At 73.8% G+C, this 55,807-nt stretch carries 49 protein-coding genes and 1 other RNA gene (2 of these 50 cut by a window edge); 22 read left to right on the top strand and 28 right to left on the bottom strand.

Annotated elements, in window-relative coordinates; all coding sequences use genetic code 11:
- Positions 1-804, top strand: partial view of a bifunctional RNase H/acid phosphatase gene (locus ACZ6KO_RS10420; protein WP_469302659.1) — the 3' portion only. It extends 612 nt beyond the left edge of the window; 804 of the gene's 1,416 nt are visible here — the last part of the coding sequence; the start codon falls outside the window, past its left edge; the stop codon is at positions 802-804.
- A gap of 75 nt (positions 805-879) precedes the next feature.
- Here the strand turns inward: ACZ6KO_RS10420 and rnpB are convergent.
- Positions 880-1,280: RNase P RNA component class A (gene rnpB, locus ACZ6KO_RS10415), an RNA gene on the bottom strand.
- 77 nt (positions 1,281-1,357) lie between these two features.
- Here rnpB and ACZ6KO_RS10410 point away from each other — a divergent pair.
- Positions 1,358-2,116: a MerR family transcriptional regulator gene (locus ACZ6KO_RS10410; protein ID WP_469302657.1), complete on the top strand. Its 759-nt coding sequence runs from the start codon at positions 1,358-1,360 to the stop codon at positions 2,114-2,116.
- Complete coding sequence (locus ACZ6KO_RS10405; RefSeq protein ID WP_469302655.1) at positions 2,113-2,955, top strand: hypothetical protein; 843 nt, start codon at positions 2,113-2,115, stop codon at positions 2,953-2,955. Before ACZ6KO_RS10410 ends, ACZ6KO_RS10405 begins: the two co-directional genes overlap by 4 nt.
- Here the strand turns inward: ACZ6KO_RS10405 and ACZ6KO_RS10400 are convergent.
- Positions 2,937-4,319: a hypothetical protein gene (locus ACZ6KO_RS10400; protein ID WP_469302653.1), complete on the bottom strand. Its 1,383-nt coding sequence runs from the start codon at positions 4,317-4,319 to the stop codon at positions 2,937-2,939. The two genes, ACZ6KO_RS10405 and ACZ6KO_RS10400, sit on opposite strands and share 19 nt — an antisense overlap.
- 152 nt (positions 4,320-4,471) lie before the next feature.
- Between ACZ6KO_RS10400 and ACZ6KO_RS10395 the strand changes: the two genes are divergently transcribed.
- Complete coding sequence (locus ACZ6KO_RS10395) at positions 4,472-5,443, top strand: EamA family transporter (protein WP_469302651.1); 972 nt, start codon at positions 4,472-4,474, stop codon at positions 5,441-5,443.
- Positions 5,444-5,487: 44 nt separating this feature from the next.
- Here the strand turns inward: ACZ6KO_RS10395 and ACZ6KO_RS10390 are convergent, their stop codons facing one another.
- On the bottom strand, positions 5,488-6,933 hold the full coding sequence (locus ACZ6KO_RS10390; protein ID WP_469302649.1) for an RNB domain-containing ribonuclease: 1,446 nt from the start codon (positions 6,931-6,933) through the stop codon (positions 5,488-5,490).
- 125 nt (positions 6,934-7,058) lie between these two features.
- Between ACZ6KO_RS10390 and yaaA the strand changes: the two genes are divergently transcribed.
- On the top strand, positions 7,059-7,859 hold the full coding sequence (gene yaaA, locus ACZ6KO_RS10385; protein ID WP_469302646.1) for a peroxide stress protein YaaA: 801 nt from the start codon (positions 7,059-7,061) through the stop codon (positions 7,857-7,859).
- A gap of 85 nt (positions 7,860-7,944) precedes the next feature.
- On the opposite strand, the gene ACZ6KO_RS10380 is transcribed toward yaaA, so the two are convergent.
- Together ACZ6KO_RS10380 and ACZ6KO_RS10375 are read right to left on the bottom strand one after the other, a co-directional pair.
- A complete protein-coding gene (locus ACZ6KO_RS10380; protein WP_469302644.1) occupies positions 7,945-8,694 on the bottom strand; it encodes a bifunctional DNA primase/polymerase in 750 nt (249 codons plus the stop codon).
- A gap of 153 nt (positions 8,695-8,847) precedes the next feature.
- Entirely contained in the window at positions 8,848-9,453 is a 606-nt protein-coding gene (locus ACZ6KO_RS10375) for a TetR/AcrR family transcriptional regulator (protein WP_469302642.1), read from the bottom strand.
- A 127-nt stretch (positions 9,454-9,580) separates the two neighbouring features.
- Here ACZ6KO_RS10375 and ddaH point away from each other — a divergent pair, with 127 nt between their 5' ends.
- Positions 9,581-10,393, top strand: coding sequence for a dimethylargininase (gene ddaH / locus ACZ6KO_RS10370; protein ID WP_469302640.1), 813 nt, complete (start codon positions 9,581-9,583; stop codon positions 10,391-10,393).
- Positions 10,394-10,647: 254 nt separating this feature from the next.
- Here the strand turns inward: ddaH and ACZ6KO_RS10365 are convergent, their stop codons facing one another.
- Positions 10,648-11,640, bottom strand: a complete 993-nt coding sequence (locus ACZ6KO_RS10365; RefSeq protein ID WP_469302638.1) for a small ribosomal subunit Rsm22 family protein — start codon at positions 11,638-11,640, stop codon at positions 10,648-10,650.
- Between the two features lie 9 nt (positions 11,641-11,649).
- Positions 11,650-12,981 carry a Bcr/CflA family multidrug efflux MFS transporter gene (locus ACZ6KO_RS10360; protein WP_469302635.1) on the bottom strand — a complete coding sequence of 444 codons (1,332 nt, stop codon included), beginning with the start codon at positions 12,979-12,981 and terminating at the stop codon, positions 11,650-11,652.
- Positions 12,982-13,088: 107 nt separating this feature from the next.
- Here ACZ6KO_RS10360 and ACZ6KO_RS10355 point away from each other — a divergent pair, with 107 nt between their 5' ends.
- The 3 genes from ACZ6KO_RS10355 (at position 13,089) to ACZ6KO_RS10345 (ending at position 15,417) form a co-directional block, all read left to right on the top strand.
- Positions 13,089-13,862 (top strand): SDR family oxidoreductase, encoded by a 774-nt coding sequence (locus tag ACZ6KO_RS10355; RefSeq protein ID WP_469302633.1) that lies wholly within the window; start codon positions 13,089-13,091, stop codon positions 13,860-13,862.
- A gap of 78 nt (positions 13,863-13,940) precedes the next feature.
- Complete coding sequence (locus ACZ6KO_RS10350) at positions 13,941-14,831, top strand: PhzF family phenazine biosynthesis protein (protein WP_469302631.1); 891 nt, start codon at positions 13,941-13,943, stop codon at positions 14,829-14,831.
- A gap of 28 nt (positions 14,832-14,859) precedes the next feature.
- Positions 14,860-15,417 carry a GNAT family N-acetyltransferase gene (locus tag ACZ6KO_RS10345; protein WP_469302629.1) on the top strand — a complete coding sequence of 186 codons (558 nt, stop codon included), beginning with the start codon at positions 14,860-14,862 and terminating at the stop codon, positions 15,415-15,417.
- A 60-nt stretch (positions 15,418-15,477) separates the two neighbouring features.
- Here the strand turns inward: ACZ6KO_RS10345 and ACZ6KO_RS10340 are convergent, their stop codons facing one another.
- From ACZ6KO_RS10340 to ACZ6KO_RS10330, 3 genes are read right to left on the bottom strand one after another with little or no spacing between them, the layout of a single operon-like run.
- Complete coding sequence (locus tag ACZ6KO_RS10340) at positions 15,478-16,365, bottom strand: heme ABC transporter ATP-binding protein (RefSeq protein ID WP_469302627.1); 888 nt, start codon at positions 16,363-16,365, stop codon at positions 15,478-15,480.
- Positions 16,362-17,516 (bottom strand): FecCD family ABC transporter permease, encoded by a 1,155-nt coding sequence (locus tag ACZ6KO_RS10335; protein WP_469302625.1) that lies wholly within the window; start codon positions 17,514-17,516, stop codon positions 16,362-16,364. Before ACZ6KO_RS10335 ends, ACZ6KO_RS10340 begins: the two co-directional genes overlap by 4 nt.
- Before the next feature lie 3 nt (positions 17,517-17,519).
- The gene (locus ACZ6KO_RS10330; RefSeq protein WP_469302623.1) at positions 17,520-18,539 is read right to left on the bottom strand and encodes a heme/hemin ABC transporter substrate-binding protein; all 1,020 of its coding nucleotides are present in this window, start codon (positions 18,537-18,539) and stop codon (positions 17,520-17,522) included.
- A gap of 116 nt (positions 18,540-18,655) precedes the next feature.
- On the opposite strand from ACZ6KO_RS10330, the gene ACZ6KO_RS10325 reads away from it, so the two are divergent.
- Genes ACZ6KO_RS10325 through ACZ6KO_RS10315 form a run of 3 tightly spaced genes read left to right on the top strand, consistent with a single transcriptional unit; the run spans position 18,656 to position 22,413 of the window.
- Complete coding sequence (locus ACZ6KO_RS10325; RefSeq protein WP_469302621.1) at positions 18,656-20,146, top strand: HtaA domain-containing protein; 1,491 nt, start codon at positions 18,656-18,658, stop codon at positions 20,144-20,146.
- Between the two features lie 34 nt (positions 20,147-20,180).
- Positions 20,181-21,683 (top strand): HtaA domain-containing protein, encoded by a 1,503-nt coding sequence (locus tag ACZ6KO_RS10320; RefSeq protein ID WP_469302619.1) that lies wholly within the window; start codon positions 20,181-20,183, stop codon positions 21,681-21,683.
- 49 nt (positions 21,684-21,732) lie between these two features.
- On the top strand, positions 21,733-22,413 hold the full coding sequence (locus tag ACZ6KO_RS10315) for a PhzF family phenazine biosynthesis protein (protein WP_469302616.1): 681 nt from the start codon (positions 21,733-21,735) through the stop codon (positions 22,411-22,413).
- Positions 22,414-22,503: 90 nt separating this feature from the next.
- Here ACZ6KO_RS10315 and ACZ6KO_RS10310 read toward each other — a convergent pair whose 3' ends face one another.
- Entirely contained in the window at positions 22,504-23,151 is a 648-nt protein-coding gene (locus ACZ6KO_RS10310) for a biliverdin-producing heme oxygenase (protein WP_469302614.1), read from the bottom strand.
- Between the two features lie 116 nt (positions 23,152-23,267).
- On the bottom strand, positions 23,268-24,125 hold the full coding sequence (gene map, locus ACZ6KO_RS10305) for a type I methionyl aminopeptidase (protein ID WP_469302612.1): 858 nt from the start codon (positions 24,123-24,125) through the stop codon (positions 23,268-23,270).
- 58 nt (positions 24,126-24,183) lie between these two features.
- Between map and ACZ6KO_RS10300 the strand changes: the two genes are divergently transcribed.
- On the top strand, positions 24,184-24,444 hold the full coding sequence (locus ACZ6KO_RS10300) for a hypothetical protein (RefSeq protein ID WP_469302610.1): 261 nt from the start codon (positions 24,184-24,186) through the stop codon (positions 24,442-24,444).
- A gap of 20 nt (positions 24,445-24,464) precedes the next feature.
- Here ACZ6KO_RS10300 and ACZ6KO_RS10295 read toward each other — a convergent pair whose 3' ends face one another.
- Positions 24,465-25,082, bottom strand: a complete 618-nt coding sequence (locus tag ACZ6KO_RS10295; protein WP_469302607.1) for a hypothetical protein — start codon at positions 25,080-25,082, stop codon at positions 24,465-24,467.
- Between the two features lie 93 nt (positions 25,083-25,175).
- Here ACZ6KO_RS10295 and npdG point away from each other — a divergent pair, with 93 nt between their 5' ends.
- Positions 25,176-25,877 (top strand): NADPH-dependent F420 reductase, encoded by a 702-nt coding sequence (gene npdG, locus ACZ6KO_RS10290; RefSeq protein WP_469302605.1) that lies wholly within the window; start codon positions 25,176-25,178, stop codon positions 25,875-25,877.
- Between the two features lie 119 nt (positions 25,878-25,996).
- Positions 25,997-26,182 carry a hypothetical protein gene (locus ACZ6KO_RS10285; protein WP_469302603.1) on the top strand — a complete coding sequence of 62 codons (186 nt, stop codon included), beginning with the start codon at positions 25,997-25,999 and terminating at the stop codon, positions 26,180-26,182.
- Here the strand turns inward: ACZ6KO_RS10285 and ACZ6KO_RS10280 are convergent.
- On the bottom strand, positions 26,172-26,969 hold the full coding sequence (locus ACZ6KO_RS10280; RefSeq protein WP_469302601.1) for a site-2 protease family protein: 798 nt from the start codon (positions 26,967-26,969) through the stop codon (positions 26,172-26,174). The two genes, ACZ6KO_RS10285 and ACZ6KO_RS10280, sit on opposite strands and share 11 nt — an antisense overlap.
- Positions 26,970-27,060: 91 nt before the next feature.
- Between ACZ6KO_RS10280 and ACZ6KO_RS10275 the strand changes: the two genes are divergently transcribed.
- On the top strand, positions 27,061-30,969 hold the full coding sequence (locus ACZ6KO_RS10275) for an AfsR/SARP family transcriptional regulator (protein WP_469302599.1): 3,909 nt from the start codon (positions 27,061-27,063) through the stop codon (positions 30,967-30,969).
- A gap of 60 nt (positions 30,970-31,029) precedes the next feature.
- Here the strand turns inward: ACZ6KO_RS10275 and ACZ6KO_RS10270 are convergent, their stop codons facing one another.
- The 3 genes from ACZ6KO_RS10270 to panB all read right to left on the bottom strand — a co-directional run bounded on the left by ACZ6KO_RS10270 (position 31,030) and on the right by panB (position 33,927).
- Entirely contained in the window at positions 31,030-31,881 is an 852-nt protein-coding gene (locus ACZ6KO_RS10270; protein ID WP_469302597.1) for an ABC transporter permease, read from the bottom strand.
- Positions 31,878-32,912: an ATP-binding cassette domain-containing protein gene (locus ACZ6KO_RS10265; protein ID WP_469302595.1), complete on the bottom strand. Its 1,035-nt coding sequence runs from the start codon at positions 32,910-32,912 to the stop codon at positions 31,878-31,880. The genes ACZ6KO_RS10270 and ACZ6KO_RS10265 overlap by 4 nt, the downstream gene beginning before the upstream one ends.
- A 145-nt stretch (positions 32,913-33,057) precedes the next feature.
- Positions 33,058-33,927 (bottom strand): 3-methyl-2-oxobutanoate hydroxymethyltransferase, encoded by an 870-nt coding sequence (gene panB / locus ACZ6KO_RS10260; RefSeq protein WP_469302593.1) that lies wholly within the window; start codon positions 33,925-33,927, stop codon positions 33,058-33,060.
- Positions 33,928-34,249: 322 nt separating this feature from the next.
- Here panB and ACZ6KO_RS10255 point away from each other — a divergent pair, with 322 nt between their 5' ends.
- Positions 34,250-35,278, top strand: coding sequence for an endonuclease/exonuclease/phosphatase family protein (locus ACZ6KO_RS10255; protein ID WP_469302590.1), 1,029 nt, complete (start codon positions 34,250-34,252; stop codon positions 35,276-35,278).
- A gap of 3 nt (positions 35,279-35,281) precedes the next feature.
- Here ACZ6KO_RS10255 and ACZ6KO_RS10250 read toward each other — a convergent pair whose 3' ends face one another.
- Both ACZ6KO_RS10250 and ACZ6KO_RS10245 read right to left on the bottom strand, forming a co-directional pair.
- A complete protein-coding gene (locus tag ACZ6KO_RS10250) occupies positions 35,282-37,042 on the bottom strand; it encodes an NAD+ synthase (RefSeq protein ID WP_469302588.1) in 1,761 nt (586 codons plus the stop codon).
- 111 nt (positions 37,043-37,153) lie between these two features.
- Positions 37,154-38,284 (bottom strand): DUF4190 domain-containing protein, encoded by a 1,131-nt coding sequence (locus ACZ6KO_RS10245; RefSeq protein WP_469302586.1) that lies wholly within the window; start codon positions 38,282-38,284, stop codon positions 37,154-37,156.
- A gap of 424 nt (positions 38,285-38,708) precedes the next feature.
- Here ACZ6KO_RS10245 and ACZ6KO_RS10240 point away from each other — a divergent pair, with 424 nt between their 5' ends.
- Together ACZ6KO_RS10240 and ACZ6KO_RS10235 are read left to right on the top strand one after the other, a co-directional pair.
- A complete protein-coding gene (locus ACZ6KO_RS10240) occupies positions 38,709-39,395 on the top strand; it encodes a DUF998 domain-containing protein (protein WP_469303841.1) in 687 nt (228 codons plus the stop codon).
- Between the two features lie 77 nt (positions 39,396-39,472).
- The gene (locus tag ACZ6KO_RS10235) at positions 39,473-40,318 is read left to right on the top strand and encodes an alpha/beta fold hydrolase (RefSeq protein ID WP_469303837.1); all 846 of its coding nucleotides are present in this window, start codon (positions 39,473-39,475) and stop codon (positions 40,316-40,318) included.
- 135 nt (positions 40,319-40,453) lie between these two features.
- Here ACZ6KO_RS10235 and ACZ6KO_RS10230 read toward each other — a convergent pair whose 3' ends face one another.
- From ACZ6KO_RS10230 to ACZ6KO_RS10215, 4 genes are all read right to left on the bottom strand, one after another.
- The gene (locus ACZ6KO_RS10230; protein WP_469302583.1) at positions 40,454-40,873 is read right to left on the bottom strand and encodes a CBS domain-containing protein; all 420 of its coding nucleotides are present in this window, start codon (positions 40,871-40,873) and stop codon (positions 40,454-40,456) included.
- Positions 40,874-40,954: 81 nt separating this feature from the next.
- On the bottom strand, positions 40,955-41,746 hold the full coding sequence (locus tag ACZ6KO_RS10225; protein ID WP_469302580.1) for a DUF305 domain-containing protein: 792 nt from the start codon (positions 41,744-41,746) through the stop codon (positions 40,955-40,957).
- Positions 41,743-42,402, bottom strand: a complete 660-nt coding sequence (locus tag ACZ6KO_RS10220) for a DUF3105 domain-containing protein (RefSeq protein WP_469302577.1) — start codon at positions 42,400-42,402, stop codon at positions 41,743-41,745. Before ACZ6KO_RS10220 ends, ACZ6KO_RS10225 begins: the two co-directional genes overlap by 4 nt.
- 111 nt (positions 42,403-42,513) lie before the next feature.
- Positions 42,514-42,882: a hypothetical protein gene (locus ACZ6KO_RS10215; RefSeq protein ID WP_469302574.1), complete on the bottom strand. Its 369-nt coding sequence runs from the start codon at positions 42,880-42,882 to the stop codon at positions 42,514-42,516.
- A 194-nt stretch (positions 42,883-43,076) separates the two neighbouring features.
- Here ACZ6KO_RS10215 and ACZ6KO_RS10210 point away from each other — a divergent pair, with 194 nt between their 5' ends.
- Positions 43,077-44,438, top strand: a complete 1,362-nt coding sequence (locus tag ACZ6KO_RS10210; RefSeq protein ID WP_401448093.1) for a glutamine synthetase family protein — start codon at positions 43,077-43,079, stop codon at positions 44,436-44,438.
- 69 nt (positions 44,439-44,507) lie between these two features.
- Here the strand turns inward: ACZ6KO_RS10210 and ACZ6KO_RS10205 are convergent, their stop codons facing one another.
- A complete protein-coding gene (locus tag ACZ6KO_RS10205; RefSeq protein WP_469302570.1) occupies positions 44,508-47,207 on the bottom strand; it encodes a DUF6185 family protein in 2,700 nt (899 codons plus the stop codon).
- A gap of 130 nt (positions 47,208-47,337) precedes the next feature.
- Here ACZ6KO_RS10205 and ACZ6KO_RS10200 point away from each other — a divergent pair, with 130 nt between their 5' ends.
- Positions 47,338-47,736 carry a hypothetical protein gene (locus ACZ6KO_RS10200; RefSeq protein WP_469302568.1) on the top strand — a complete coding sequence of 133 codons (399 nt, stop codon included), beginning with the start codon at positions 47,338-47,340 and terminating at the stop codon, positions 47,734-47,736.
- A gap of 159 nt (positions 47,737-47,895) precedes the next feature.
- Here the strand turns inward: ACZ6KO_RS10200 and ACZ6KO_RS10195 are convergent, their stop codons facing one another.
- Positions 47,896-49,980 (bottom strand): PIG-L family deacetylase, encoded by a 2,085-nt coding sequence (locus tag ACZ6KO_RS10195; RefSeq protein WP_469302566.1) that lies wholly within the window; start codon positions 49,978-49,980, stop codon positions 47,896-47,898.
- Between the two features lie 371 nt (positions 49,981-50,351).
- On the opposite strand from ACZ6KO_RS10195, the gene ACZ6KO_RS10190 reads away from it, so the two are divergent.
- A complete protein-coding gene (locus ACZ6KO_RS10190; RefSeq protein ID WP_469302563.1) occupies positions 50,352-53,339 on the top strand; it encodes a bifunctional [glutamine synthetase] adenylyltransferase/[glutamine synthetase]-adenylyl-L-tyrosine phosphorylase in 2,988 nt (995 codons plus the stop codon).
- A 50-nt stretch (positions 53,340-53,389) separates the two neighbouring features.
- On the opposite strand, the gene ACZ6KO_RS10185 is transcribed toward ACZ6KO_RS10190, so the two are convergent.
- From ACZ6KO_RS10185 to ACZ6KO_RS10175, 3 genes are all read right to left on the bottom strand, one after another.
- Positions 53,390-54,286, bottom strand: a complete 897-nt coding sequence (locus tag ACZ6KO_RS10185) for a phosphatase PAP2 family protein (RefSeq protein ID WP_469302561.1) — start codon at positions 54,284-54,286, stop codon at positions 53,390-53,392.
- A 137-nt stretch (positions 54,287-54,423) separates the two neighbouring features.
- Positions 54,424-55,446, bottom strand: coding sequence for a LacI family DNA-binding transcriptional regulator (locus tag ACZ6KO_RS10180; protein WP_469302559.1), 1,023 nt, complete (start codon positions 55,444-55,446; stop codon positions 54,424-54,426).
- Positions 55,447-55,471: 25 nt separating this feature from the next.
- A protein-coding gene (locus ACZ6KO_RS10175) for a glycoside hydrolase family 13 protein (protein ID WP_469302556.1) crosses the window boundary here: on the bottom strand, positions 55,472-55,807 show its 3' end. It continues 1,767 nt past the right edge of the window; the window shows 336 of its 2,103 coding nt (coding positions 1,768-2,103); the start codon falls outside the window, past its right edge; its stop codon occupies positions 55,472-55,474.

Below are 55,807 nucleotides of genomic sequence, written 5' to 3'. Positions count from 1 at the left end.
GAGGCGCTGTTCGGTCCCGGCACGGTCATGGCGGCCGGTGCCACCGCTCCGACCGCCGCGGGAGGCCACGCCGTCGACCGGGACCGCGAGGCGGCCCGTGCGGCCGGGGCGCAGGTGGCGGACGTCGCAGGGCGGGCGGCCGCGCCCGCGGCCGGTCCCGGGTGGGCCGGGCCCGACCTCGGGACCCCGGCGACCTTCGTGCTGCTGCGCCACGGCGAGACCGCGCTCACCCCGCAGAAGCGGTTCTCCGGCAGCGGCGGCACCGACCCCGAGCTGTCCGCCGCCGGCCGCCGCCAGGCGGACGCCGTCGCCGCGGCCCTGGCCGCGCGCGGCACGATCCAGGCGATCGTCACCTCCCCGCTGCGCCGCTGCCGCGAGACCGCGCAGACCGTCGCCGACCGCCTCGGCCTGCCGGTCACCGTCGAAGAGGGGCTGCGCGAGACCGACTTCGGCGCCTGGGAGGGCCTGACCTTCGCCGAGGTCAAGGAGCGCCATCCGGAGGACCTCGACGCGTGGCTGGCCTCCGCCAAGGCCGCCCCGACCGGCGGGGGCGAGAGCTTCGCCACCGTCACCCGCCGCGTCGCGGCGACCCGCGACCGGCTGCTCGCCGCCCACGCGGGCCGCACCGTCCTGCTGGTCACGCACGTGACGCCGGTCAAGACGCTGGTCCGCCTCGCGCTGGGCGCCCCGCCGGAGTCCCTGTTCCGCATGGAGCTCTCGGCGGCCTCCCTGTCGGCGGTGGCGTACTACGCCGACGGCAACGCCTCGCTGCGGCTGCTGAACGACACCTCGCACCTGCGCTGAGCGCCCGCGCCCCGCACGCCGGAGGGCCCGCACACGATGTGTGCGGGCCCTCCGGCGTGCAGACCGTGAAGAAGCAGAACAAGCGGAGCTGTACGCCGGGTTCTGTCACCCGGTGACCTCGCGGTCGCCGGGGAGACGGCCATCCATCTAGGACCGGTGTTGCCACCGGCCTCGTGCGGTCTACCCGCGAACTCGGGCGGGCAGCCCTCGATCGTCCGCGCAGGACCCTCCGGGGAGGATCCCTCTTGACCTTGCTCCGGGTGGGGTTTACCTAGCCGCCTGGGTCACCCCAGGCGCTGGTGGTCTCTTACACCACCGTTTCACCCTTACCGAGGGCCGAAGCCCCCGGCGGTCTGTTTTCTGTGGCACTGTCCCGCGGGTCACCCCGGGTGGGCGTTACCCACCACCCTGCCCTGTGGAGCCCGGACGTTCCTCGGCGGGGCGCGATGCCCCGACGCGGCCGTCCACTCCGCTTGTTCTGCGGTGGACCATGATACCGGCCCGCGCGCGGCCGGCTTGACCTTGACGCAGCGGCAACGTTTCTACTGGGGGCATGCGGATCGGAGAGATCGCCGCGCTCGTCGGGGTCACCACCCGGGCGATCCGGCACTACCACCATGTCGGGCTGCTCCCGGAGCCGGAGCGGCGGGCCAACGGGTACCGCGCCTACAGCGTGCGCGACGCCGTGCTGCTGGCGCGCGTGCGCCGGCTCACCGAGCTGGGCCTGAGCCTGGACGAGGTGCGCGACGTCCTCGCGGACGACGCCGGGCGCGAGCTGGGCGACGTACTCGAAGAGCTCGACGCGGACCTGGCCCGCCAGGAGGCGGAGCTCCGCGAGCGGCGGCTGCGGCTGGCGGCGCTGCTGGCCGCGCCGCCAGGCGAGGTCGATCCGGTCTCGCCCGCGCTCGCGGCCCTGCTGGCGAAGGCGCCGCCGACGGACTCGCCGTCCGCCGCCAAGGACCGCGAGCACCTGATGCTCCTCGACACGAGGGGCAGCGGGGGCGAGGAGCTCTACGACCTGCTCGGAGCGCTGGCCTCCGATCCGGCCGTGCTCGGGCTGTACGCGCGCCTGGACGCGCTGGCCGACGCCGACGTCGACGACCCGCGGATCGCGGTGCTCGCCGAGGAGCTGGTCGCGGCGGTCCCGGACGAGGTCTTCGCGGTGGTCCGCGCGGACGGGCCGGTGGTGCCGGGCTTCGGGGAGGCCCTGCTGGCGGACTACGCGCCGGCGCAGGCGGAGGTCGTACGGCGGGTGATGGAGGCGTTCATGGCGAAGGGCCGCAAGGGCCGCGAGGGGCGGGGGACGACGTGACGGGTGTGCTGGGGCCGCGGGTGGCGCGGTGGGCGGTGGCGGCCGTGATCCCCGCCGAGCTGCTGCTGGTGGTCGTGGTGGTGGCGGGCGTACGGGTACCGCCCGGCGTGCTGGCGGCCACGGAGCTGCTGGTGCTGGGCGTGCTCGTCCTGGAGATCTGGGTGCTGCGCGGGCTGTACGCCGCCGAACGCGCCGCCGGCCTGCGCCCCGGGCCGGCCGTGCGCTCGGCGCTGCGGACGGTCGTCCCGGTCCAGGTCCGCCGGCTGCTGCTGCACGAACTGCGGGCCATGGTCTCGCTGGGCCTGTGGATCGCCCGGCGCCGGCACGGCGTGCGCGAGGGCGACCACGCCGCCCGCTACACGGAGCCGCAGACGGCCATGATGTACGGGATGGCCTTCGTGTCGGTGGTCGAGACCGTCGTCCTGTCCCTCGTCATCCCGTGGCCGGCCGTGCACCGGGTGGTCCTGGTCCTGGACGTCTACGGCATCCTGATCATCCTGGCCATGCACGCGGCCTGCGTGACCCGGCCCCACGTGGTCGCCCCGGACGGCACCCTGCGGCTGCGCTACGGCGCCCTGGTCGACGTGACCGTCCCGGCGGACGCCATCGCCTCGGCCCGCGTCGACCGCCGCTACCCGCAGGGCCGCCTGGTGACGCCGTCCGAGGACGGCAGCCTGGACCTGATCGTGGGCGGCCAGACGACGGTGACCCTGGAACTCACCCGGCCGGTGCCCGTCGTCCGCCCGCTGGGCGCGGTGGCCGAGGCCACGGTGCTCCGCTTCCATGCGGACGACCCGCGGGCGCTCGTCGCGGCGCTGGGTCAGCCCACGCGCCGGTAGTCCGCCCCGGAGCCCCGCTCCGCTCCCGGTTCCGCTCCCCGGCCCGGGCCGGACCCGTCGGGCGCGCGGCGCGGGCCGGGGACGCGGCGTACGGACGGGCGGCGCGGCACGCCGGGCCGCGCGGCGCGCCGGCGCCGGTTCCAGGCGGTGAGCCTGCGCACCAGCGACAGGCCCAGCGGTATCAGGAGCAGCCCGCCGAGGACCACGATCAGCACGGCGAAGGCGATGAAGGGCCGCGGCGCGGGGGCGACCTTGACCTTGTCCTCGGTGTAGAAGTCGTACCAGACGAAGGCGCACTGCAGGATCGTCAGCGAGGTCAGGGCGACGATCGTCTTGTTGCGGAACTCGTCGCGCCGGTTGGCCACCCGCTCGCGCCGCAGGTTGAAGATCTCCCGCAGGGCGGCCATCCGGTCGGTGAGCGTGCGCCCCTCCTCGGAGATGCCCCAGGCCCGGTCCACCGCGTTCTTCACCGTCAGCTGCGCGTTGGAGACGTAGCGGATGCTCTCGCTGAAGATCACGCTGCGGAAGGTGGCCTTGTCCGTGAGGTCGAGGATCTCGTCGTAACTGCGGTCGATCTCGGCCTGGTTGTGCGGTCCGTCCACCTCGATGCGCATCAGCTGCGTCGAGGTGAGGCGGGTGGCGTCGTCGATGATCAGCCAGTTCTGGGAGGCCAGGATCAGCCCGCCGACGTACTCCTGGAGGGTCTCCTCGTTCGCGCCGGTGATACTGCTGAAGAGGTAGCCCACGGTGCAGGTGGTCTCCCCGAGGGTGCAGGTCTCGCCCACGCGGACGCTGACCGGCACGTTGTCGCCCGGCTCCAGCAGCACCCGGTGCCACCACAGCATCCGGCCCGCCGGCAGCATTCCGTCCTCGTCCTCCCGCTCCCGGACGGACGCCAGCGGCCCCAGCGTCTCCTGCATGCGGGCGCACCACTGGCGGATGTGCCGGCCCAGGGCCTTGCGGTAGGGCGCCTCCAGGTCGCGCAGCTCCCGGCCGTGGCCCGGCTTGTCGATGTGCAGGTCGATGCCGTCGGGGCAGGAGGGCAGTTCGAGGACGGCGAAGCCGATCGAGAGGCTGCTGATGTAGATCCGCGCGGTGAAGTCCACGCCGAGGTCCGCGTCCTGGATCCGGACCGTGCCGTCCAGCAGCCCGTTCTCGATCCGGGCCGCGTGGTTGGGCTCCGGGTAGTCCAGGACGATGTGCTCGTCGGCCGACTCGTCCTCGCCCTCGTGCACCGCGGGGTGCGGCCGCAGTCCCGGGAAGCAGGAGCGCAGCGGCTCCATGACCGCCGCCCGGTCCTCGATCAGGCTGGACAGCGAGAAGTCGACGGGGAGCGAGAACGTGACCACAGCGACGATGCGCACCTGGCCTCCAGGGGTGTCGGGACGGGGTGGTGACACCCGTCCCCGCGCGCGACCCGGATGCTACGCGGTACCCCCGTACCCCCCAGGCTGGACAGACATCGGTCCGGGCCGGTAGGACAGTAACAGCAAAGGTGACACCAACTCACCTGTGTATGGAGGAGGTTCGCCTGTCAGCGCCCAGCACTTCCACCGCAGCCGGAGGTACCGCGCGCGGTGTCGCGGCCGTCGGAGCCTCGGCGGTCGGCTTCGGCCTGCTGCCCGTCCTCGCCGTGTGGGGGGCCGCCACCGGCCTGGGCGTGATGACCCTGCTGATCCTCCGCTTCGCCCTCACCGCGGCGCTGCTGCCGCTGCTCATTCCGGGCCGCGAGCGGGGCCGGGGCCGGGAGCGGCTGCCGCTGCGGGACGTGGCCGGCCTCTTCCTGCTCGGCGTCCTCTTCGCCCTGCAGTCGGTGCTGTACCTGCTCGCCGTGGAGCGGATCACGCCCGGCCTGGCGGTGCTGCTCCACTACGTCTATCCGGTCTTCGTGCTCGTCCTCGCCGTCGCCCTGCGGCACGACACGCCCAAGGCCCGCCTGGTGCTCCCGCTGGCCGTCTCCCTGGCCGGCCTCGCGCTCACGGTGGGCCGGCCGGGCAGCGCCGACACGGTGGGCGTGCTGTGCGCCCTGGGCTGCGCCCTCGTCTACGCCCTGTACGTGGTGCTCGGCACCCGGCTCTCCGAACGGGTGGGGACGCAGCGCCTCACGCTGTACGTGGTCGTGTGGTCGGCGGTGGCGCTGGCGGCCGTCGCCGTGCCCGCCGGGCATTTCGACCTCGGTTTCGAGCCGGCGGGCTGGGCGGCCGTCGCCGCCATCGCGGTCGTCTCGACGGCCATGCCGATCGCGCTGTTCTTCGTCGGGGCCAGGCGGCTCGGCGCCACCGGGGCCTCCATCCTCAGCATGCTGGAACCGGTCGTCGGGGTGCTGGCGGCGTGGGCCTTCCTCGGCGAACGGGTGACGGCCCTGCAACTGGCCGGCGGCGCCGTACTCCTGGCGGGGGCGGTGCTCAGCGTGTACGCGCCGTCCGCCGGCCGTACGGCCGACGCCGCGCCGCAGCGGGAGCCGGCCGCCCGAACGACCGGGGCGTGACCCCGCGGGTGTGACCTGCGGGCGTGACCCCGAGGGTGTGACCCCTAGTCCGTCGTGAACAGGACCTTGGCCCGTCCCGGGTCCGCCTGGCGCAGCCGGGCGCGGACGCGGCCGCCGAGGGGGAGGGGGGCCGCGGCGGACTCCACGCGGCCGACCACGGCCGGGTCCTCGAGGTGGACCGTGCCGGTGCGCGGTTCGTGCTCGTCGACGTCGATCACCGTGGCGTCGAAGGTCTCGCCCACGTGGTCCTTCAGCAGCGCCGCCTCGACCAGGTCGACGCAGGCGCGTTCGGCCGCGTTGGCCAGGCGGGTCCCGCCGGCCATCTCCTCCGGCAGGCCGGGCAGCGCGGCCAGGACCCACTCCGGGACGGCCTTGCCCGCCGTGGCCGCCACGCACAGCTCGGACGCGTACCGGTCCACCAGGCGGCGCAGGGGCGCGGTGCAGTGCGCGTACGGGGCGGCGACGGCCGCGTGCACGGCGGGTGTCGGGGTCTCGCCGCCGGTGAAGACGGTGTAGCCGGCCCCGCGCAGCAGCGCCGTGCACTCCTGCAGGAAGGCCGCGTCCGCGGGCTGCCGGGGGTCGAGGGAGCGGACCAGCTCGGCGTACGGCACGTGGTGCGGCCAGTCGATCCGCAGGGCCGTGGCCGTGCGGCGCAGCCGGCCGACCGCGCCGTCCGGGGCCAGCGGCAGCGTCCGGAGCACGCCGGTACCGGCGGCGAGCATGAGGTCGGCGGCGGCCATGCCGGTCATGAGGGAGATCTGGGCGTTCCAGCCGTCGGCGGGCAGCGGCGCCCGGTAGCCGAGGAAGAAGCGGCCCTCGCGCTCGGTGATCTCCTGCTCGGGGACGTTCAGGGAGACCCCGCCGCGCTCGGCCTCCAGCTCCTCGCGCAGCCGGCCGACGTCCCGGAGCAGGGCGAGGGGTTCCTCGGCGGTCCCGGTGTCGATGGCCTTCTGTACGGCGTCGTAGTCGAGCTTGGCCCGGCTGCGGACCAGCGCCCGGCGCACGTCCGCCTTCTCCACCCGGCCCTCGGAGTCGAGGTCGATCCGCCACAGCAGCGCCGGGCGGGTCTGGTCGGGCAGCAGGCTCGCGGCGCCCTCGGACAGCACGGGCGGGTGCAGCGGCACCTTGCCGTCGGGGAAGTAGAGGGTGGTGACGCGGCGGTGCGCCTCGGCGTCGAGCGCGCTGCCGGGGGTGACGAAGGCGGCCACGTCCGCGATGGCGTAGTGCACGCGGAAGCCGGAGCCGGAGAGCCGGCGCGCCAGGTGCATGGCCTGGTCGAGGTCGACGGAGGCCGGCGGGTCGATGGTGAAGAAGGGGATCTCGGTGGCGTCCTCGGCGGGCAGCCGCGGGGCCCTGGCGGCGCTCTCCGCCTCGGCCAGGGCCGCCACCGGGAACGCGGCGGGCACCCCCAGCTCCGTCCGCAGGTCACGCAGCGCGGCCCGCAGGGCAGTTCCCTCTGCGCCGGTGATGTGCATGTGGCGGCGTGGCATGGGTCGAGCCTAGGGCGGCGGGGGACGGGCGGCACGGCGAGACGGGCCGGGTGCGGGGCCGCGGCGGTTTACCCTGGCGCGGGGCCGCACTCCCCGCGCCGCGTCCGTACCGAAGGAGAACCACCGTGCTCGTGCTGTTGCCGCCGTCCGAAGGAAAGGCCACCGGCGGCTCCGGCGCGCCGCTGAAGGCGGCGGAGCTGTCCCTGCCGGGGCTGGCCGCGGCGCGCGCCGCCGTACTGGAGGAACTGGTCGAGCTGTGTGCGGCCGACGAGGACAAGGCCCGCGAGGTGCTGGGGCTGAGCGAGGGTCTGCGGGGCGAGGTCGCCAAGAACGCCGGGCTGCGCGGTGCGGTGGCGCGGCCGGCCGGTGAGATCTACACCGGGGTGCTATACGACGCGCTGGGCCTGGCCGGTCTGGACGCGGACGCGCGGGCGCGGGCGGACCGCTCGCTGCTGGTGTTCTCCGGGCTGTGGGGCGCGGTGCGCATCACCGACCGGATCCCGTCGTACCGCTGCTCCATGGGCGTGAAGCTGCCCGGGCTCGGCGCGCTGGGCGCGTACTGGCGCACGCCGATGGCCGAGGTGATGCCGCAGGCGGCCGGGGACGGGCTGGTGCTGGACCTGCGGTCGTCGGCGTACGCGGCGGCCTGGAAGCCGAAGGGCGAGGTCGCCGGGCGCACGGCGACCGTGCGGGTGCTGCACGCGCAGGTGGTCGACGGCGTGGAGAAGCGGTCGGTCGTCAGCCACTTCAACAAGGCGACCAAGGGTCGGCTGGTACGGGACCTGCTGACCGCGGGCGCCGCCCCCGCGACCCCGGCCGAGCTGGTCACGGCCCTGCGGGACCTGGGGTACGTGGTGGAGGCGGAGCCCCCCGCGAAGCCGGCGAAGGCGTGGTCGCTGGACGTGGTGGTCAACCAGATCCACTGACCCGAGCCCCCGCACTCGAGCCCGCCGGCGATCGAGGCGTGGGGGTCCCCCCGGACGGAGTCCGGGGGAGGCCCGGGGCCGGGGGTCAGCGGCCCAGGGGCCAGGCGACCGCGTGCGGGTCGTGGTCCGACGCACCCGCGTGCTGGGCGCAGGCGTCCGTCAGGGTCTCCAGCAGCGTCAGGGGGTCCGGCAGCGGGTGCTCCATGCCCCGCAGCCACGTCACGGACAGCTCACCGGGCAGGGCGGCCGGCGGTACGAGCACGTAGCTGCCGCGGCAGTGCCAGCGCAGGCCCGGGTGCTCGTCCATGGTCTCGGGGTGGCAGTCCAGTTCGCAGGGCCACCACTCGTCCTCGTCCTCGGGGGTGCCGCGGGTGGCGGTGAAGAACAGCATCCGGGCCTGGTCGCCCGTACCGCCGGACTCGGCGACGGGGCCGACGGCGATGCCGGCGGCGAGCAGCCGGTCGAGGGCGGAGCGGCCCGCCTCCAGCGGGACGTCCAGCACGTCGTGGACCATGCCGGTCGCGGTGATGAAGTTGGCCTGGGGCTGGGCGCGCGCCCAGCGTTCGATCTGCGCGCGGTCGGTCGTCGACTGGGTCTGCCAGGCGAAGGACAGCGGATGTCGCGCGGGGGTGGGACAGCCGATGCGTTCGCATGAACACCGGTATCCCGCGGGATGGGCGGCGGGGGCGAGCGGCAGGCCCGCGGCGGCCACGGACAGCAGGAGCGCCTCACGCTCCCGGCCCGGGTCCTCGGCGATGGGTTTCTGCCGCCGACGCAGCCACTGGGAAATCCTGCTCTGCTCGCCGCGTTTGAAGCGGCCGGACTCAGACCCCATCTATCCCCTCGCCAACCGTTGTCCCCGGCAGATCCCCCCATCGTCCCACCATCCGGAGGCCCGTATGACCGCACTTCCGCACCCCGGTCATCACAGAACCATCACATAACGGCACATTTAAGCCATACGTTCCCGGCCCGATGTGCCAGTGATCTACGACACTTTCCGGATTCCGTCCAGCACGCGGTCGACGAGCGCGTCCGTGAAGGCGTGGGTGAGCGGCGCGGTGCGCATCAGCCAGCGGTAGGTGAGCGGGCCCAGCAGCATCTCGACGGCCAGCCGCAGATCGGTGTCCTCGGCGAGCTGGCCGGCCTCGCGGGCCGTGCGCAGCCGCTCCTCGTACAGCGCGAGCTGCGGCTCCAGCAGCTTCTGGGTGAACTCCGCGCCGAGGGCGGGGTCGGTGGCGCCGGCCGCCGTCAGGGCGCGGGCCGGAGCCTCGTACTTCTCGTCGTTGAACTCGTCGACGGTCGCCCGCAGCACGCTCTTGAGGTCGGCGGCGAGGTCGCCGGTGTCGGGGAAGCCCTCCCAGTCGCCCTCCGCCTCGGCGTCGCCGGCCAGGGCGAGGGAGGCGTCGAGCAGGACGGCCGCCTTGGAGGGCCACCAGCGGTAGATGGTCTGCTTGCCGACGCCGGCGCGGGCGGCGATGGCCTCGATGGTCAGCTTGTTGTAGCCGACCTCGCCGACGAGGGTGAGTGCGGCGTCGAGGATCGCGCGGCGGGATCGGTCGCTGCGGCGGGAGGCGTCAGGGGTCTTCACCATGGGCTCACGGTACCAATGCGAGACGTCTCGTCTTCTGATGGTCGGATAAACCACCCGATCAGTTCACTGCGCGCTCACCCGTCGAGGAGAGACGATTCTGTGACTCTCATCCCGTGAGGAGCTTTCTTTGCGCAGAGACGCCACACCCCGGCGGTACCTGATGTGCCCACCCGCGCACTTCAAGGTCACCTACTCCATCAACCCGTGGATGGATCCCACGAAACCGGTGGACCTGCCCCTCGCACTCACCCAGTGGGAAGGCCTGAGGGACCGCTACCGGTCGCTCGGCCACACCGTCGAGGAACTCGAGCCCGATCCCGCCCTGCCGGACATGGTCTTCGCGGCCAACGGCGCCACCGTCATCGACGACCGGGTGCTCGTCGCCCGCTTCGCCTATCCGGAACGGGCGGCGGAGGCGGAGGCGCACGCGGACTGGTTCGTGGCGCACGGTTTCCGGGAGGTCCACCAGGCCTCCCACGTCAACGAGGGGGAGGGCGACTTCGCGGTCACCGCCACCTACCTCCTGGCCGGCCGGGGCTTCAGGTCCAGCCCGCTGTCGCACGACGAGGCGCAGGAGTTCTTCGGACGGCCGGTGATCGGGCTGGACCTGGTGGACCCGCGGTACTACCACCTGGACACGGCGCTGTGCGTGCTGGACGGCGACGAGATCATGTACTACCCGCCGGCCTTCTCGCCGGGCAGCCGGGCGGTCCTGGAACGGCTCTTCCCCGACGCGCTGCTGGCGGAGCCGGCGGACGCGGCGGCGCTGGGCCTGAACGCGGTGTCGGACGGCCTGCACGTGCTGGTGCCGCAGGCGGCGGTGGGGCTGTTCCCGCTGCTGCGGGAGCGGGGGTTCGAGCCGGTCGGGGTGGACCTGGGGGAGCTGTTGAAGGGGGGCGGCAGCGTGAAGTGCTGCACGCAGGAGCTCCGCCCGTCCTGACGGGGGCCGGCCCCCGTCGCCCACCGGCCACCCCGGCCGGCGGGGGCCGGGGGCCGCTGCCCCGGGCCCCGCGCCTCAATCGCCGGCGGGGCTGGATTGGGGGCCTGCGCCCCCGGCGCCTGCGCCTCAATCGCCGGCGGGGCTCAAGGATGCGGGGGCTCCGCCCCCGTACCCCTGCGCCTCAAACGCCGGCGGGGCTGGATTGGGCCCCCGCGCCTCGAACGCCGGCGGGGCTGGATTGGTGGGGCTGGGGGTTACTCGGCGGGCGGTGGGGGCCAGGGGGCGCCCCAGGGGGTGTCGCGGGCCGCTTTGTAGAGGTCGCCGTGGCGCTTGGTCACCGTCTCGCGGCTCAGGCCGTCGGGGCCGCACAGGTCCAGCAGGACCAGGCCCTTGCGGATCTGCGGCTTCCGCGTCACCCGGGACACCGCCGGCTCCGCCGGCATCCGCACCGCCGCCACGTAGCTGAACTTCTCGTCCTCGTACGCCAGCGACCCGCTCTTCACCTGCCGGTGCAGCGACGACCGGCTGACCCGCGCCGAGAAGTGGCACCAGTCCTCGCCCACCACGATCGGGCACGTCCCGTCGTGCGGGCACGGCGCCGCCACCCGCATCCCCGCCGCGATCAGCGCGTCCCGCGCCGCGCGGATGCGGAGGTAGCCCTCCGGGGTGCCCGGTTCGATGACGACCACCGCCTGCCCGGCCCGCGCCGCCTCCGCCACCACCGCCGCGCGCGCGGTCTCCGTCAGCTCGCCCAGGACGTACGAGACCGTCACCAGGTCCGCCTCCGGCAGCGCCAGCCCCGCCCCGATCACCGCGCGCCGCCACTGCGCCGCGCGCAGCACCGGGGAGCTGGAGGCGGCGGCGAGTTCGCGGCCCAGGGTCAGCGCCGGTTCCGCCCAGTCCAGGACGGTCGTCTCCCGCGGGCCCTCCCACGTGGCGTCGACCGCCCAGGTCGCCGCCCCCGTGCCGCCGCCGACGTCGACGTGCGACGCCGGGGACCACGCGGGCGCGGCGGTCGCGAGGGCGTCGAGTGCCGCCCGTACCGCCTCGAAGGTCGCCGGCATCCGGTACGCCGCGTACGCCGCCACGTCCGAGCGGTCGCGCAGGACCGGGGCGTCGGTGGGCGTACGGCCCCGGTAGTTGGCGATCAGCCGCTCGACGGCGGCCGCGGCCTGCTTCGGGGGCAGCCCGTCGAGCAGACCGGCCAGGGCGGCGCGCAGGGCATCAGCGGTGGGGGAGGCGTTCACCTGGGAATTTTACGGCGCCCCGGCCGCGGGGTCGGCCACCCCCTCGGCGGCCGCCATCGGCTCCCGCTCCCGCCCCGGCCGGCACAGTCCCACGAAGCAGGCCACCGACAGCAGCGAGCACACCAGCTGCACCACCGCCATCGGCACCGCCGTGTCCTCGCCCGCGATGCCGACCAGCGGCGAGGCCACCGCGCCGACCAGGAACGAGGAGGTGCCCAGCAGCGCGGAGGCGGAACCCGCCGCGTGCGGGGTGCGCATCAGGGCCTGCGCGTTGGTGTTCGGCAGGACCAGGCCCATCGCCGACATCAGGACGAACAGCGCGGCCGCCACCGGCACCAGCCCGACCGACCCGAACGCCCCGGCCGACATCATCAGCAGGGCCACGGACGCCGCCGTGATGACCGCGAGGCCCACGGCCAGCACCTTGTCCAGGCTGACCCGGCCCACCAGCAGCTTGCCGTTGATCTGGCCGACCGCGATCAGGCCGACCGAGTTGAGGCCGAAGAGCAGGCTGAACGCCTGCGGCGAGGCCCCGTAGATCTCCTGGACCACGAACGGCGAGGCGGAGATGTACGAGAAGAGCACCGCGAAGGCGAAGCCGCCGGCCAGGGTGTAGCCGGCGAAGGCCCGGTCGGCGAGCAGCCCGCGCATGGTGCGCAGCGCCGCGCCGACGCCGCCGGTCTGGCGCCGCTCGGGCGGGAGCGTCTCGCCGAGCCCGCGCCACGCCAGCAGGGTCAGGAGCGCGCCGACGCCGGTGAGGACGAGGAAGACCCCGCGCCAGTCGGAGAAGCGGAGCACCTGGCCGCCGATGAGCGGGGCGACGATGGGCGCGCTGCCGGATATCAGCATCAGGGTGGAGAAGAACCGGGCCATTTCGACGCCGTCGTAGAGATCGCGTACGACGGCCCGCGCGATGACGATGGCGGCGGCGCCGGCCAGGCCCTGGAGCAGCCGGAAGGCGATGAGCAGCTCGGCGCTGGGCGCGAGCGCGCAGACGGCGGTGGCCAGGACGTACACGACCATGCCGATGAGGAGCGGGCGCCTGCGGCCCCACTTGTCGCTCATCGGGCCGATCACCAGCTGCCCCAGGGCCATGCCGGCGAGGCAGGCGGTGAGCGTCAGCTGGATGGTGGCGGCCGGGCTGGACAGATCGGTGGTGACCTCCGGCAGGGCCGGGAGGTACATGTCCATGGACAGCGGCGGGAGGGCGGTCAGTCCGCCCAGGATGAAGGTGACGAGCAGACCGGTCCGGCGGGCGGCCGGGCCGGTCTTCTCAGGGGGTGTGACGGCGGGTATCGCGGGGGTGGCGGCCCGGGTGGGGCCGTCGCCTCTTTCCGGCATGGGAGCTCCAGTCCTCTGATCGCACAATCGCACCCCTGACCGACCCATGTTCTCAGCAATCGGAACGTCCCGGGCTCCCCGCCGTCGCTGCCGTAGCCTGCGGCCTCATGAACGCACGCGGGAAGAAGATCGCTGTTGTCACCGGAGCGGGCTCCGGGATCGGCCGTTCCGTCGCGCTCGCGCTGGCCGGCGCGGGCTGGGCCGTTGCGGTGGCCGGCCGGCGGCAGGAGCCGCTGGAGGCCACGGCGGCCGCGGCGGCCGAGGCCTGCGGCCCCGGCGCGGACGTCCTGCCGGTGCGGGCGGACGTCAGCGACCCGGCGGACGTGGCCGGGCTCTTCGCGGCGGTGCGCGACCGGTACGGGCGCCTGGACCTGCTGTTCAACAACGCCGGTACGTTCGGGCCCGGCGGCGTGGCGCTGGAGGACCTCACGTACGAGGCGTGGAAGCAGGTCGTGGACGTGAACCTGACCGGCTCGTTCCTGTGCGCGCAGGCGGCGTTCCGCCAGATGAAGGAACAGGACCCGCAGGGCGGCCGGATCATCAACAACGGCTCGATCTCGGCGCACGTGCCGCGGCCGAACTCGGTGGCGTACACGGCGACGAAGCACGCGATGACGGGCCTGACGAAGTCCCTGTCGCTGGACGGCCGGCCGTACCGGATCGCGTGCGGCCAGATCGACATCGGCAACGCGGCGACGGAGATGACCGAGCGGATGCAGACGGGCATCCTGCAGCCGAACGGTCAGCTGGCGGTCGAGCCGGTGATGGACGCGGCGGACGTGGCGCGGACGGTGCTGCACATGGCGGAGCTGCCGCTGGAGGCGAACGTGCAGTTCGCGACGGTGATGGCGACGACGATGCCGTACATCGGGCGGGGCTGAGCCGGGCAGGGCCGAGCCGGGCCGTGCTGAGCCGGACGGGCCGGGAATGCCGGGCCAGGGGGGCGGGTTGAGGTGATCATGACTGAGATTCTTCGCTACACCGCATTCTCCGCCGACCCCGCGGGCGGGAACCCCGCCGGTGTGGTCCTCGACGCGTCGGGGCTGGACGAGGCCGGGATGCTCGCCGTCGCCGCCGGGCTCGGCTACAGCGAGACCGCGTTCCTGACCGCGCCGCCCGCCGGACTCGGGGCGCCGGAGGGCCGCGGGTTCACCGTGCGCTACTTCAGCCCCAAGGCGGAGGTGCCGTTCTGCGGGCACGCCACCGTCGCCACGGCGGTGGCGCTCGCCGAGCGGATCGGCCCCGGCGAGCTGGTGTTCGCCACGCCCGCCGGCACGGTCCCGGTGTCCGTCACCGTCCCCGTCGCCGGGACCGACGGGGACGGGACCGACGGGGGCGGGGGCCTGCGGGCCACCCTCACCAGCGTCGAGCCGTACGTCGAGGAGGTCGGTGCCGACGACCTCGCCGAGGCGCTGGCCGCGCTGGGCTGGCCGGAGGCCGACCTGGATCCGGAGCTCGCGCCCCGGATCGCGTACGCCGGGGCCCGGCACCTGGTGCTCGGCGCCGCGACCCGGGCCCGGCTGGCCGATCTCGCCTACGACTTCGCGCGGCTGGAGGCGCTGATGCGCCGCCTGGACCTGACCACGCTCCAGCTGGTGTACCGGGCGGGCCGTGACGTCTTCCACGTCCGCGACCCGTTCCCGGTCGGCGGGGTCGTCGAGGACCCGGCCACCGGGGCGGCGGCCGCCGCGTTCGGGGCGTACGCGCGCGAGCTGGACCTGGTTCCGGCGGACGCCGTCCTGACCCTGCACCAGGGCGAGGACATGGGACGCCCGGGCGTCCTGACGGTCGAACTGCGCGCCGGTGACCCGCGGGTCCGGGTCGGCGGCGCGGGCGCCCGGATCGTATGAGGGACCGGGTGGGAAGGGGACGGGCGGCGTGCGGATCCTGAGCTTCGCGGAGGCCGACGTACCGGCGGGCCTGGCCGCGCAGGTGGCGGCCCTGGAGGACGAGGCCTGGCCCGGGGCCACCCCGGGCCACGACCCGGCGCTGGCGCCGCGCGCCCTGCTGCTCGTCGGCGACGACGGCACGGTGGCCGCGTCCCTGGCGCTGCTGTTCAAGGAGATCCGGCACGCGGGGCGGACCTACCGGGCGGCCGGGCTGAGCGCGGTCGTGACGCGGCGGGCGCTGCGCGGGCGGGGGTACGGGGCACGGCTGGTGGCGGCGGCGCGGCGGGAGCTGCGCGGCGTACCCGGTCTGGACGTGGTGCTGTTCAGCTGCGACCGGCCGCTCGCCGGCCTGTACGAGAGCGCCGGGTTCACCGTGCTGCCCGGGACCGTGCTGGTCGGGGGGACCCCGGACGATCCGCTGGCCACGGACGGCCCCGGCTTCGACAAGGTGGTCCTGGCCGACTTCCCGGGCGCCGCCGCCGACCCCACGGCCTTCACGGCCACCCGGATCCCCCTCCACCCGGGCCGGGTGGACCGCCTCTGGTGACGGCGGCCCCGGCCGGCCGGGCGACCACCACCTGACCCTCCTGCCCGCCGGGCGAGAGGGTCAGGGGGTGGTCGAGGAGGCGCCGGGTCCGGGTACGGCGGTACGCACCGGGACCACCAGCGGCACCCCCGTGCGGGGGTGCCCGAACACCTCGACCGGCTGCCGGTAGACCCGGCTCAGCAGCTCGTCGCGGAAGACCTCCGCGGGCGGACCGTCGGCGGCGATCCGCCCCTCGTGCAGGACGGCGGCGCGGTCCGCGTACGCGGCGGCCAGGCCCAGATCGTGCAGGACGACCACCACCGCGTCGCCGGCCGCGGCGCGTTCCCGGCAGATCCGCAGGACCAGCTCCTGGTGGCGCAGGTCCAGCGCCGCCGTCGGCTCGTCCAGCAGCAGCAGGGGCGCCCGCTGCGCCAGGACGCGGGCCAGTGCCACCCGGGCCCGTTCGCCGCCGGAGAGCGCCGAGAAGGGCCGGGCCGCGAACGCGGTGACCTCGGTGGCGGCCATCGCGGCGGCCACCGCGTCGTCGTCGGCGTCGGCCGGCGCGGTGCCCGCGTACGGCGCGCGGCCCATCCGTACGACGTCCTCGACCGGGAAGGGGAAGGACAGCTCGGCGGACTGGGGCAGGACGGAGCGGCGCAGCGCCAGGTCCGGGGCGGGCCACTCGGTCACCGGGCGCCCGTCGATGCGTACGGTGCCGCGGGCGGCGGGCAGATCGGCGGCCAGCGCCGCCAGCAGGGTGGACTTCCCCGCCCCGTTGGGGCCGACCAGGGCCAGCACCTCACCGGAGCGCGCGGTCAGTTCGATGCCGCGCAGCACCTCGCGCCCGCCGAGGCGTACGTGCAGGCCGCTGACCTCGGCGACGGTCGCGCCGGGGGCGGGGCGGGCGGGCAGGTCGCGCCGGGCGCGCCCGAACAGCGTGCGCAGCGGCGTCCCGGGCGTGCGGCTCATGCCCAGCCTCCCTGCTTGCGGCGGGTCCGGCGCAGCAGCCAGAAGAAGAACGGGCTGCCGATCAGGGCGGTCAGGACACCCAGGGGCAGCTCGGCGGGCTGGGCGACGGTACGGGCGGCCAGGTCGCCGGCGACCAGGACCACGGCCCCGGCGAGCGCGCTGCCGGGGACCAGGAACCGGTGGCCGGGACCGTTGGCCATGCGCAGCAGGTGCGGGACGAGCAGTCCGACGAAGGTGATGACGCCGGCCACGGCGACGGCGGCCGCCGTCAGCAGCGCGACGAGCAGGATGAGGCGGACGCGCAACCGCTCGACGTTCACCCCGAGATGGCGGGCGGGGCGCTCGCCGAGCGCGAGCAGGTCCAGCTTGCGGGCGTACAGCGGGGCCAGCAGCAGGCCGGCCAGCGCGCAGGGCAGCACGGCGAGCACCTTGGGCCAGGTGGCCTGGGCGAGCGAGCCGAGCTGCCAGAAGGTGATCTGGTTGACCTGGCCGCTGTCGGCGAAGAAGACGAACAGCCCGATGAGGGCGCCCGCGAAGGCGTTGACGGCGATGCCGGTGAGGATGAGGGTGACGACCTCGGTCCGCCCTCCGCTGCGCGAGAGCAGGTAGACGGAGCCGACCGTGAACAGGCCCGCGACGAACGCGCAGAACGCGATCGTCCAGTTGCCGAGGAAGCTGAGGCCGAGGCCGATGGCGGCGACCGCGCCGACGGCGGCGCCCGCCGAGATCCCGATGACGCCCGGCTCGGCCAGCGGATTGCCGAACACGCCCTGCATCAGCGCGCCGGCGCAGCCCAGGCTCGATCCGACGAGCAGCGCCAGGACCACGCGCGGCAGCCGCACGTTCCACAGCACGCTCTCACCGACCCGGTCCAGCGGCGCGCCGCCCAGTCCGATCCGGTGCTGTACGGAGGCCAGGACGTCGCCGAGGGGGATGCGGTAGGCGCCGAGGCCGGCCGAGACCAGGGCCAGGACCACCAGCGTGACGACGAGTGCGGCGCCGAGCACGAGGCCGCCGCGGCGGGCCGTACGGGCGGGCGGTGCCCCGTGCTTCGGCGGCGGGGTGTCGGAGGCCGGCTGGGTGTCGGAGGGCGCCGGGGTGCCGGAGGGCGCCGGGGCCGACGGGTCGTCGGTGGGCGAGAGTGCGGTCACGGGTCAGGCCTTGCCGTAGAGCTGGTTGATCAGGGAGGTGAGGACCTCGTCCGTGCGGGGGCCGTAGTTGAGCAGGACCCCGTCGTCCACGGTGACCACGCGCCGGTCCATGCCCGCGGGGGTCTGCGCGACGCCCGGGATCTTGACCAGTCCGTCGACGCCGCCGACGGACTCCAGGCCCTTGGACATGACGAGGATCGCGTCGGGCGCGGCCGCCGCCAGCGCCTCGCTCGTGATCGGGGTGAAGTCCTTGGCCAGGCCCGACTCCTTGCCCGCGTCGACCGCGCCCGCCGCCTCCAGCAGGGAGGCCGCGCCCGAGTCGGCGCCGCCGAGCAGATAGACGGAGGCCGTGCCGCGCAGGTAGAGGAAGGCCACCCGGGGCTTCTTGGCGGAGTCGGCCGGAATGTCCTTGCGGGCGGCGCCGATCCGGTCGGCGGTGCGCTGCTTGAGCGCCTCGCCCGCGTCCTTGACGCCGAGGCCCGCCGCGACCGCGTCGATGCGCCGGGGCACGTCGTCCAGCGACTTGGCCGGGGGCACGACCAGGACCGGGATGCCGGCGTCGCGGATCTGCTGCACGGCCTCGGCCGGGCCGGTCGTGGTCTCGGCGACGACGAGGGTGGGCCGCAGGGACAGCACGCTCTCGGCGGAGACGTCGTGTGCTCGTGTCACCACCGGCAGAGCGGCGGCCTGTTCGAACGTGGTGGTGATGTCCCGGGCGACGGCCTTCCCGCCGAGGCCCAGGGTGTACACGATCTCGCTCAGGCTGCCCGACAGCGGGATGATCCGTTCCGCCGACTCCACGGTGACCTGTACGCCGTCCGCCGAGGACACCGTGGCCGGCAGCGCCGGCACGGGCGCCGTCGCGGCCAGTGGCTCCACCCGGTCCGGGGCCCCGGCGGCCGCGGGGGCCTTGGGGGTGTCCGTGCTCCCGCAGCCCGTCACGGCCGGCGCCAGCGCGAGCGCCAGGGCGAGCAGCGCGACGGCGCGACGGGGGAAACGGGGTGAGGCGGCGGGCGTAGGCACGAAGGCACCGTCCTGTCGTCCGGCTGAAGGTTCTGGGTACCGGGGGCTTGCCAAACCCGGCCGGAGGTAGCTTAGGTTAGCCTAACCTCAGTTGCTAGACCTTGGAGGGGACATTCATGTCCGCACGACCCGCCCGCGCGTTCGCCGTTGCTCTGCTGGCGGCCCTGCTGGGAGCGCTTCTGCTGCCAGCCGCCGCCGCCGAGGCCGCGAGCCGCACCGTGCAGGGCGGCCGTCTCGACTGGGGCATCAAATCGTCTTTCCAGAGTTATGTCACGGGTCCCATCTCGAAAGGCGGTTTCCAGCTGAAGAACGGGGCCGCCACCGCGGGCGGCAGCCTGTTCCGTTTCCACTCGGCGAAGGGCTCCTACGACCCCGACACCGGTGAGTTCACCGCCGCCTTCACCGGCGGCGTCCGCTTCACCGGCCACGCCAGGCCCGACGGCGGCCTCGACCTGGACATGACGGTCAGCAACCCCACCGTGCGGATCTCCGGTGGCAGCGGCACCCTCCACGTGGACGTCACCAGCAAGGCCAAGGACACCGGCGCGGTCAGCAGCCAGTCCCAGGTGGCCTTCGCCACGCTCGGCCTCGGCGGCATCAACATGAAGGGCGGCGGCAGCCCGCTCGCCCTCACCAACGTCCCGGCCACCCTCACCGAGCAGGGCGCCAAGTCCTTCGCCGGCTACTACGGCGCCGGCACCGCGCTCGACCCCGTCTCGCTCTCCGCCGACGTCCTGGCCGCCGCGCAGCCCACCGCCCCCGCCGCGCAGAGCCCGGGCGCACAGCCGAGCGCGCAGCCGAGTGCCACCGGCGCGGTCGCGCCGGGCGCGTTCGCCGACGCCGCCGTCGACTGGGGTGTGCGCCGTACCTTCCGCGAGTACGTCAGCGGCTCCGTCGGCCAGGGCAAATGGACCCTCGCCGAGGGCGCCCAGGACGGCGGCGCGCTGTTCCGCTTCCCGCAGGGCAAGGGCACGTACGACGGCCAGAAGGGCACCCTTGACGCCGCGTTCGCCGGCAGTGTCCGCTTCACCGGCGCCCACCTCGACCTCACCCTCGGCAAGGTGACCGTCAGGATCGAGAACGGCAAGGGAACCCTGTCCGCCGACGTCACCAGCGCCGGCCAGACCCAGAACGCCGTCCCGCTCGCCGAGTTCGACGCCAAGGGCCTGAAGACCGAAGGCAAGCTGGCCACCCTCACCGAGGCGCCGGCCACCCTCACCGAGGGCGGCTCCAAGGCCTTCAACTCCCTGTACAAGGCCGGCACCGAGATGGACCCCGTCACCCTCGCGGTCGCCCTCGACGCCTCCGCCCAGCTGCCCGCCCTGCCGAACCTCGGTTCCACCGCCGCCGTGCCGTCGCCCACGCCGTCGGGCACCGCCGCCGCGGAGCCGCCCGCGCGAGCGGCGTCCGCCGAGGCGTCCTCGCGGACCGGCCTCTACCCGTCCCTGGCCGCGGCCGCCCTGGTCCTGGCCCTCGCCGCCGGCTTCCTCGTCCTGCGCAGGCGCCGCGCCGCGGCCGCCACCGCGGGCGACACCACCGGCGCCACCACCGGCGACACCGCACCCACCGCGGGCGCCCCCGACGCCGGTTCCGCCCCGCAGGACTGATCCACCCCCGACCCCCGTGCAGGAGACCTCTGTCATGTCGTTCCACCGCCGATCGCTCGCGCTCGCCGCCGCCACCCTGACCGCGGCCGCGCTGGGCGCGAGCGCCCTGATGCTCCCCGCCTCCGCTGCGGAGCCCGCCGGGGCCGCCAAGGCCGGGCAGGCCGGGCAGGCCGCACCGGCCGCCGGCGCGCCCACCGCGCCCCTGAGGGTCATAGGCGGCACCCTCGACTGGGGTCTGCTGAAGGACTACCGGGACTACGTGACGGACAGGGCGCACGGCGCGATCACGGTTGGCGACGGCGCGAAGCGGAACGCCGACGGCACCTTCCAGTTCGGCGCGCCCACCGGCCAGTACGACCCCCGCGAGAACCGGCACACCACCACCGCCGCCTTCCAGGGCAGCGTCACCTTCAGCTCGCCCGCCCCGCCGGCCGGTCACGGGTTCACGGTCAAGCTCTCCGACTTCCGTATCGACAGCGGGACCGGGAAGCTCACCGCCGACGTCACCAAGGGGGAGGCCACCACGCAGGACGTGCCGCTCGCCGACGTCGCCTTCAAGGGCAGGGACATGACCGGCCTGGCGACCAAGCTGACCAAGGAAGCCGCCGACCAGCTCGGCTCGCAGCGCTACAACGGCCTGGCCGGCGACACGCTGACCGCGAAGCTGCAGTTCGAGGAGCCGGCCCCCGGGCCGACGGCCACCCCCTCGAACACCTCCTCCCCCGCGCCGACCCCGAGCACCACCGCGAGCGCCACGGCGACGCAGGCGCCGAACGGCGACGTGCAGAAGATCCTCTCCGGCCGGCTCACCTGGGGCTTCAAGGAGTCCTTCCGCGGCTACGTCCTCGGCGCGGGCGGCAGCGTCACCCCGGCCGGCGGCGCCGCCAAGAACGGCTCGACGTTCGACTTCGCCCTCGGCAAGGGCGAACTGGAGGCCAGGGCCAAGAAGCTCGACGCCGCGTTCGCCGGCAGCCTGCGCTTCCAGTACGCCGCGCACGGCATCGACATCACCCTCGCCAACCCCCGGGTCAAGGCCGCCGGCGCGTCCGGCACCCTGTACCTCGACGTGACCAACGCCGCCGGCGCCAAGACCGCCGTGCCGTTCGCCACGCTCGACCTCTCGCGCACCGACTACCGCACGGCCAAGGGCGTGCTGGCCCTCGACAGCGTGCCGGCCGTCTTCACCGCCGAGGGTGCGGCCGCCTTCGACAGTCCCCAGGGCAACATGTACAGGGCGGGCATGCCGATGGACGCCCTCGTCCTGTCCGTGGCCGTCGACAAGGACGCCGTCCTGCCGAGCGCCACCCCCACCGCGACCGCGACCGCGACCGCCACCACCCCGGCCGGCGGCACGGCGGGCGGCGGCGGCAGCGTGGGCGGCGGCACGGCCGGCGGCGGCAGCGCGGGTGGCAACCTCGCGGCCACCGGCTCCGAAGTCCCGGCCGCCACCCTGCTCCTGGCCTCCGGCACGATCGTCGCGGCCGGTGCGGGCGCGGTGTTCCTCGCGCGCAGGCGGCGGGCCACCACCTCCGACTGACGCGTGGCCATCTGACGCGTGGCCATCCGACGCGTGCTTCAATGCCCGCGTGAACGATCTCGACGTGCTCAGGGTCTTCTGCGCGGGCGACGGGAGCCACGGCAACCTGCTGGGTGTCGTACGCGACGGCCGGACCTGCCCGGACGACGCCTCCCGCCAGGCGCTGGTGGCCGAACTCGGCTACAGCGAGGTGGTGTTCGTCGACGACCCCGAGCGCGGGGTCGTCGACATCCGCACGCCCGGCACCCGGCCGGCCTTCGCCGGGCACCCGCTGGTCGGGGTGGCCTGGCTGCTGGACGTCGAGGAGCTGAACCCGCCCGCGGGCGCCGTATGGACGCGCGACGACGGGGAGTTCACCTGGATCACGGCGCGGGCCGACTGGGTCGAGGGCAAGCGCACCGTGCGGTACGCGAGCCCCGCCGAGGTGGACGCGCTGCCCGCCCCGCCGCCCGGCGAGGGCTGGCTGTACGCGTGGGCCTGGGAGGACGAGACCGCGGGCCGGGTCCGGGCCCGCGGTTTTCCGCGCCGCCCGGACGGGGTGATCGCCGAGGACGAGGCCACCGGCTCGGCGGCGCTGCTGCTGACCGCCCAGCTGGACCGGGCGCTGAACATCACCCAGGGCGCGGGCTCGCAGATCCTGACCGCCCCCGGCCCCGACGGCACCATCGAGATCGGCGGCCGCGTCCGCTTCGCACCGGCCGCGGACGGCGTGCCGCGCCCCCGGCGCTAGGCGTACGACCAGGGCGCGGAAACGTTCCCGGGGGGTGTCCGGCGGTGCTCCGCCGGACACCCCCCAGGGGGTCGCAGGGTTACCGGCGGCTCACGCGCTCAGCGGGAACTGCTCGCCCAGCTCGCGGAAGACCGCGCCGTTGAAGTCGAACGCGCGCTTGCACTCGTCGATGATCCGCTGCTTCTCCAGGTCGTCCGCCGCGATGGCGTCGAGGAGTTCGCGGTAGGTCCGCTTGAAGGCCGCCGGGTTGGAGATCTGCTCGAAGACGTAGAACCGCACGCCGTCGCCCTTGCGCTCGAAGCCCCAGGTCCGCTCCGCCTTGTCGCGGATGATCTGGCCGCCGGAGAGGTCGCCCAGGTACCGGGTGTAGTGGTGGGCCACGTACCCGCCCGGCCAGGTGGCGGCGCACTCGGCGACGCGCGCGGCGTACGCCTCGGTGGCGGGCAGGGCCACCAGCGTCTCGCGCCAGGCGGGGCCGCGCAGGTGCGCGAGGTCGCGCTCGATCTCGGTCAGTCGCATCAGCTCGGGCCGTATGAACGGGCCCGCGACCGGGTCGTCCCGCAGGGACGCGGCGGCGTCCTCCAGGGCCCGGTAGACGAACCACAGCTGCTCGGTGTAGCGCGCGAACGCGTCCACCCCGAGCCGGCCGCCGAGCAGGTCGCTCATGAACGTCGACGTCTCGGCCTCGGTGTGCTGCTCGTGCGAGGCGACGCGGATGACCGTGGAGAAGGCGTCCAAGACGGACCTCCGTAGGGATGCGGGGAACCGGGCGTGGCGGCAGCGCGCCGCCCCACCCGATCCTCTTACTTAGGCTTGCCTAAGTCAATGTGTTCCCGACGGCCTGTCGGTAAAACCTACGGGAGCGTGAGAATGTCGGCCCCGGTGTCGGTCACCACCAGTGTGTGCTCGAACTGCGCGGTCCGCTTGCGGTCCTTCGTGACGACGGTCCAGCCGTCCGCCCACATGTCGTACTCGTGCGTGCCCAGCGTCAGCATCGGCTCGATCGTGAAGGTCATGCCGGGCTCGATGACCGTGGTCGCGTGCGGGCTGTCGTAGTGCGGGATGATCAGGCCGGAGTGGAAGGACGAATTGATGCCGTGCCCGGTGAAGTCCCGGACCACGCCGTAACCGAAGCGCTTCGCGTACGACTCGATGACCCGGCCGATGACGTTGATCTGGCGGCCCGGCTTGACGGCCTTGATGGCCCGGTTCAGCGCCTCGCGGGTGCGCTCCACCAGCAGCCGCGACTCCTCGTCCACGTCGCCGCACAGGTAGGTGGCGTTGTTGTCGCCGTGCACGCCGCCGATGTAGGCGGTGACGTCCAGGTTCACGATGTCGCCGTCGCGCAGCACCGTGGAGTCCGGGATGCCGTGGCAGATGACCTCGTTGACCGACGAGCACAGCGACTTGGGGAAGCCCCGGTAGCCCAGCGTCGAGGGGTAGGCGCCGTGGTCGCACATGTACTCGTGGGCGACCTTGTCGAGCGCGTCCGTGGTCACCCCGGGCTCGATCAGCTTGGCGGCCTCCGCCATCGCCTGCGCGGCGATGCGGCCGGCGGCGCGCATCGCCGCGACGGTCTCGGGCGACTGCACCTCCGGTCCGGTGTACGGCTTGGGCCCGGGCCTGCCCACGTACTCGGGGCGACGGATGTTGCCGGGGACGGAACGGGCGGGAGAGAGCTCGCCGGGTACGAGCAGCGACTGGCCAGACATGCATGCGAGTGTATCCAGCGGGGATCGGGCAGCATGGCGGCAGCGGAAGGAGCACGCGATGGCCCTGTTCAAGAAGCGCCAGGTCGGCAAGCCGGGCGAGTGGTACTACTGCCTCGTCCACCAGAAGGTCGAGGAAGGGCCGGAATGCCCGGCCAAGGACCGCTTCGGCCCGTACGGGACGCCGGAGGAGGCGGAGCACGCCATGCAGACCGCGCAGGAGCGGAACCTGGAGTGGCAGACCGACCCCAGGTGGAACGACAGGAACGACGCGAACGGCGCGGACGGCGCCGAGGAGCCCGGGGGAACCGCGACGCCCTGAGGTCCCGGCAGCAGTGTGCGCTACCAGCGGCTGGGCGGCGGGGCCGTCAGCTGGTCGGCCAGCCGCGCCAGCCGGTCCCGGAACCGGCGCGGGGCCCGCTGCGCCGGCAGGCCGTTCTCCCCGGCCGCCGCGCTCACCAGGTGCTGCACCGTGTCCAGGTCCATCCCGTCCCCGTCCCCGTCCTCGTCCGCCGGCACGGACAGCGCGTCGTGCGCGAGCGCGCCGAGCTCCTCGTCGCCGCCGTCCAGGGACAGGACGGTCGCCCCCGCCCGGCGGGCGTCGTACACCCGCTCCAGCAATCCCGCGCCGGGCCGCTCCGGCGCCACCACCAGCAGCGTGTGCCCGCGCCGGGCCGTCGCCAGCCGGCCCAGCCCCACCGACAGGTGCGGCGGCTCGCCCGGCAGCACCCGGTGCCGCACCAGGGTCGGCGCCAGCTCCGGCCGCCCCGACCAGGCGGCCTCGTCCACCAGGTGCGCGGCCAGGTGCCAGGGCTCGTAGCCCTCGGTGCCCACCAGCAGCAGCCGCCCCCCGGCCGGCGCGACCGAGCGGCGCAGCGAGCCCGCGAAACGGCGGGCGGCGCCGGGCCACTGCGTCCCGGCGAGGACCTCGCGCAGCAGCGCGACTCTGACCGCGTCCATGGCCGCATCCTGCCGCACGGCCGGCCGGACCGCGTGCGGTTGCCACCGCCTCACCCGTTCGGCCTTGCGCTACCCGGCAGTACGCTCGCCCCCATGACCTCCACTGAGAACAGCAAGCCCGCGGCCCGCGACCCGTGGGAGCTGCCCGACGTCTCCGGCCTCGTGGTCGGCGTCCTGGGCGGTACCGGGGACCAGGGCCGGGGCCTGGCCTACCGGCTGGCCCGCGCCGGCCAGAAGGTGATCATCGGCTCGCGCGTCGCCGAGCGGGCGCGGACCGCCGCCGACGAGCTGGGCCTGGGCATCGAGGGCGCCGACAACGCCGAGTGCGCCCGCCGCAGCGACATCGTGATCGTCGCGGTGCCGTGGGACGGCCACGCCAAGACCCTGGAGTCCCTCCGCGAGGAGCTCGCGGGCAAGCTGGTCGTCGACTGCGTCAACCCGCTCGGCTTCGACAAGCAGGGCGCGTACGCCCTCAAGCCCGAGGAGGGCAGCGCCGCCCAGCAGGCGGCCGCCCTGCTCCCCGACTCGCGCGTCACGGCCGCCTTCCACCACCTGTCGGCCGTCCTCCTCCAGGACGAGTCCATCGAGGAGATCGACACCGACGTGATGGTCCTCGGCGAGGTCCGCGCCGACACCGACCTCGTCCAGGCCCTGGCCGCCCGTATCCCCGGCATGCGCGGCGTCTTCGCCGGCCGCCTCCGCAACGCCCACCAGGTCGAGTCCCTGGTCGCCAACCTGATCTCGGTCAACCGCCGCTACAAGGCCCACGCGGGCCTGCGCGTGACGGACGTCTGACCCGCCCCGCCGGTCACCCGCTCCCGGCGGGTGGCCGGGGAGCCGCCGCGGACCGGCCCGGCGCATGGGGGACACTGGAGGAGCTCGACCCGTTCCGTGCCCCCGAGGAGCCCGCCCCCATGCCCCGCCTTGCCGTGTTCGCCCTTGTCGTCTGCGCCCTCGCCGTGGCCGCAGCAGTCGTCGCCTTCGTGCGGGGCGACTTCATCGGGATCGTCTGGGTGCTGCTGGCCGGCCTGACCTCCAACATGGCCTGGTTCTACATCCGCCGGGCCAAGGCGCAGAAGGCTTCCGGGGTCAGCCGCTGACCTCGCACAGGCCGCCGGCCCCGCTCCAGAAGGTGTAGAGCTCGCGGCCGCAGTACGACTCCAGCTCGCTGACGCCGAGCGCGGCCAGGATGTCGTGCACCACGCCGAAGAAGAACTGGTTGACGGCCGGGATCCACAGCAGGCCGAAGACGATGAGCAGCCCGACCGGCGCGAGGGGCGCCAGCTCGCGGCGCAGCTTGTACGACAGCCAGGGCTCGATGACGCCGTAGCCGTCGAGCCCGGGGACGGGCACGAAGTTCAGGATCGCCGCCGAGACCTGGAGCAGCGCGAGGAACGCGAGCGCGAAGCGGAACGGCACGGGGACGCCGTCGAGGGCGTCGAGCCAGAACGGGGCGGTGCAGATCACGGCGAACGCGACGTTCGTCAGCGGCCCCGCCGCCGAGATCAGGCTGTGCTGCCAGCGCTTGGTGATCCGGTCGCGCTCGATGTACACGGCCCCGCCCGGCAGGCCGATGCCGCCGAAGATCATGAACAGCACCGGCAGGACGATGCTGAGCAGCGCGTGCGTGTACGTGAGCGGGTTGAGGGTGAGGTAGCCCCGGTCCTCGACGCTGAGGTCGCCGCTGTGCAGGGCGGTGCGCGCGTGCGCGTATTCGTGCAGGCACAGCGACACCACCCAGGCGGAGGTGACGAACAGGAACACCGCGAGCCCGGTGCTGGTGGAGTACCCCGTCCACACCGCCCACCCGGTCACGGCCATCACGGCGACGATGCCGATGAACACCGAACTGATCCGCCGCTCCCCGCGGCCCCTCTGCGCACCCATGCGGCGAAACCTACCGCTGTTCCGGTGGCCCGCCGCGGCCGCCCCCACCACGGCCCCCACCACGGGGCCCGGCCACGAGCCCGACCGGAAAATGGGGGGAGCCTTCGGCGCGGAAGGGGACAATGGGGCGGTGCGTTACGCGATCCTCGGCAGCACCCAGGCGGTCCGCGGCGACGGGACACCCGTCCCGGTCGGCGGGGCGCGGCTGCGCGCCCTGGTCACCGCACTCGCCCTGCGGCCCGGCCGCGCGGTCCCGCCGCGGGTGCTCGTCGACGAGGTGTGGGCCGGCGATCCGCCCGCCGACGCCGTCGCCGCCCTCCAGGCCCTCGTCGGCCGGCTGCGCCGGACCGTCGGGCACGCCGCCGTCGTCTCCGACGAGGGCGGCTACCGCCTCGCCGCCGACCGCGACGACATCGACGTCTACCGCTTCGAGCGGCTCGCCCGCACCGCCGGCCGGGCCCTGGCCGACGGGGACCCGGCCCGGGCCGCCGAGCTGTACGACGAGGCGCTCGGCCTCTGGCGCGGCCCGGCGCTGGCCGACCTGCCGGACCCGGCGGCCGAGGCCGCCCGCTGGGACGCCGTACGGCTGGAGGCGCGCCGGGGCGGGCTCGCCGCCGCCCTCGCCCTGGGCCGGGCCGAGGGCGCCCTGCCGGAACTCACCGCCCTGTGCGCCGAGCGCCCGCTGGACGAACCCCTCCAGGCCCTGCGGCTGCGGGCCCTGCGCGACAGCGGCCGCACCGCCGAGGCCCTGGCCGCGTACGACGGCGTCCGCCGCGCCCTCGCCGACCGCCTCGGCACGGACCCGGGCCCCGCACTCCGCGCCCTCCACGCCGAACTCCTGGACCACACGCCCCCCACCGCGCACCGGCCCACGCCGGGCCACCCGTCCGCCCCGGCCCCGGGCCACCCGGCGGCCCCGGCGCCGGGTACCGCGTCAGGGGCACCGGCGGGCACGCCCGGACCGGCGGCGGGGGCACCCGGGGCCGGGCTCCTGTCACCCGGAACGGCTGCGGCAGCCGGGACCGCACCCGGCCCCTGGGGGAGTGCGCCCGGAGAGCCGGGGGCCGGGCCCGGAGTCGCCGGGACCGTGCCCGGGGCGCCGGGGGACGCGTCCGGGGTTGCTGGGATCGTGCCCGGGGCGCCGGAGGCCGGGCCGGGGGTTGCCGGGACCGTGCCCGGGGCGCCGGAGGTCGGGTCCGGGGCGGCCGGGACCGCTGCGAGAGTTGCCGGGACCGTGCCTGGCGCGGCCGGGACCGCTGCTGGAGTTCCCGGGGGCGGGCCCGGGGTTGCCGGGACTGCGTCCGGGGTCGCGCCCGGAGCCTCTGCGCCCGCTCCCGGGCGACCCGGGCTCGCGCCGGGGGTTTCCGGGGTTGCCGCCGGGGCGGTTGGGGCGGCCGGCACCGCCGCCGGGGTGTCCGGGGTGTCCGGGGCAGCCGGTACCGCCGTCGGGGTGACCGGGGTGCCCGGGGCCGCCGTCGGGGGGAATCTGCGGGCCCGGCTCACCACCTTCGTCGGGCGTGAGGACGACATCAAGACCATCGGCGACGACCTCGTCGGCGCCCGGCTCGTCACCCTGCTCGGCCCCGGCGGCGCGGGCAAGACCCGGCTGTCGCAGGAGGCCGCCGAGGCGCATCCCCCGGACACCTGGCCCGACGGGGTGTGGCTCGTCGAGCTCGCCCCCGTCGACGACCCCGACGACGTCGCCGAGGCCGCGCTCGCCGGGGTCGGCGCCCGTGAGACCAAGCTGCGCGGCGCCGCCGCCGAGGAACTGCGCGCCCTGACCGACACCACCGGGGACGACCCCCTGCGCCGGCTCGCCGAGTACTGCGCGCACCGCCGTCTGCTGCTGATCCTGGACAACTGCGAGCACGTCATCGGCGCCGCCGCCCGCCTCGCCGAGGAGCTCCTCACCCACTGTCCGGGCGTCCGGATCCTGGCCACCAGCCGCGAACCCCTCGGCGTGCCCGGGGAGTTCCTGCGCCCCGTGGAGCCGCTGCCGCCCGGGCCCGCGCTCCGCCTCTTCGCCGACCGGGGCGCCGCCGCCCGCCCCGGCTTCACGGTGGCCGACGACCCGGACGCCGCCGCCGAGATCTGCCGCCGCCTGGACGGTCTGCCGCTGGCCATCGAGCTCGCGGCCGCCCGGCTGCGGCTGCTCGCCCCGCGCCAGATCGCCGACCGCCTCGACGACCGCTTCCGGCTCCTGACCAGCGGCAGCCGGACCGTACTGCCCCGCCAGCAGACCCTGCGCGCCGTCGTCGACTGGTCCTGGGACCTCCTGGACGCCCCCGAGCGCGCCGTGCTGCGGCGGCTTTCCGTCTTCGCCGGCGGCTGCGACCTCGACGCCGCCGAGGCCGTCTGCGCCGACCCGGCGTACGACACCGCCGACACCCTCGGCTCGCTCGTCGACAAGTCCCTCGTCGTCGCCGCCCCCACCGCCGACGGCACCGGCATGCGCTACCGCCTCCTGGAGACCGTCGGCGAGTACGCCGCCGAGCGCCTCGCCGAGGTCGCGGGGGACCGCGAGGCCACCGAGCGCCGCCACCTCGTCCACTACCGCGAACTCGCCCGCGGCACCGAGCCGCGCCTGCGCGGCCACGGCCAGCGTGCGGCCGTCGACCGCCTCGCCACCGAGTACGAGAACCTCCGTACGGCGCTGCGCCGGGCCGTCGCCGCCCGCGACGCCGGCGAAGTGCTCTGCCTCGTCCACGCGCTGGGCTGGTACTGGCACATGCAGGACCTGCGCACCGAGGCCCGGCACTGGGCCGACGCGGCCGCCGCCCTCGGCCCCGACCCCTTCGCCCCGCCGTACGTCCCCGCCGAGCCCGTGTACGAGCGGCTCGTCGACACGCCCCCGCCCTACACCGACGCCCTGATGGCCGAGGGCTGGCGCGCCCTGCACCTGGTCCGGCTGGCCTCCCGCGACCACAGCAACGCCGACTGGGACGACCCGGAGGTGCAGGCCGTCATCGAGGGCGTGCTCGCCACCTACCGGCCCGGACTGCCGCAGACCTGCCGGACCCCGGGCTCCCTGTGGATCTACGCCGTCATGATCGCGGGCGAGTCCGGGCTGCTCAAGGAGGTCGTGCACGCCACGGTCGCCACCGCCCGCGCCCTCGGCCTGCGCTGGGAGCTCGCCTCCGCCCTCCAGCTGCGCGCCGCCATCCTGGCCAACCGCTCCGACTGGGTGGGCGACGCGGCCCGCGACGCCGACGAGTCCCTGGAGATCTTCCGCGAGCTCGGCGACGACTGGGGCTGCGCCGAGGCCCTGGCCGCCCGCGCCGACGCCCGGGAGAAGCGCGGCGCGTACCGGGCGGCCGCCCAGGACTACCGGGCGGCGATCGTGTACGCCGAACGCCTCGGCGCGCGGGCGCAGGTGACCGTGCTGCGGGTCCGGATGGCCGGCGCGCTCGTCGAGAGCGGCGAGGTCGCGGCGGCCGAGGAGATCCTCACCGAGGTCGTCGCCAGCGTGCGCCAGTCGTTCGGCAACGAGGCCATGCCCGCGGCCCGCATGTTCCTCGCGAACATCCTCGGCCGCACCGGCCGGATCCCGGAGGCGCGCGCCCAGATCCAGTTGCTGCGCGAGGAGTTCGCCCTCGGCGCGTTCGCCGTCTTCGACGTGTTCCTGCTCGCGACCGTGGCCTGGCTGGACAACCGGGAGGGCGCGTACGAGGAGTGCCTCCAACGGGTCCGCGAGGCCATGGGAGCCTTCCGGCACCCGCTCGCGCTGATGGTCGCCCCGCACCTGCCCGCCGTGTTCCTGGTGACGGCCGCGGACGCCCTCGCCTCGCTCGGCGGCCGGGAACGGGCGTACGACGCCGCGCGGCTGCTCGGGGCCTACCGGGCCCACATGCCGGCCGCGCACCATCCGGTGTCCACCGAACGCGAGGACGCCGCCCACGCCGAGGAGCTGGCACGGGCGGCGCTCGGCGAGGACGCGTACGAGCGGGCGTACGCCGAAGGCGGCGGCCTCACCCTGAAGGAGGCCACCGCCCTCGTCTGATCCGGGCTCCCCCGTCAGGAGTCCGTCCCGGGACGCGATCCGGAGCGGAGCGACGCCGGATCAGGTCTTCTGGCGGAACTTGCGGACCGCGAGCGGCATGGTGACCGCCGTGATGGCCAGCGACCAGAGCAGGGTCATCCACACCGAGTCGCCCACGGGAGTCCCGTTGATCAGGGCGCGGGCGGCGTCCGCCAGGTTGGACAGCGGGTTGTAGTCCGTGAAGGACTGCAGCCAGCCCGGCATCGTGGACGGCGGGGCGAAGATCGAGCTGCCGAACTGCAGCGGCATCAGGACCAGCATCGCCATGCCCTGGACGGCCTGGGCGGTCTTCATGGTGAGACCGAGCAGGATGAAGATCCACATCAGTGCGCCGCCGAAGACCGCGGACAGCCCGATGGCGAGGAAGAGGTCCAGCACGGAGGACTTGATCGACAGACCGAGCATGAAGCCCACGGCCAGCAGGATCGCGATGGCGACGAGCATCCGGCCGAGCTCGACCACGATCTTGGCGAGGAGCACGGACGACCGGGCGATGGGCATGGACCGGAACCGGTCCATCACACCCTTCTTGAAGTCGTCGTTGACCCCGGTGCCGACCGCCATGGCGATGTTCATGCCCATCATCGCCATGAGGCCCGGGATCACGTAGTTGACGTACGCCGCCTGGTTGCCCTTGCCGGAGATCGCGCCGCCGAAGACGAAGACGAACAGCAGCGTGAAGATGATCGGCATGAACAGGACGTCGAACATCGACTCGGGGTCCTGCTTGATCTGCAGGGCGTTGCGGCGCACCAGGGCACCGATGTGCCGCAGGTTGGCACGCAGGCCGATCCGCCCCTCGCCGGCGGGGGAGCCCGCCGGGCCCCGACCGGAGGCGGCGGGAGCGGGCTTCGTCGTGGTTACGGTGCTCATGCCGCGACCTCCTCGGTCTTGTCGGTGGGGACGGAGTCCTCGCCGAGGGTGGGCTTCTGGCCGGTGATCGCCAGGAACACCTCGTCGAGGCTGGGCAGGTACGTGCCGAGGTCGGCGATCGCGTACCCGCGGGCGGCCAGCAGGCCGACCACGGCGGTCAGCTGCTCGTCGCTGAGGATCGGGACGAGGAGCACGCCCTCGTCCGGCACCGCCTGGGAGCCGGCCACGCCGTCCAGACCGGCCTCGGCCAGCGAGCGGGCCATGCCCGGCACGTCCGAGGGGTCCACGGGGCGGATCCTCAGGGTGCGGCCGCCGACGCGCGCCTTCAGCTCGTCCACCTTGCCGTTGGCGATGACCTTGCCGCGGTCGATGACCGTCAGCTCGCTCGCGAGCTGCTCGGCCTCCTCCATGTACTGGGTGGTGAGCAGCACGGTGGCCCCCTCGGCGACCAGGCGCTGGACCTCGTCCCACACCTCGTTGCGGGTGCGGGGGTCCAGACCGGTGGTCGGCTCGTCCAGGTAGAGCACGGCCGGGTTGCCGACCAGCGAGGCGGCGAGGTCGAGCCGGCGGCGCATACCGCCGGAGTAGTGCATGGCGGCCTTCTTCGCGGCCTCCGTCAGGGAGAACCGCTCCAGCATCTCGTCCGCGCGGGCCCGGGCGTCCTTGCGGGACAGGTCCAGCAGCCGGCCGATCATGTAGAGGTTCTCCCAGCCGGAGAGCTTCTCGTCGACCGAGGCGTACTGGCCGGTGAGGCCTATGGTGCGGCGCAGCTGCCGGGGCTGGCGGACCACGTCGTAGCCCGCGACGGTCGCGGTCCCGGAGTCCGGGACGATCAGGGTGGACAGGCAGCGCACCAGGGTGGTCTTGCCGGCGCCGTTGGGGCCCAGGACACCGAGAACGGTGCCCTCGCGGACATCGAGGTCCACGCCGTCCAGCGCCTTGGTCTCGCCGTAGTGCTTGACCAGTCCCCGGACCTCCACGGCGTTGGTGCCGCGCCGGGGGTTCTTGTCGTTTCGCGTCATGCCCACCATGGGACCAGAGACCACTGACAACGCACCGACAGACGACCGACAGCCGACCGACGCGCGACCGACGCACGGGCGACGGCCCGCCGACACAGGTGTCGGCGGGCCGTCGCCCACGTGCGTCACCGGCCGGTCGCGGGCCGGTCGCCGGTCAGTGGAAGCTGTGCTCCTCCTGCGGGAACGATCCGCCGACCACGTCCTCGGCGAACGCCCTCGCCGCGTCCCCCATCGTCTGGCGGAGGTTCGCGTACTGCTTGACGAACCGCGGCAGCTTCCCGCTCGTCAGACCCATCGCGTCGGTCCACACCAGGACCTGCGCGTCGCAGTCCGGGCCGGCGCCGATGCCCACGGTCGGGATGTGCAGCGACCGGGTGACCTCGGCGGCCAGCTCGGCCGGGACCAGCTCCAGCACCACCGCGAACGCCCCCGCGTCCTGCGCGGCCTTCGCGTCGCGCAGCAGCTGGTGGGCGGCCTCGTCGCCGCGGCCCTGGACCCGGTAGCCCATGGCGTTGACGGACTGCGGGGTCAGCCCCAGGTGCGACATGACCGGGATGCCCGACTGCACGATCAGCTCCGTCTGGGCCAGCGAGCGCTCGCCGCCCTCCAGCTTGACCGCGCCGACCCCGGCCTCCTTGACGAGCCGGGTGGCGCTGCGCAGCGCCTGGACCGGCCCCTCCTGGTACGAGCCGAACGGCAGGTCGCCGATGATCAGGGACCGGCTGGTGCCCCGGACCACGGCCGCCGACAGCAGCGTCATCTCGTCCATCGTGACGGGCACGGTGGTGTCGTAGCCGAGGTGGCAATTGCCCATCGAGTCGCCGACGAGGATGACCGGGATGCCGGACTCGTCGAAGACGGAGGCGGTCATCGCGTCGTAGGCCGTGAGCATGGGCCACTTCTCGCCCCGCTCCTTGGCGAGGCCGAGGTCGCGGACGGTGATGCGCCGCGTGCCCTTCCCGCCGTACAGGGTGGGTGCTGCCACCTTGGCGGGTTCCTGGGCAGGCGAAACGGCGTGCGTCATTGCAACTGCTCCTTGTGTCATCTCGAGGCGCCCTCACGGCGTCCCCGGACTCACCCACCATGGTGGCATCTGCGCGGCCCGCACCGGAAGAGCGCACCGCACGGCTCCGTTCGCGCTCCGTCACACGCCCGGCCCGCCACCGGACGCGCACGAGTGAATGTGCGCGTTTCGTGACAGATGCAACCCCTGCCGCCAGGCGGATCGTCCTCCCTTGCGAGGGGTCGGGACAAACGCCCCACACAGGACGGCACGTAAGGCTCCGGATATCGCCTAGGGTCAAGGGGCGGGGACGGAGCGCGAGCACGGCAGCGAGGACAGAGGTATGGCACAGGTGTATCTGCAGGAGACGGGGAACGGCGGCTCGGAGCACGAGCCCTCCGGATCCCGCTTCCGGCGCCGCCTGGCCGAACTGCGCAGAGACCCCGGAATCTGGCGGCGCGGCATCGTGCTCGCCGTCCTGGCGGTGCTGCTGGCACTGGTGATGATCTTCCACGCGTACCTGCCGAACGACGTCGGCAACACCGGGAGCCTCATCGAGACCTTCCTGCCCTGGCTTGGCCTGGCGGTCCCGCTGCTGCTGGCCGGCGCGCTCTGGCGCAGGTCCGCGACCGCGCTGATCGCCGTCCTGGTGGCCGCCGTGGTGTGGACGAACCTGTTCGGCGGACTGGTCACCGACAAGTCGGGCGTCGGCGGCAACCTGATGGTGGCCACCCACAACGTCGACGCCGACAACCCCGACCCCAAGGGCACCGCCGACTCGGTCGCCACGTCCGGGGCCGACGTACTGGCCCTGACCGAGCTCAAGGCCGGAGCGGTCCCCGTGTACGAGAAGGCCCTGGCCGGCACGTACAAGTACTACGCGGTCGAGGGGACCGTCGGCGTGTGGAGCAAGTACCCGCTGACCTCCAGCGCGCCCGTGGACATCAAGATGGGCTGGACCCGCGCGATGCGCACGACCGTCGCCACCCCCAGCGGCCCGGTGGCCGTCTACGTCGCCCACCTGCCCTCGGTACGGGTCAAGCTCAACGCCGGGTTCACCGCCAACCAGCGCGACAACAGCGCCGAGGCGCTCGGCCAGGCGCTGGCGGGCGAGCCGCTGAAGAAGGTCATCCTCCTCGGCGACCTCAACGGCACCATGAACGACCGCGCCCTGTCCCCGGTCACCTCGCAGATGCGCTCCACGCAGGGCGCGGCGGGCGACGGCTTCGGCTTCAGCTGGCCCGCCCAGTTCCCGATGGCCCGCATCGACCAGATCATGGTCCGCGGCATCAAGCCCGAGGCCTCGTGGACCCTCCCGCGCACGGGCAGCGACCACCTCCCGGTCGCCGCCCGCGTCACGGTCAGGCAGTAGGCCCTACGACCCCGCCCGCTCGCGCCAGCCGTTGGTGATGGGCAGGCGGCGGTCCTTGCCGAAGCCCTTCGCGGAGATCTTCGTGCCCGGCGGGTACTGGCGGCGCTTGTACTCCGCCGTGTCCACCATCCGCAGGGTCTTCGCGACCAGCTCGGCGTCGTAGCCGGCCGCGACGATCTCCTCCAGGCCCCGGTCCTGGTCCACGTACAGCGCCAGGACCGCGTCCAGGACCGGGTAGTCCGGCAGCGAGTCGGTGTCCACCTGCCCCGGGCGCAGCTCCGCGCTCGGCGGTTTGACGAGGGAGTTCTCCGGGATCGGCGGGGTCTCGCCGCGCTCCCCGGCGGCCCGGTTGCGGTACGCCGCCAGCCGGAAGACGTCCGTCTTGTACACGTCCTTGATCGGCCCGTACGCGCCGACCGAGTCGCCGTACAGGGTGGAGTAGCCGACCGCCAGCTCGGACTTGTTGCCCGGGGCCAGCACGAGGTGGCCCTCCTGGTTGGAGACCGCCATCAGCAGGGTGCCGCGCAGCCGGGACTGCAGGTTCTCCTCGGCCAGGCCCGTCAGGCCCAGTGCGCCCATGTAGGCGTCGAACATCGGCTCGATGGAGACGGTCCGGAAGTTCAGTCCGGTACGGCGGGCCAGCTCGGCCGCGTCCGAGCGGGAGTGGTCGGAGGAGTACTTCGAGGGCATCGAGACGCCGTACACGTTCTGCGCGCCGATCGCGTCGCAGGCGACCGCGGCGACCAGCGCCGAGTCGATACCGCCGGACAGGCCGACCAGGACCGAGCGGAATCCGTTCTTCACCACGTACGCGCGCAGGCCCACCACCAGCGCGTCGTAGACCTCCTCGTCGTCGTCGAGGCGGTCGGCGTAGCCGCCGGTCACGACCGCCTCGTCCGCGGGGGCGGGCTCCTCGGACAGGACCACGCGGTCGATGCGCAGCCCGTCGTCGACGACGCCCTCGGGCGCGTCCGGGCGGGCGGCCGGCAGGTCCAGGTCGACCAGGACGCAGCCCTCGGAGAACTGCGGGGCCCGGGCGACGACCTCCCCGTCCCGGTCGACCACGATCGAGTCGCCGTCGAAGACCAGCTCGTCCTGGCCGCCGATCATCGCCACGTACGCGAGGGTGCAGCCGGCCTCCTGCGCGCGCTTGCGGACCAGCTCCAGACGTACGTCGTCCTTGTTGCGCTCGTACGGCGAGGCGTTGAGGGAGATCAGCAGCCCGGCGCCCGCGGAGCGGGTGGCCGGGACCCGGCCGCCCTCCTGCCAGAGGTCCTCGCAGATGGCCAGCGCGACGTCCACGCCGTGCACCCGGACGACCGGCTGGGTGTCGCCGGGTACGAAGTAGCGGAACTCGTCGAACACGCCGTAGTTGGGGAGGTGGTGCTTGGCGAAGCGGAGCGCCACCCGGCCGCGGTGCAGCACGGCGGCCGCGTTCTGCGGGGCGCCGGCCGGGCGGCCCAGGCGCGGCGAGGCCTGCTCGGCACGGTCGAGGTAACCGACCACGACGGGCAGCTCGCCCAGGTCCTCGGCCGCCAGCCGGGCGGCGAGCTCGCGCAGCGCGGTACGGGAGGCCTCGACGAACGAGGCGCGCAGCGCCAGGTCCTCGACGGGGTAGCCGGTGAGCATCATCTCGGGGAACGCCACCAGGTGGGCGCCCTGCTCGGCGGAGTGCCGGGTCCAGTGGACGACCGAGTCGGCGTTGGCGGCGATGTCGCCGACGTGCGAGTCGATCTGATTCAGCGCGAGGCGTAGTAGAGGCACGGGACCCAGTCTAATCGTCTTTCTGACGCGATGTCCTGGGTCCCGGTCCTCCGGGGGGTGTTGGCGGGGCGGGCACCCCGTGCGGGGCGCCGGTGGGAGGCGTCGGTGGGATCAGCCGATCGGGCCGGTGAACCTGGCCTCGCCCAGCAGCATGCCGGGGGAGAACCCGGCGTCGATCCGGGTGGTGCCCTCGGGGACCTCGAAGGCGAACACGCCGGTGGCGGTGGCCCCCGGGGCGATGGAGTCCTGGATCATCTCGGGCAGCACGGCGTCGAAGGCGAGCTCGCCGTCCGCGCCGGACTCGGTCGTGACGTCGGGGACGGCGTAGACGACGTTCAGGGGCTTGGTGCCGTTGTTGGTGACCGTGGCCGTGATCTTGACGGCGTTCTTGATCACCTTGCGGCCGTAGGCGGTCGACGGCTTGTACATCACCGGCTTCGACAGGCTCACGGTGATGCCGTCGTCGAGCGTGACGCGCTCACCGAACGCGACCGCCGGGTTCTCCCGCGCCCACGGCGGGAGCGAGGGGGCCGGCTTCGGGGAGGTGCTCGGGCGGCTTTCGTACGGGATGTCGGTCCTTTCGCGGACCCTGCGGTCGACGCGCTCCTCGGCGTCGAGGGCGATCGACCGGGTGAAGGCGAAGCCGGCGACGGAGGTGCCGAGCGCGAGGACGCCGAGCACGGTGCCGGCGACGGCCATGGCGCGGCCCGTGCGGACGCGGGCGGCGCGCACGATGGCGGCGATGCCGATCCCGATGCCGACGGCGCCGGTGAGGCCGCCGAGGAAGAAGACGAACGGGACGAAGCCGAGCATGAAGCCGATGCTGCCGAGGGCCAGCGCGGCCACCGCCAGGCCGTTGGAGTCACCGCCGGGCCGCGGGACGACGGGGTACGGCGCCCCGGGCATCCCGCCGCCGAACGCGGCCGGCGGCCCCCACGGGTTCCCGGGACCACCGGCGCCGGCCGCCGGCCCGGCGGGGGCCGGGGCGGGGGTGGGCGGGGCGAAGCCGGGGGCGGGAGCGGCGAAGCCGGGGGCGGGAGCGGCGAAGCCGGGGGCCGGCGCGGGGGACGGGGGCGTCGGGGCCGGGGCCGTCGGCGTCGCGGGCGCCGTCGGGGCCGGGGTGGGCGGCTGCGGCGGGACGAGCGGGGTGTCGGCCATGGTCACGGCGTCGTGGATCCCGGGCGCGGGGGTGCCCTGCGGCTCCGCGGGCGGGGTGCTGGACGGCTGCGGGGGCGTGCTCATGCCTGGGAGGGATCCTTGCCTGACGTTGATAAGACCGGAGATCGCCAAGCCTGCCATGCCCCCGTCACGGGTCGGCACCGTTTTTGCCGCCACGGACACGGCCGGGCAGGGGGTGACAGGGGTCGTCCCGGTCCCGGAGTGCGCCGGGCCCGTAAGCGGAAGCGTCATCTCCCGATTACGGGGCAGAGGCAACGAAACCGCTCTTCAGTTCGTCTTCCCTGACATGGGAGTCAGTCGGATGCCCGAGCGCATGCATGGTGAAGATCCACAGCGGCAGCGCGGCACACAGCAGCACCCGGGCCACCCGCGCCCGGGTGGTCCGGAGCGCTGGGCGCCGGACGGGGCACGTCATGAGGAAAACCGTACCCGGGGCGGGCATCCGGTGATCGGATCGATCGCGGCCCTGCTGAGGACCAGCCCGGTGATGTCCGCCAAGGGCACGCGGCCGATCGCCGCTCTGATAGGGCTCGGCGCCGCCACCTACACGGCCTGGGTGCTGGAAGTCGTGCTGTCCACGGGGCTCAACCCCATCGACACGTACGTCAGCGAGCTCGCCGCCCAGGACCAGCCGCTCGGCGGCCTCTTCCGGGCCACCGACTTCACGGCCGGCCTGATGGCCTTCGTCGGCGGCCTGCTGGCCTTGCTGCGGCTGGGGACGTACCCCGAGGCGCGCCGCGTCTGGGCGGTGATCGGCTGGTCCGGGATCACCCTGTTCGGCGCCGCCACCGCCGCCGACGCCTGGCTGCCGCTGAGCTGCAAACCCACCGTGGACCCGGTCTGTGCCGCCCGGGAGACCGCCGGGCTGGTCCCGGCCACCCACCAGGCGCACGCCATCAGCAGCAGCCTCGCCATGACCGGCGCGCTCGTCGGCATCGTCGCCCTGACCGTGGCGGCCCGCCGCTACGGCTGGTGGGGGCCGCTGGCCCGCAACGGCCCGGTGCTGGTCGTGGCGGAGCTCATAGCCACCGTCTGGACCCTGGGCGCGATAGCCATGTTCACGGCCGGCCACGGCACCTGGGCCCTCGGCGCCGGCCAGCGCCTCCAGGTCCTGATCGTGGCCCTCTGGCTCGGCCTGCTCGCCCACTCGGTCCGCAAGGAACGCCGCACGTGACACCGGGGCCCGCGCCGCGTGATGCCGGCCGGTCCGGCCGGCCCCCGTCGCGGGCCCGGTCGCCCTACGAGGGCTTCGTGCGGGTCGGCGGTGTCCCGCTGCACGTGGTCGTCGAGGGCAGCGGGCCGGTGTGCGTGCTCAGCGCCGGGCTCGCCATGAGCTGGTTCGACTGGGATCCGGTCGTCCCGCTGCTCGCCCCGCACCGCACGGTGATCCGCTTCGACCGGCCCGGGCACGGGCTCTCCGCGCCCACCGCCGTGCCGCCCACCGCCGCCGGTGAGGCGCACCGGATCGCGGGTCTGCTCGACGCGCTGGGCGCGGCCGGCCCGGTCACCGTCGTCGGTCACTCCCTCGCCGGCTTCCACGCGGAGGCCTTCGCCCGCCTCCATCCGGAGCGCACGGCGGCCCTCGTCCTGCTCGACAGCAGCGTGGAGGAGGATCCGCGCACGGTCCTGCCGCCCGCCGTGCGCACCGCCGTCGCCCGGGCCCTGGGCCGCGCCGTCACCGCCGCCGGGCTGCCGGCCGCGTTCGGCGCAATGGCCCGGCGGGCCACCGTACGGGCGTCGCGGACCGGCGGCCCCGATCCGGCGCCGCCCGACCTGGTCAGCCGCTGCTACCGCACCGGCCGGGTCTGGCAGGGCGTCCTGCTGGAGAACGCCCGCTACCCGGACATGGCCGCCGAGGTCCTGGCCCTGCGCGCGGCCTATCCGCTGACCGCCCCGGCCACCGTCGTGGCCGGGTACGACGGGTCCGCGAGCGGCCCCGCGCTGCGCTGGCTGGGCCGGCAGGCCGCGCTTGCCGACCGGATCGAGGCCCGCTTCGAGGTCGCCGACGGCGCCGGGCACCTGGTCATGCTGGACCGCCCGGACCAGGTGGCCCGGGCGGTCCTGTCCGCCGTACCGGCACCGGGGGACGACGGGTAGAGCGCGGCTCAGGGAGCCCAGGCGGCTCAGGGAGCCCAGGCGGCTCAGCCGGGCCCGGCAGGCCGGTGGACCTGCGGCCCGGCGGCCCGGTCGGACCGGCGGCCCCCTCCGCCCCCTGTTCTCAGCCCCCTGTCCTCAGCGTCCGGCGTAGACGCTCGCCACGAAGCCCGCGATCTGCTCGTCCGAGAGGTGCTGGGCCAGATCGGCCTCGCTGATCATGCCGACGAGCCGCTTGTTCTCGATCACCGGCAGCCGGCGGATGCGGTGGCTCTCCATCTCGTCCAGGACCGCGCTGACGTCGGCGCCCGCGTCGATCCACCGCGGCGTGCCCTGGCACAGGTCGGCGCACGTCATCGTGGCCGGATCGCGCCCCTTGGCCACGCAGGAGACCACGATGTCGCGGTCGGTGATGATCCCGCACAGCCGGTCGTTCGCGTCGCTGACGGGCAGTGCGCCCACGTTCAGCTGTGCCATCACCTGGGAGGCCCGGGCGAGGCTCTCGGTGGCCGGGATCCACTGGGCCCCGGGGTGCATGATGTCTGCGGCTGTCGTCATCGAGTCAACCTCCTGGAGCACACGCCCGTACGGATGAGAGGGCGTCCTCCTTCCACCGTACGGGCGTGCTCCCGGCGCCGCTCACTGACGCGGGGCCGCCCCGCGCTGCTTGAGCATGTCCGCCATCAGGGCGAGTTCCGACTGCTGCCCCTCGACCATGCCCCGGGCGAGCTCCCGCTCGACCGGGGTCGTGCACAGGTCCACGCAGCCCTGCGCCATCGCGACGCCGCCCTTGTGGTGGTCGGTCATCAGCTGGAGGAACAGCACCTCGGCCGCCCGCCCCTCGGCGGCGCCGAGCTGGGCGAGATCCTCCTTGGTGGCCATGCCCGGCATCAGCGCACCGGGCTTGGCCGCGACCCCGCCCATCCCGTGCCCGTCACCGGCCCCGGCCCCGGCACCGGACCCGGAGCCGTGCCCCGAGCCCTTCCCGTCCCCGGTGCCGTGCCCGGAATGCCCGGCACCGGCACCGGCACCGGCACCATCACCGGAACCGCCCGGCCCGCTCCCGGTCATCCACGCCATCGGCTCCCGGTCGGCCGCCACCTTCGGCAGCCCCCACAGGTCCAGCCAGCCCAGCATCATGCCCCGCTGGTTGGCCTGGGTGTTGGCGATGTCGTACGCCAGGGTGCGCACCGCCTCGTCCTGGGTGCGGTCGCGGACGATGAAGGACATCTCCACCGCCTGCTGGTGGTGCACCGACATGTCCCGGGCGAAGCCGGCGTCCGCCGAGGCGATCCCCGGCGTGTCCCCGTGCGAACCGGAGCCGGACGACGGTCCGCTCGCGACCGCGAAGGTGGCGCCCGCCGCGAAGAGCGCCGCGAGCCCGACGGCGGCGACCGCCGCGCCGTACGTACGGCCGTTGCGCGAGCTCACTTCTCCGCCACGCCCATCGTGCACGCCGCGCCCGGCTCGGGCGTCTGCGGGCCCTGCACGTACTTGGTGAAGAACTGGTCCACCCGCGGGTCGGCGGCGTTGTCCACCGTCACCTGCTTGCCCCACGCGGACAGCATGATCGCGCCGGCCTGCTCCTTGACCGGGCTCATCAGCGTGTACGGGGTCTTGCCGACCTTCGCCGCGAGCTTGTCGACCTCGGCCTTGTCGGCCTTGTCGCTGTACGTCACCCAGACCGCGCCGTGCTCCAGCGAGTGGACGGCGTTCGTCTCGGGGATCGGGTTCTTGTAGACGTCGCCGTTGCAGTTCATCCAGCGCGGGTGGTGGTCGCCGCCGACCGGCGGGGCCATCTCGTACTTGACGGGCGTCTCGACGTGGTTGCGGCCCAGCGCCTTCGCGTCCCACGTCTGCTCGCCCGTGACCGGGTTCTTCTTGGCCGCGGCGACCGCCTTCGCGCGGTCCTCCTTCTCCTGGTTCTCCTTGATCAGGATCCAGGAGCCGAAGCCGACGAGGCCGGCGACGACGGCGGTGGACACCCCGATCGCGAGGAACTTGTTGCGGCGGTCGCGCGCCCGGTCGGCGCGGCGCATCTCGGCTATGCGCGCCTGGCGGGAGTTGTCGTGCGGGTTGCGGGCCATGTCGTGTGAGTCCTTCGGCTGAGGAAGATCTGAAGATCGGAAGACCTGTGGAAGGTCTGAGGATCTGTGGAAGACCGGTCGGTGACCGGATGTCGCACCGCTCCGGAACCGTCAGGTCCGCAGCACTTGAAGGACATGGAGATCGGGGGCCCGCGCCAGGGCCCGCGGCGGCCGGATCCGGCCGTCCGGGTCCGCCGCGGCGGCCGGGGCCGGCTCGCCCGCCACGGGCAGCGCGGCGGGCGGCGGTACGGGCAGCACGCCCGGGGTCGCGTGCGCGAAGGGGGAGCAGCCCGGCAGGTCACCGGGACAGACGTACGCGGCGTGGCCGGCATGCCGGTACCCGGCGGCGGTGTGCACCGCCGCGCCCGTACCGGACACCGGCCCGGGGCCGGCCTCCGTACCGCCTCCCGCGCGCCCGCACAGGATCAGGGCCCCCAGGAGGGTGCCCAGCACGCAGAGCAGGGCAGCACGACGGGCCACGGTGCACCCGTGGCGTCCATGCTGCGTGTGCTGCCGGCCCCCCATGGGCGCAGATGGTAATGCTCATGACGGCCCCGCGGTCAGTGCGGGGGTGCCGCGACCTTCCGAGGGTGCGTAATGTGGCGGAAACCACTGACCGCGATACTGGGCTCGGCAGGTGGTGGACAGCCCGTCTGAACTGCGAGGATGAAGGCATGGACAAGCAGCAGGAATTCGTCCTCCGGACGCTCGAGGAGCGCGACATCCGCTTCGTGCGCCTGTGGTTCACCGACGTACTGGGCTTCCTGAAGTCCGTCGCGGTCGCTCCCGCGGAACTCGAACAGGCCTTTGACGAGGGCATCGGCTTCGACGGCTCCGCGATCGAGGGCTTCGCGCGGGTCTACGAGTCCGACATGATCGCCAAGCCCGATCCGGGGACCTTCCAGATACTGCCGTGGCGCGCCGAGGCTCCCGGCACCGCCCGTATGTTCTGCGACATCCTGATGCCGGACGGGTCCCCCTCCTTCGCCGACCCCCGTTACGTCCTGAAGCGGATCCTGGCCAAGACCTCCGACCTGGGCTTCACCTTCTACACCCACCCGGAGATCGAGTTCTTCCTGCTGAAGGACAAGCCGCTGGACGGCAGCCGCCCGGTCCCGGCGGACAACTCCGGCTATTTCGACCACACCCCGCAGAACGTGGGCATGGACTTCCGCCGCCAGGCGATCACCATGCTCGAATCCATGGGCATCTCGGTCGAGTTCAGCCACCACGAGGGCGCCCCGGGCCAGCAGGAGATCGACCTGCGGTACGCCGACGCGCTCTCCACGGCCGACAACATCATGACGTTCCGCCTGGTCATGAAGCAGGTCGCCCTGGAGCAGGGCGTCCAGGCCACCTTCATGCCGAAGCCCTTCTCCGAATACCCCGGCTCGGGCATGCACACCCACCTCTCCCTCTTCGAGGGCGACCGCAACGCCTTCTACGAGTCGGGCGCCGAGTACCAGCTCTCCAAGGTCGGCCGCTCCTTCATCGCGGGCCTGCTGCGCCACGCGGGCGAGACCTCCGCGGTCACCAACCAGTGGGTCAACAGCTACAAGCGCATCTGGGGCGGCTCCTCCCGCACCGCCGGCTCCGGCGGTGAGGCCCCCTCGTACATCTGCTGGGGCCACAACAACCGCTCGGCCCTGATCCGCGTCCCGATGTACAAGCCGGGCAAGACCGGCTCCTCCCGCGTCGAGGTCCGCTCCATCGACTCCGGCGCCAACCCCTACCTGACGTACGCCGTCCTGCTGGCCGCCGGCCTCAAGGGCATCGAGGAGGGCTACGAGCTCCCCGCGGGCGCGGACGACGACGTCTGGGCCCTGTCGGACTCCGAACGCCGCGCGATGGGCATCGAGCCCCTCCCGCAGAACCTGGGCGAGGCCATCTCCCTGATGGAGCGCAGCGAACTGGTCGCCGAGACCCTCGGCGAGCACGTCTTCGACTTCTTCCTGCGCAACAAGAAGCAGGAGTGGGAGGAATACCGCTCGGAGGTCACCGCCTTCGAACTCCGCAAGAACCTCCCGGTCCTGTAGTCGCGCGTCGGGGCCGGCGGCCGTGGGTCGCCGGCCCCGGCGCGTGCCTGGTCATGTGGCGGGCAGGTCTCAGCTGCCCGCCAGATCGCGCCAGATCGCCGCGGCCGCGGCGATCTGGGCCACGACGTAGGCGATCTGAACCGAGATGCCCCGCATCTGGTAGATCGACAGCAGCAGGCCGAAGCGGGTGGGCCAGAACTTTCTCTCTCCGCTGAAGGTCGCCATGTCCATCCAGAGGCTGGTGAGCGTCAGGACCGTCAGCATGAGCAGGACGTGCAGGAGCGCGTAAGTGGCTTCGATGTCGGCGATCCGGCTGAGCAGGGCGCCCACCCCGACCGGCAGGGCGTACGCCAGGGTCAGGCTCAGCGCACGGAACGGGCTGTGCCGCCCCGGCAGTACGCGCCAGAGCGCCCCCAGGGCCATCCCGGCACCGGCCCAGGCGAGCTGCCACGCACAGAGCTTCGCCGCGATCTCCAGCAGCCCGCTCTGCTCGTGCAGAACGGACAGCCAGTGCCGGTAGTCCGGGATACGGTCCAGCCAGACCAGGGAAACGGTCGCCGGAATGCCGAAGAGGAAGGCGAGCCTGGCGGCGTGCCGCGCGTTGTCCCACCAGTTGAATTCCGGCCCCCAGGCGAGGGCCAGGTCCACGACCGAGTAGTGCTCCGCCGGACGGTGCGTGCCCCGGCTCCGCCCCGAGAGCCAGCCGGCCTGTGCGGTCAGGTCCTCTTCCAGTTTTTCGCGCTTGATGTCGCCGTTCGCCCGGCCGTGCTCGATCAAGTAGATCTCATGGTGCCAGTTCCGGAAATCATGGGCCTTCCTCAGCAGTTCGTCGCGCCGTTGGTCCGTGCCGAACACCCGGCTGAGGAAATAGGCGTCCGCCCCGCTCAGCACCGACCAGCGCCGGCCCACCGCGCTGACCGCGTAGAACGAGAACATGAGCAGCAGGAACCATACGATGTAGAGGACGTTCGAGCGGGCGAACTCGACCTGCCGCAGCCCCACCACGAAGGCGAAGATCGCGGCCAGCAGCAGGAAATCCGGCCCCTCCGGGCCCAGGGCGACCCTTCGCCCGCCGTGCGCCTCCCTCCGCCGCGCGTCGATGCGGATGCAGAGCAGGGCGACGAGGGCGATGACGGCCAGGACCCAGGAGTAGCTGTACATCCACCTGAGGCCTGCGACGGGAAGCGGGCCCAGGTAGCCGACGAGCTCCTCCTGGGAGACCTCGGCCCTTTCACCGGGCCAGGCCTCGCGCCTCCAGTCGCGGCGTTTCGCCCACCAGAAGCAGCTCAGAATGACCGCGGCGGCCGCCGCCAGCAGCGTCGAGACGGTCGCGACCCACCGGACCGGCGCCTTGTTCCACCCGGTCACCAGGCCTTTCCGCGCCAGCCCACCTTCCCGTGCGAAGCGCCACGCCCAGGCCGTCATCGCCGCCAACCCCAGCCACAGCGTCGTCAGCCCCAGCAGTACCAGCCAGAAGTGACCACGGCTGTGGTGCGGCGACGGCGCGAGCGACCACTGGCCGAGGCCGCTGAGAACGACGACCGCGAGCACACCGAGCCCGGCCACCGCGCTCGCGGCCACCGTCACGGCACGGGCCTGACGGGGCCGGGGATCGGGCGGGCCGCCGGGCTCGGCACGGGGATCGCACGCGTCGGCCGGCCCGGGACAGGACCACGGGCGGGCGACCAGGACCAGCGCCAGCCCCGCCGCCATGCCGACGAGAGCCTGCTCCAGCGGAGGCCGTCCGATCGCCTTCTGGAGCAGGAGGAGGGTCAGGACGACTGCCGAGCTCAGCACGGCGAAGTGCAGGACCGCCTGCTGGAGGCCCTCGTCGTACGTCCCCCAGAACCTGCCGAGGACCCGGCGGCGGGCCGGTACGGGGGCGCGCCCTGGCTGCCGCGCCGCGGCGGACGGCGTCCGCGGCAGGGCGCGGAACGCTGCCACCGCCAGCACGACGGAGGCGGACAGCCACCACGTGACCACGCTGGCCGTACTCAGCCACACCCAGGTGTTGGACCAGGTGAAATACCGCTGCCAGGGCGGCTCCACATCGACCGCGACCTCCAGATCCACCGAATGCTGCTCGTGTTTCCGCACCCAGACCAGCTCACCCTTGTCGATGGACTTGGGCTCAGGTGAGACCTTGGAGAAGTCGAGGTCGCCCAGCTGGATCCCGACGCACTCCCACTGGGCGCCCTTCAGGGTGCCCGGTGGCCTGAGAGCGACCTGCCAGGCCTTGTGGCCCACGTCGATCTCCCACGGCCCGATACGGATGGCTCCCTTGTCCTTGATCGAGGCGAACGCCCGGTACTCCACGGTGATCTGGTCGCCCTCTGCGGTGACCCGCGGCGTCTCGTAGCGCCACTCGGCACGGCGGGCAGCGGTCTCCTCCTCGTGCTGCGCCTTCTCGGAGGCGGTGGGCGAGGGTCCGAGCGCATCCCCGCGCAGGAGGCAGCGCATCGCGACCTGGTACCCACGGGATTCCTCGCCCAGGGTCAGATCCTTCGCGTGGAGCCAGGTGTCCGGAACTGTGACGGTCATGTCCGACCGCACCTGGGTGTGCGTCCGGCCACGGTGGTCGAAACCCAGCTTCGCGGTCTTGACGTGCGCCGTCGTCAGCGCATTCATCTGGCAGTCGACGCGCGGGACGGTGTCGCCCTCACCGGAGGTCAGCGTCCGCCACCCGAAGACGAGGAGCAGCACCGCCAGCAGACAGGCACCGGCCGACAGCGACAGCGACAGCGACAGCGCCCGCGTCCTCAGCCGCACACGCCATCGCCGCCACCAGGGAATTCCGGATGGCGAAATCACAATATCGGGCCGATCATGTTCGTAAGGGATGCCGACGCGCGTTCAAGGGCGGGGAGGAGCGACGCGCGTGCAACGGGAGGAGCAGGGAATGACCGAGACCACCGAGCCTCCCGCCTCCAGGGCGCCGCTCCCCTCGTTCGAGGAAGCCGAAGGCCTGGGGCCGCAGGACGCCGCATTCGTCCGCGATCTGGTCGCCGTACTGGACAAGCACGGAAACCTCGACCGTTTCGGTCTGTGCCTCCTGCACGACCACTTCCCGCTCGGCCCGGGTGAGGTCCTGGTGGAGACGAACGATCCCAGGGCCCGCACCTTGCACGCTCATGTCGAGAACGCCGGACGGACGGAGCACGCCAAGGCCTCGCAGTGGCGGTTCCTGCGGCACGGCAGCGACTCAGCCGGTCCGGAGACGCGGGGAGACCCGTATCAGGTGATCATGGTGTGCGATCCGATCGAGGACCTCTGCCCCGGGCGCGAGCGCGGGAACTGACGGGCTGCCGATGGCGGGCATGACCGATCGACCTCTCTGCGAGAAATCGAAGCGTTGCATGCCCAGCGTGCGGTGCCGCAGGCCACCGCGCATCCGGTGACGGCACACCGATCGGCCGGACGGCCTACGGACGGACTACCGGGATCCCCCGGCGACGCTCTACGGGCTGACCGCCGGGCGCCAGGTGGGGCGGGTGGCGCGGGTGGGGTCGTTGCCCGGGGGGAGGGTCGTCGTCACGTGGAGCCGGGCGTCGAGGCCCAGGACCGCCGTCGTCGTGGCCCCGGCGGGTTCGAGGATGCTGGCCGGGGCGCCGGCGTAGAGCACGTGGGACTCCGTCCACGCGGTCGGGCCGCCGATGACCGCGGTCCCGACGGTGCCGGAGTCGGCGCGGCCCGACACCAGGCGGCCCGCGACGCTGACCGCGCCGTACCCCGCCCGGCCGCCGGCCTCGGTGACGTCGGAGACCCGAGGCCTCGCCCCGTCGGCCGTGACCAGGGCGGTGCGCACGGTGCCCGCGTCGGGGCGGCGGAACCACAGCCGTACGCCGTCGCCCTCGGCGGTGGCCGTCAGCGGAACCGTCGTCGGCGGCAGGTCGGTCGGCAGCGGGCCCTGGAGCGGGGCGTCGGGGGAGGGCTGGATCCAGGCCAGCACGGTACCGGCGGTGGAGGCGTAGACGTGCCGGCGCCCGGCGGCGTCGGTCGCCGTCACCGGGTCGCTGTGCAGGTCCTCGCCGCCGAGCCGCAGCCACGGCCCGAAGCCGCCGTCCGGCTGGGCCTCGCTGGCCCGCAGGGAACGGGCGGAGTCCCTCAGGTAGACGGTCACCTGGCCGTCGGCGCCGACGGAGACCGAGGGGGCACTGATCGCCGAGGTGCCGTGCTCGTCGGCGGTCTCCGGGGTGCCCAGCGACTGCCACGGGCCGAACGGGCCGTCGGGGGCGTCCTGGACGGCGTACACGACCTCGCGACGGTAGTCCCGCGCCCGCTCGCCCAGCGTCGTGCGGATGCCGAGGACGGCGACCCGGCCGTCGGGCAGGGCGGCCGCCGTGGCCCCCGGGTCCATACCGCCGCCCGGCATCAGGGTGGGGCCGGCCCACTCGGCCTCGGGGCCGGTACGGGTCCAGAACGCCATCCGGCCGTCCAGCACCGAGAAGGCCCACAGCCGGCCCGCGCGGCCCTCGGCCAGCCAGGAGGTGTGGTCGCCGCGGGAGTAGCGCATGCTCTGCGCCCAGTCGCGGCCGGCGGGCCGGGCCGCGACCTTGCGGTCGCCGCAGCCCGACGGGCTGCCGCAGTGGTCGACGCGGTCCACCCAGGCGTACGTCTTGAGGTAGCCGAGCTTGGTGTCGAAGGTCTTGGGGTCGAGCGAGTGCGGCAGGGCGCTGTTGAGGTAGCCGAGGTAGTTCTGCACCGAGAAGTGCGGGCGGTCGGTGACCTGCGACGCGTACCGCTCGGCGGCGGCCTGGACGAAGCGCGCGCCGTACATGTGGTCCTGGTGGTCGGTGACCTTGCCGTCCTTGGCTGACCGGCCCGGTGTCGGATCCTGCATGCGTATCGTCGTCGGCCGGTACTGCTCCATGATCCCGGCGATCGTGCGTATCGCCTGGTCCTTGGTGTACGTGAAGCGGTCCTTGACCGGGGTGCCCGCGGTGAGCTGCGAGGGCAGCGCCTGTATCTGACCGTTCCACAGGCCGCGCAGGCTCTCGGGCCGTTCGCCGGCGATCGAGCGGGCCTCGGTCAGCTGGAGCCAGACCAGGTTCACCTCGGGCTGGGCCTGCAGTATGTCCACCTCGGCGAAGCCGCCGCCGGCGGTGGGTACGGTCGTCCGCTTCCAGGGGCTGGTGCGGTCGCCGGTGGCCATCTGGGCGTACGCGGACCGTATGCCGTTCTGGCGGGCCTCGGCGTAGCGGGCGTGGTCGGCGGGCTGCTTGGGGTCGCGCAGGTGGCCGCCGGCCTGGTTGACGCCGTCGGCCTCGCCGGAGGTGAGGTACGCGGTCGTGACCGTGATCCCGGCCAGCAGGGCGCGGCTGAGGTCGGGGTTCATGAAGAACAGGTCGTCGTCGGGGTGGGCGACGATCTGCAGCACCGACCCGGCGGTGGAGCTGGCGCCCCGCCCGGCCGCCGGAGGCTGGGCGGGTCCGGTCTCCGCCGCGGATTCCTGGCCCTGGGCGACGGTCAGCACACCGGCCGTCCCCGCGGCGAGCACGGTGACCAGGACGGCGAAGTTGATGTGTCGGCGCGCAACGGCCATCGGTCGGCCCCCCCAGGTCCATCCGTGCGGAAAATCCACTCCTCGGTCAGATAGAGGCGGTGACGGGCGACTTGGTTCACCGCGGGCGCCGATCACTTGGCCGCACCGCGTACCGTTCCGCCCGGATCTCCCACTTGGAGAGGATTTACCGGTCCCGCTGTTACGCACATCACGGCGCCGCGCGGCGGCAGTACTAGGCTCGACCGCGAGCACGATGCAAGCACGACGCGAGCGCGACGCCGGCAGGCCGCGGGCGGACGACGCGGACAACCGTCGCGGCCGCCGCGGCGGACGGCGCGGCAGCGTGCTCGGGCAGACGAACCGACCAGGGCAGCGGCAGCGGCAGCGGAAGCGGAAGCGGAGGCGACGGGATGACGGTCCCCGGACGCAGGAGCAGCACGTTCATCCAACTGCTGCGCAGCGGTTTCACCGACCCCTCCGCCGCGGCCCGGCTCCTCGACGCCGACGCACTGGCCCCCGTCCGCACCGACCCCGTGCTCCTGGACGCCTTCGGCGCCACCGCCGACCCCGACCAGGCCCTGCGCGCCCTCGTACGGCTGGCCGAGGCCCAGGACGACGAGGCGCGCCCCACCCTGCTGTCCACCCTCGTCAGCGCCAAGCCGCTGCGCGACCGGCTGCTCGGCGTCCTCGGCGCCTCCGAGGCCCTCGGCGACCACCTCGCCCGGCACCCGCGGGACTGGCACGCCCTGGTCACCTACGAGGCCGCCGACCTCCACCCCGGGCTCGCCGAGTTCGAGGCCGGCCTCGCCGACGCCCACGACCCCGTCTCGCTGCGCGTCGCCTACCGCCGCTGCCTGCTCTCCATCGCCGCCCGCGACGTCTGCGGCACCACCGACGTCGCCCAGACCGCCGCCGAGCTCGCCGACCTCGCCACCGCCACCCTGCGCGCCGCCCTGCGCATCGCGAGCGCCGCCGCCCCCGAGGACGCCGCCGCCTGCCGGCTCGCCGTCATCGCCATGGGCAAGTGCGGCGGCAACGAGCTCAATTACGTCTCCGACGTCGACGTCATCTTCGTCGGCGACGCGGCCGCCGGCACCGACGAGGGCAAGGCCCTCCAGGCCGCCACCCGCCTCGCCTCCCACCTCATGCGGATCTGCTCCGAGACCACCGTCGAGGGCACCATCTGGCCCGTCGACGCCAACCTGCGCCCCGAGGGCCGCAACGGCCCGCTCGTGCGCACGCTCGCCTCCCACATGGCCTACTACCAGCGCTGGGCCAAGACCTGGGAGTTCCAGGCCCTCCTCAAGGCCCGCGCCGTCGCCGGCGACCCCGACCTCGGCGCCCAGTACATCGAGGCCATAACGCCGCTGGTCTGGCAGGCCGCCGAACGCGAGAACTTCGTCGCCGACGTGCAGAAGATGCGCCGCCGCGTCGTCGACAACATCCCCGCCGCCCAGGTCGACCGCGAGCTCAAGCTCGGCCCCGGCGGCCTGCGCGACGTCGAGTTCGCCGTCCAGCTCCTCCAGCTCGTCCACGGCCGCGGCGACCACACCCTGCACTCCGGCACCACCCTCGACGCCCTGCAGGCCCTCGCCGCCGGCGGCTACGTCGGCCGCACCGACGCCGCCCAGCTCGGCGACGCGTACCGGTTCCTGCGCGCCATGGAACACCGCATCCAGCTCCACCGGCTGCGCCGCACCCACCTCGTCCCCGAGGACGAGGCCGACCTGCGGCGCCTGGGCCGCTCCATGGGCCTGCGCACCGAACCCGTCGCCGAGCTCAACAAGGCCTGGCGCCGGCACGCCTCCGTCGTACGCCGCCTGCACGAGAAGCTCTTCTACCGGCCGCTGCTCGACGCCGTCGCCCAGCTCACGCCCGGCGAGACCCGGCTCTCCCCGCGCGCCGCCGGCCAGCGCCTGGAGGCCCTCGGGTACGCCGACCCGGCCGCCGCCCTGCGCCACCTCGAAGCCCTCGCCTCCGGCGTCACCCGCAAGGCCGCCATCCAGCGCACCCTGCTGCCCGTCCTGCTCGGCTGGTTCGCCGACTCGGCCGACCCCGACGCCGGCCTGCTGAACTTCCGCAAGGTCTCCGACGCCCTCGGCAAGACCCCCTGGTACCTGCGGCTGCTGCGCGACGAGGGCGCGGCCGCCGAGAACCTCGCCCGCGTCCTGTCCGCCGGCCGCCTGGCCCCCGACCTGCTCATGCGCGCCCCCGAGGCCGTCGCCCTCCTCGGCGACCCCGAAGGGCTCCTCCCGCGCGGCCACGAGGCCCTCGAACAGGAGGTCCTCGCCGCCGTCGGCCGCGCCGAGACCCCCGAGATCGCCGTCGCCGCCGCCCGCGGGGTGCGCCGCCGCGAGCTGTTCCGCACCACCGCCGCCGACATCATCGGCTCGTACGGCACGGAGGACAGCCCGGCCGAGGAGGACCACGGAGCCCTCGTCGACCGCGTCGGCGGCGCCGTCACCGACCTCACCGCGGCCACCGTCGCGGGCGCCCTGCGCGCCGCCGTCCGGTCCCACTTCGGCGACATCCTGCCCACCCGCTTCGCCGTCATCGGCATGGGCCGCTTCGGCGGCAACGAACTGGGCTACGGCTCCGACGCCGACGTCCTCTTCGTCCACGAGCCCCGCGAGGGCGTCGACGAACAGGAGGCCGCCAAGGCCGCCCAGACCGTCATCGCCGAGATGCGCCGGCTGCTCCAGCTGCCCACCGCCGACCCGCCGCTGCTCATCGACGCCGACCTGCGCCCCGAGGGCCGCTCCGGCCCGCTGGTCCGTACGCTCTCCTCCTACGCCGCCTACTACCGCCGCTGGTCGCTGGTCTGGGAGAGCCAGGCCCTGCTGCGCGCCCAGCCCGTCGCGGGCGACGCCGACCTCGGCGCCCGCTTCATCGAGCTGATCGACCCGCTGCGCTACCCCATGGAGGGGCTCGGCGAGGACGCCGTCCGCGAGATCCGCCGGCTCAAGGCCCGGATGGAGTCCGAACGCCTGCCCCGCGGCGCCGACCCCACCCTGCACACCAAGCTCGGCCGCGGCGGCCTGAGCGACGTGGAGTGGACGGTCCAGCTGCTCCAGCTGCGGCACGCCTGGGCGGAACCGGGCCTGCGCACCACCCGCACCCGTCCGGCCCTGGCCGCCGCGCGGGCGGCCGGGCTGATCCCCACCGAGGAGGCGCAGATCCTGGACGAGGCCTGGGTCCTGGCCACCCGGGTGCGCAACGCGGTCATGCTGGTCCGCGGCCGGGCCGGGGACACCTTCCCCTCCGACGCCCGCGAACTGGCCGCGGTCGGCCGCTACCTCGGCTACGGCCCCGGCCGGGGCGGCGAGATGCTCGACGACTACCGCCGCATCACGCGCCGGGCCCGAGCGGTGGTGGACGAACTCTTCTACGGCGCTTAGGGCCCATCCGGCCCATCCGGCCGATCCGGTCCTGATCCGCCGGGCAGGCCCTAAGCGCGCAGCGTACGGAACCGGTTCAGCAGGGCCTCGGCGGCCGGGTGGCGGTCCTCGGCGCGGGGGTGGCGGGGGAGGTGGTGGGGGAGGGTGCCGTACCAGGTGCGGGAGACGGCGTAGCCGAACGCGAGGCAGAGCAGGCCGCCGACCGCGTCGAGCCAGAAGTGGTTGGCGGTGGCCACGATGACCACCAGGGTGGCCGCCGGGTAGAGCAGGCCCAGGATCCGGGCCCAGGGTGCCGAGGCGACGGCGAAGATCGTCAGCCCGCACCAGAGCGACCACCCTATGTGCATCGAGGGCATGGCGGCGTACTGGTTCGACATGTGCTTGAGGTTGCCCGAGGCCATCGAGCCCCAGGTGTGATGGACCAGCACGGTGTCGATGAAGTCCTGCCCGTTCATCAACCGGGGCGGCGCGAGCGGGTACAGGTAGTAGCCGACCAGGGCCACGCCGGTGGTGGCGAACAGCACCATGCGGGTGGCGGCGTACCGGCCCGGATGGAACCGGTAGATCCACACCAGGACGCCGATCGTCACGATGAAGTGGAGCGTGGCGTAGTAGTAGTTCATGCCGACGATCAGCCACGTCACGGAATTGACGGCGTGGTTGACGGTCAGCTCCACGGCGATGCCGAGGCGGCCCTCGATCTCCCAGATCCAGTCGGCGTTCGCCAGGGCGGCCGCCTTCTGCTCGGGCACGGCGTTGCGGATGAGGGAGTACGTCCAGTAGCTGATCGCGATCAGCAGGACCTCGAACCAGATCCGGGGCCGGCGCGGGGCGCGCATCCGGTCGAGCAGGGTGCGCCTGGACTCCGGACGGGGCTCGGTCCCGGTCACGATGGGTGACGAGACGTCCGTCCTGGTTTCCAGTGTCTTCACGCTCGCTTCACCCATGGGGAGAGAGTCTGCCAGATGCCTCCGCGCACCCGATCATCCCTCGGTACGGTCTTCGCCCCCCGGGCGTCCACCGCAGGAACGACACCGGCCCGGCAGGGTCGTCCCGCAGGTGGGGCGGGGGCGGGACGGGGGTGCTACCGGCGCGCGGGACCGGAGGCCGTCGAGCCGCGGACGACGAGTTCGGGGAGGAAGACGAACTCGCTGTGCGGGGCCGGCGTACCCCCGATCTCCTCCAGCAGCGTGCGCACCGCGGCCTGGCCCATGGCCTGGACGGGCTGGCGGATGGTGGTCAGCGGCGGGTCCGTGAACGCTATGAGGGGGGAGTCGTCGAAGCCGACCACCGAGACGTCCTGGGGGACGCGCAGGTCCTGTTGGCGTGCGGCGCGGATCGCGCCCAGGGCCATCATGTCGCTCGCGCACACCACGGCGGTGCAGCCGCGCGCGATGAGCGCGGCGGCGGCGGCCTGGCCGCCCTCCAGGGAGTAGAGGGAGTGCTGGATCAGCTCGTCGGTCTCGGCCTCGGCCAGGCCCAGCCGTTCGCGCATGGCGGCGCGGAAGCCCTCGATCTTGCGGAGCACGGGGACGAACCGCTTCGGGCCGAGCGCGAGCCCGATCCGGGTGTGGCCCAGCGCCGTGAGGTGCGTCACGGCCAGGTGCATGGCGGCGCGGTCGTCGGGGGAGACGAAGGGGGCCTGCACCTTGTCGGAGAAGCCGTTGATGAGGACGTGCGGGACGCCCTGGGCGCGCAGCTGGTCGTAGCGCGTGGTGTCGGCGGTGGTGTCGGCGTGCAGCCCGGACACGTAGATGATGCCGGAGACCCCGCGGTCGACGAGCATCTCGGTCAGCTCGTCCTCGGTGGAGCCGCCGGGCGTCTGCGTGGCCAGCACGGGGGTGTACCCCTGCCGGGTCAGCGCCTGGCCGATGACCTGGGCGAGCGCCGGGAAGATGGGGTTGTCGAGTTCGGGGGTTATCAGGCCGACGAGTCCGGCGCTGCGCTGGCGCAGGCGCACCGGGCGCTCGTAGCCGAGGACGTCGAGGGCGGCCAGCACGGATTCACGGGTGCCCGCGGCCACACCGGGCTTGCCGTTGAGCACGCGGCTGACTGTGGCTTCGCTGACCCCCGCCTGGGCTGCGATGTCGGCTAGCCGTGCGGTCACGGGATTGGACTGTACCGGTCGCACGTCACATTGCCCACCAGGTGCACGAATCGGGGGGAAGCAGGACGGTGCGGCCGTCGGTCTCGACGGGCGCGCTGGAGAGTACGGGGCGGCCGGGCGCGGGCAGTTCGACCCGGTCGGAGGTGGTGTTGACGGTGCACGCGAATCCGGGCCGAGAGAAGAGCAGCACCCCCTCGGGCGCCGCCAGCCACTCGATCCCGGTGGGCCGCCCCCCGATCCCCAGTGCTTCCACCCGCAGCTCCCGGGCTTCCGCCCCGGCCCCGTGGGCTTGCGCCCCGATCCCGGGGGCTGCCGCCCCGGCGCGCGGGACCTGCGCCCCGATCCCGGAGATCCCGGCCCC

This window comes from Streptomyces sp. NPDC042102 (assembly GCF_055582305.1).
This window is presented reverse-complemented; position numbering and strand designations above follow the sequence as displayed.

Excerpts from the sequence above, each read along its gene's own strand:
- ACZ6KO_RS10410 (WP_469302657.1), top strand. The coding sequence starts at position 1,358 with ATGCGGATCGGAGAGATCGCCGCGCTCGTCGGGGTCACCACCCGGGCG.
- ACZ6KO_RS10395 (WP_469302651.1), top strand. The coding sequence starts at position 4,472 with ATGGAGGAGGTTCGCCTGTCAGCGCCCAGCACTTCCACCGCAGCCGGA.
- ACZ6KO_RS10390 (WP_469302649.1), bottom strand. The coding sequence starts at position 6,933 with ATGCCACGCCGCCACATGCACATCACCGGCGCAGAGGGAACTGCCCTG.
- ACZ6KO_RS10380 (WP_469302644.1), bottom strand. The coding sequence starts at position 8,694 with ATGGGGTCTGAGTCCGGCCGCTTCAAACGCGGCGAGCAGAGCAGGATT.
- ACZ6KO_RS10375 (WP_469302642.1), bottom strand. The coding sequence starts at position 9,453 with ATGGTGAAGACCCCTGACGCCTCCCGCCGCAGCGACCGATCCCGCCGC.
- ACZ6KO_RS10360 (WP_469302635.1), bottom strand. The coding sequence starts at position 12,981 with ATGCCGGAAAGAGGCGACGGCCCCACCCGGGCCGCCACCCCCGCGATA.
- ACZ6KO_RS10355 (WP_469302633.1), top strand. The coding sequence starts at position 13,089 with ATGAACGCACGCGGGAAGAAGATCGCTGTTGTCACCGGAGCGGGCTCC.
- ACZ6KO_RS10350 (WP_469302631.1), top strand. The coding sequence starts at position 13,941 with ATGACTGAGATTCTTCGCTACACCGCATTCTCCGCCGACCCCGCGGGC.
- ACZ6KO_RS10340 (WP_469302627.1), bottom strand. The coding sequence starts at position 16,365 with ATGAGCCGCACGCCCGGGACGCCGCTGCGCACGCTGTTCGGGCGCGCC.
- ACZ6KO_RS10325 (WP_469302621.1), top strand. The coding sequence starts at position 18,656 with ATGTCCGCACGACCCGCCCGCGCGTTCGCCGTTGCTCTGCTGGCGGCC.
- ACZ6KO_RS10320 (WP_469302619.1), top strand. The coding sequence starts at position 20,181 with ATGTCGTTCCACCGCCGATCGCTCGCGCTCGCCGCCGCCACCCTGACC.
- map (WP_469302612.1), bottom strand. The coding sequence starts at position 24,125 with ATGTCTGGCCAGTCGCTGCTCGTACCCGGCGAGCTCTCTCCCGCCCGT.
- ACZ6KO_RS10300 (WP_469302610.1), top strand. The coding sequence starts at position 24,184 with ATGGCCCTGTTCAAGAAGCGCCAGGTCGGCAAGCCGGGCGAGTGGTAC.
- ACZ6KO_RS10295 (WP_469302607.1), bottom strand. The coding sequence starts at position 25,082 with ATGGACGCGGTCAGAGTCGCGCTGCTGCGCGAGGTCCTCGCCGGGACG.
- npdG (WP_469302605.1), top strand. The coding sequence starts at position 25,176 with ATGACCTCCACTGAGAACAGCAAGCCCGCGGCCCGCGACCCGTGGGAG.
- ACZ6KO_RS10285 (WP_469302603.1), top strand. The coding sequence starts at position 25,997 with ATGCCCCGCCTTGCCGTGTTCGCCCTTGTCGTCTGCGCCCTCGCCGTG.
- ACZ6KO_RS10280 (WP_469302601.1), bottom strand. The coding sequence starts at position 26,969 with ATGGGTGCGCAGAGGGGCCGCGGGGAGCGGCGGATCAGTTCGGTGTTC.
- ACZ6KO_RS10275 (WP_469302599.1), top strand. The coding sequence starts at position 27,061 with ATGGGGGGAGCCTTCGGCGCGGAAGGGGACAATGGGGCGGTGCGTTAC.
- ACZ6KO_RS10270 (WP_469302597.1), bottom strand. The coding sequence starts at position 31,881 with ATGAGCACCGTAACCACGACGAAGCCCGCTCCCGCCGCCTCCGGTCGG.
- ACZ6KO_RS10265 (WP_469302595.1), bottom strand. The coding sequence starts at position 32,912 with ATGGTGGGCATGACGCGAAACGACAAGAACCCCCGGCGCGGCACCAAC.
- panB (WP_469302593.1), bottom strand. The coding sequence starts at position 33,927 with ATGACGCACGCCGTTTCGCCTGCCCAGGAACCCGCCAAGGTGGCAGCA.
- ACZ6KO_RS10255 (WP_469302590.1), top strand. The coding sequence starts at position 34,250 with ATGGCACAGGTGTATCTGCAGGAGACGGGGAACGGCGGCTCGGAGCAC.
- ACZ6KO_RS10245 (WP_469302586.1), bottom strand. The coding sequence starts at position 38,284 with ATGAGCACGCCCCCGCAGCCGTCCAGCACCCCGCCCGCGGAGCCGCAG.
- ACZ6KO_RS10240 (WP_469303841.1), top strand. The coding sequence starts at position 38,709 with ATGTCCGCCAAGGGCACGCGGCCGATCGCCGCTCTGATAGGGCTCGGC.
- ACZ6KO_RS10230 (WP_469302583.1), bottom strand. The coding sequence starts at position 40,873 with ATGACGACAGCCGCAGACATCATGCACCCCGGGGCCCAGTGGATCCCG.
- ACZ6KO_RS10220 (WP_469302577.1), bottom strand. The coding sequence starts at position 42,402 with ATGGCCCGCAACCCGCACGACAACTCCCGCCAGGCGCGCATAGCCGAG.
- ACZ6KO_RS10210 (WP_401448093.1), top strand. The coding sequence starts at position 43,077 with ATGGACAAGCAGCAGGAATTCGTCCTCCGGACGCTCGAGGAGCGCGAC.
- ACZ6KO_RS10200 (WP_469302568.1), top strand. The coding sequence starts at position 47,338 with ATGACCGAGACCACCGAGCCTCCCGCCTCCAGGGCGCCGCTCCCCTCG.
- ACZ6KO_RS10195 (WP_469302566.1), bottom strand. The coding sequence starts at position 49,980 with ATGGCCGTTGCGCGCCGACACATCAACTTCGCCGTCCTGGTCACCGTG.
- ACZ6KO_RS10190 (WP_469302563.1), top strand. The coding sequence starts at position 50,352 with ATGACGGTCCCCGGACGCAGGAGCAGCACGTTCATCCAACTGCTGCGC.
- ACZ6KO_RS10185 (WP_469302561.1), bottom strand. The coding sequence starts at position 54,286 with ATGGGTGAAGCGAGCGTGAAGACACTGGAAACCAGGACGGACGTCTCG.